At 70.2% G+C, this 56,370-nt stretch carries 48 protein-coding genes and 1 pseudogene (1 of these 49 only partly in view); 31 read left to right on the top strand and 18 right to left on the bottom strand.

The window, feature by feature from the left end; genetic code table 11:
- From D7Y21_RS07265 to D7Y21_RS07245, 5 genes are all read left to right on the top strand, one after another.
- A protein-coding gene (locus D7Y21_RS07265) for an alpha/beta fold hydrolase (RefSeq protein ID WP_199735375.1) crosses the window boundary here: on the top strand, positions 1 to 538 show its 3' portion. Its footprint begins 1,499 nt before the window's first position; only the last 538 of its 2,037 coding nucleotides appear in the window; its start codon lies beyond the left edge, outside the window; the stop codon is at positions 536 to 538.
- Between the two features lie 90 nt (positions 539 to 628).
- Positions 629 to 1,174: a hypothetical protein gene (locus D7Y21_RS07260; RefSeq protein ID WP_120560782.1), complete on the top strand. Its 546-nt coding sequence runs from the start codon at positions 629 to 631 to the stop codon at positions 1,172 to 1,174.
- A 23-nt stretch (positions 1,175 to 1,197) separates the two neighbouring features.
- Positions 1,198 to 2,928, top strand: a complete 1,731-nt coding sequence (locus D7Y21_RS07255) for a hypothetical protein (protein ID WP_147469204.1) — start codon at positions 1,198 to 1,200, stop codon at positions 2,926 to 2,928.
- 265 nt (positions 2,929 to 3,193) lie between these two features.
- Positions 3,194 to 3,601 carry a hypothetical protein gene (locus tag D7Y21_RS07250; protein ID WP_147469203.1) on the top strand — a complete coding sequence of 136 codons (408 nt, stop codon included), beginning with the start codon at positions 3,194 to 3,196 and terminating at the stop codon, positions 3,599 to 3,601.
- The gene (locus D7Y21_RS07245; RefSeq protein ID WP_121712117.1) at positions 3,598 to 4,614 is read left to right on the top strand and encodes a hypothetical protein; all 1,017 of its coding nucleotides are present in this window, start codon (positions 3,598 to 3,600) and stop codon (positions 4,612 to 4,614) included. The genes D7Y21_RS07250 and D7Y21_RS07245 overlap by 4 nt, the downstream gene beginning before the upstream one ends.
- On the opposite strand, the gene D7Y21_RS07240 is transcribed toward D7Y21_RS07245, so the two are convergent.
- Complete coding sequence (locus D7Y21_RS07240; protein ID WP_121712114.1) at positions 4,611 to 7,181, bottom strand: GAF domain-containing protein; 2,571 nt, start codon at positions 7,179 to 7,181, stop codon at positions 4,611 to 4,613. The two genes, D7Y21_RS07245 and D7Y21_RS07240, sit on opposite strands and share 4 nt — an antisense overlap.
- 183 nt (positions 7,182 to 7,364) lie before the next feature.
- On the opposite strand from D7Y21_RS07240, the gene D7Y21_RS07235 reads away from it, so the two are divergent.
- Positions 7,365 to 9,362, top strand: coding sequence for a potassium transporter Kup (locus D7Y21_RS07235; RefSeq protein ID WP_370038251.1), 1,998 nt, complete (start codon positions 7,365 to 7,367; stop codon positions 9,360 to 9,362).
- A gap of 400 nt (positions 9,363 to 9,762) precedes the next feature.
- A complete protein-coding gene (locus D7Y21_RS07230) occupies positions 9,763 to 10,779 on the top strand; it encodes a hypothetical protein (protein WP_121712112.1) in 1,017 nt (338 codons plus the stop codon).
- 64 nt (positions 10,780 to 10,843) lie between these two features.
- On the opposite strand, the gene D7Y21_RS07225 is transcribed toward D7Y21_RS07230, so the two are convergent.
- Positions 10,844 to 11,425, bottom strand: a complete 582-nt coding sequence (locus tag D7Y21_RS07225; protein ID WP_121712110.1) for a DUF2378 family protein — start codon at positions 11,423 to 11,425, stop codon at positions 10,844 to 10,846.
- Between the two features lie 170 nt (positions 11,426 to 11,595).
- Positions 11,596 to 12,333 carry a metallophosphoesterase gene (locus D7Y21_RS07220; protein WP_120560790.1) on the bottom strand — a complete coding sequence of 246 codons (738 nt, stop codon included), beginning with the start codon at positions 12,331 to 12,333 and terminating at the stop codon, positions 11,596 to 11,598.
- A 395-nt stretch (positions 12,334 to 12,728) separates the two neighbouring features.
- Here D7Y21_RS07220 and D7Y21_RS07215 point away from each other — a divergent pair, with 395 nt between their 5' ends.
- Together D7Y21_RS07215 and D7Y21_RS07210 are read left to right on the top strand one after the other, a co-directional pair.
- Positions 12,729 to 14,339: an N-acetylmuramoyl-L-alanine amidase gene (locus D7Y21_RS07215; RefSeq protein WP_121712107.1), complete on the top strand. Its 1,611-nt coding sequence runs from the start codon at positions 12,729 to 12,731 to the stop codon at positions 14,337 to 14,339.
- A gap of 76 nt (positions 14,340 to 14,415) precedes the next feature.
- Entirely contained in the window at positions 14,416 to 15,462 is a 1,047-nt protein-coding gene (locus D7Y21_RS07210) for a PD40 domain-containing protein (RefSeq protein ID WP_199735377.1), read from the top strand.
- Here the strand turns inward: D7Y21_RS07210 and D7Y21_RS41700 are convergent.
- The 3 genes from D7Y21_RS41700 to D7Y21_RS07190 form a co-directional block, all read right to left on the bottom strand.
- Positions 15,459 to 17,432, bottom strand: coding sequence for a cell wall metabolism sensor histidine kinase WalK (locus D7Y21_RS41700; RefSeq protein ID WP_158627246.1), 1,974 nt, complete (start codon positions 17,430 to 17,432; stop codon positions 15,459 to 15,461). The two genes, D7Y21_RS07210 and D7Y21_RS41700, sit on opposite strands and share 4 nt — an antisense overlap.
- Before the next feature lie 151 nt (positions 17,433 to 17,583).
- Positions 17,584 to 18,432 carry a carboxypeptidase-like regulatory domain-containing protein gene (locus tag D7Y21_RS07195; protein WP_121712103.1) on the bottom strand — a complete coding sequence of 283 codons (849 nt, stop codon included), beginning with the start codon at positions 18,430 to 18,432 and terminating at the stop codon, positions 17,584 to 17,586.
- A 218-nt stretch (positions 18,433 to 18,650) separates the two neighbouring features.
- Positions 18,651 to 19,580 (bottom strand): hypothetical protein, encoded by a 930-nt coding sequence (locus D7Y21_RS07190; RefSeq protein ID WP_121712101.1) that lies wholly within the window; start codon positions 19,578 to 19,580, stop codon positions 18,651 to 18,653.
- Between the two features lie 183 nt (positions 19,581 to 19,763).
- Here D7Y21_RS07190 and D7Y21_RS07185 point away from each other — a divergent pair, with 183 nt between their 5' ends.
- Positions 19,764 to 20,750 (top strand): hypothetical protein, encoded by a 987-nt coding sequence (locus tag D7Y21_RS07185; RefSeq protein WP_121712099.1) that lies wholly within the window; start codon positions 19,764 to 19,766, stop codon positions 20,748 to 20,750.
- A gap of 58 nt (positions 20,751 to 20,808) precedes the next feature.
- Here D7Y21_RS07185 and D7Y21_RS07180 read toward each other — a convergent pair whose 3' ends face one another.
- Together D7Y21_RS07180 and D7Y21_RS07175 are read right to left on the bottom strand one after the other, a co-directional pair.
- Positions 20,809 to 21,480: a DsbA family protein gene (locus tag D7Y21_RS07180; protein WP_121712098.1), complete on the bottom strand. Its 672-nt coding sequence runs from the start codon at positions 21,478 to 21,480 to the stop codon at positions 20,809 to 20,811.
- A gap of 195 nt (positions 21,481 to 21,675) precedes the next feature.
- A complete protein-coding gene (locus tag D7Y21_RS07175; protein ID WP_120560797.1) occupies positions 21,676 to 22,695 on the bottom strand; it encodes a RimK family alpha-L-glutamate ligase in 1,020 nt (339 codons plus the stop codon).
- Between the two features lie 77 nt (positions 22,696 to 22,772).
- Between D7Y21_RS07175 and D7Y21_RS07170 the strand changes: the two genes are divergently transcribed.
- The 8 genes from D7Y21_RS07170 (at position 22,773) to ileS (ending at position 32,156) form a co-directional block, all read left to right on the top strand.
- On the top strand, positions 22,773 to 24,209 hold the full coding sequence (locus D7Y21_RS07170) for a sigma 54-interacting transcriptional regulator (protein WP_199724132.1): 1,437 nt from the start codon (positions 22,773 to 22,775) through the stop codon (positions 24,207 to 24,209).
- A 168-nt stretch (positions 24,210 to 24,377) separates the two neighbouring features.
- Entirely contained in the window at positions 24,378 to 25,184 is an 807-nt protein-coding gene (locus D7Y21_RS07165) for a TadE/TadG family type IV pilus assembly protein (protein ID WP_120560798.1), read from the top strand.
- A 5-nt stretch (positions 25,185 to 25,189) separates the two neighbouring features.
- The gene (locus tag D7Y21_RS07160; RefSeq protein ID WP_121712096.1) at positions 25,190 to 26,860 is read left to right on the top strand and encodes a pilus assembly protein TadG-related protein; all 1,671 of its coding nucleotides are present in this window, start codon (positions 25,190 to 25,192) and stop codon (positions 26,858 to 26,860) included.
- A complete protein-coding gene (locus tag D7Y21_RS07155; RefSeq protein WP_121712094.1) occupies positions 26,860 to 27,852 on the top strand; it encodes a pilus assembly protein in 993 nt (330 codons plus the stop codon). Before D7Y21_RS07160 ends, D7Y21_RS07155 begins: the two co-directional genes overlap by 1 nt.
- Positions 27,853 to 27,854: 2 nt before the next feature.
- A complete protein-coding gene (locus D7Y21_RS07150; protein ID WP_121712092.1) occupies positions 27,855 to 28,178 on the top strand; it encodes a hypothetical protein in 324 nt (107 codons plus the stop codon).
- Between the two features lie 13 nt (positions 28,179 to 28,191).
- A complete protein-coding gene (locus tag D7Y21_RS07145; protein ID WP_121712091.1) occupies positions 28,192 to 28,881 on the top strand; it encodes a hypothetical protein in 690 nt (229 codons plus the stop codon).
- Positions 28,882 to 28,911: 30 nt separating this feature from the next.
- The gene (locus tag D7Y21_RS07140; RefSeq protein WP_121712089.1) at positions 28,912 to 29,208 is read left to right on the top strand and encodes a hypothetical protein; all 297 of its coding nucleotides are present in this window, start codon (positions 28,912 to 28,914) and stop codon (positions 29,206 to 29,208) included.
- A 53-nt stretch (positions 29,209 to 29,261) separates the two neighbouring features.
- The gene (gene ileS / locus D7Y21_RS07135) at positions 29,262 to 32,156 is read left to right on the top strand and encodes an isoleucine--tRNA ligase (RefSeq protein WP_121712087.1); all 2,895 of its coding nucleotides are present in this window, start codon (positions 29,262 to 29,264) and stop codon (positions 32,154 to 32,156) included.
- Between the two features lie 9 nt (positions 32,157 to 32,165).
- Here ileS and D7Y21_RS07130 read toward each other — a convergent pair whose 3' ends face one another.
- Together D7Y21_RS07130 and D7Y21_RS07125 are read right to left on the bottom strand one after the other, a co-directional pair.
- A complete protein-coding gene (locus D7Y21_RS07130) occupies positions 32,166 to 32,987 on the bottom strand; it encodes a hypothetical protein (RefSeq protein WP_120560805.1) in 822 nt (273 codons plus the stop codon).
- A gap of 81 nt (positions 32,988 to 33,068) precedes the next feature.
- Positions 33,069 to 33,836 (bottom strand): Mut7-C RNAse domain-containing protein, encoded by a 768-nt coding sequence (locus D7Y21_RS07125; protein ID WP_121712085.1) that lies wholly within the window; start codon positions 33,834 to 33,836, stop codon positions 33,069 to 33,071.
- Between the two features lie 240 nt (positions 33,837 to 34,076).
- Here D7Y21_RS07125 and D7Y21_RS07120 point away from each other — a divergent pair, with 240 nt between their 5' ends.
- A complete protein-coding gene (locus D7Y21_RS07120; protein WP_121712083.1) occupies positions 34,077 to 35,321 on the top strand; it encodes an endonuclease/exonuclease/phosphatase family protein in 1,245 nt (414 codons plus the stop codon).
- A gap of 64 nt (positions 35,322 to 35,385) precedes the next feature.
- Here the strand turns inward: D7Y21_RS07120 and D7Y21_RS07115 are convergent, their stop codons facing one another.
- Positions 35,386 to 35,739 carry a hypothetical protein gene (locus tag D7Y21_RS07115; protein WP_120561676.1) on the bottom strand — a complete coding sequence of 118 codons (354 nt, stop codon included), beginning with the start codon at positions 35,737 to 35,739 and terminating at the stop codon, positions 35,386 to 35,388.
- Positions 35,740 to 35,880: 141 nt separating this feature from the next.
- On the opposite strand from D7Y21_RS07115, the gene lspA (D7Y21_RS07110) reads away from it, so the two are divergent.
- The 6 genes from lspA (D7Y21_RS07110) to D7Y21_RS07085 all read left to right on the top strand — a co-directional run bounded on the left by lspA (D7Y21_RS07110) (position 35,881) and on the right by D7Y21_RS07085 (position 40,786).
- A complete protein-coding gene (lspA, locus tag D7Y21_RS07110) occupies positions 35,881 to 36,507 on the top strand; it encodes a signal peptidase II (RefSeq protein WP_121712081.1) in 627 nt (208 codons plus the stop codon).
- Positions 36,508 to 36,539: 32 nt separating this feature from the next.
- On the top strand, positions 36,540 to 37,154 hold the full coding sequence (gene lspA / locus D7Y21_RS07105; protein ID WP_121712079.1) for a signal peptidase II: 615 nt from the start codon (positions 36,540 to 36,542) through the stop codon (positions 37,152 to 37,154).
- 87 nt (positions 37,155 to 37,241) lie between these two features.
- Positions 37,242 to 38,543 carry a prolipoprotein diacylglyceryl transferase gene (locus D7Y21_RS07100; protein ID WP_121712077.1) on the top strand — a complete coding sequence of 434 codons (1,302 nt, stop codon included), beginning with the start codon at positions 37,242 to 37,244 and terminating at the stop codon, positions 38,541 to 38,543.
- A 40-nt stretch (positions 38,544 to 38,583) separates the two neighbouring features.
- On the top strand, positions 38,584 to 39,687 hold the full coding sequence (locus D7Y21_RS07095; RefSeq protein WP_121712076.1) for an MXAN_5187 C-terminal domain-containing protein: 1,104 nt from the start codon (positions 38,584 to 38,586) through the stop codon (positions 39,685 to 39,687).
- Between the two features lie 13 nt (positions 39,688 to 39,700).
- Positions 39,701 to 40,216, top strand: a complete 516-nt coding sequence (locus D7Y21_RS07090) for an HAD family hydrolase (protein ID WP_120560812.1) — start codon at positions 39,701 to 39,703, stop codon at positions 40,214 to 40,216.
- Between the two features lie 195 nt (positions 40,217 to 40,411).
- Positions 40,412 to 40,786 carry a hypothetical protein gene (locus D7Y21_RS07085; RefSeq protein WP_233591290.1) on the top strand — a complete coding sequence of 125 codons (375 nt, stop codon included), beginning with the start codon at positions 40,412 to 40,414 and terminating at the stop codon, positions 40,784 to 40,786.
- 4 nt (positions 40,787 to 40,790) lie between these two features.
- On the opposite strand, the gene D7Y21_RS07080 is transcribed toward D7Y21_RS07085, so the two are convergent.
- Complete coding sequence (locus tag D7Y21_RS07080; protein ID WP_121712073.1) at positions 40,791 to 41,624, bottom strand: SDR family NAD(P)-dependent oxidoreductase; 834 nt, start codon at positions 41,622 to 41,624, stop codon at positions 40,791 to 40,793.
- A 199-nt stretch (positions 41,625 to 41,823) separates the two neighbouring features.
- On the opposite strand from D7Y21_RS07080, the gene D7Y21_RS07075 reads away from it, so the two are divergent.
- The 4 genes and pseudogenes from D7Y21_RS07075 to D7Y21_RS43605 all read left to right on the top strand — a co-directional run bounded on the left by D7Y21_RS07075 (position 41,824) and on the right by D7Y21_RS43605 (position 44,699).
- Positions 41,824 to 42,054 (top strand): hypothetical protein, encoded by a 231-nt coding sequence (locus D7Y21_RS07075; RefSeq protein ID WP_171423096.1) that lies wholly within the window; start codon positions 41,824 to 41,826, stop codon positions 42,052 to 42,054.
- A complete protein-coding gene (locus D7Y21_RS07070; RefSeq protein ID WP_120560815.1) occupies positions 42,051 to 42,971 on the top strand; it encodes a tetratricopeptide repeat protein in 921 nt (306 codons plus the stop codon). Before D7Y21_RS07075 ends, D7Y21_RS07070 begins: the two co-directional genes overlap by 4 nt.
- Positions 42,972 to 43,080: 109 nt before the next feature.
- Positions 43,081 to 43,830 (top strand): SDR family NAD(P)-dependent oxidoreductase, encoded by a 750-nt coding sequence (locus D7Y21_RS07065; RefSeq protein WP_121712071.1) that lies wholly within the window; start codon positions 43,081 to 43,083, stop codon positions 43,828 to 43,830.
- A gap of 123 nt (positions 43,831 to 43,953) precedes the next feature.
- Positions 43,954 to 44,699, top strand: a pseudogene (locus D7Y21_RS43605) (IS5 family transposase).
- Positions 44,700 to 44,712: 13 nt separating this feature from the next.
- Here the strand turns inward: D7Y21_RS43605 and D7Y21_RS07050 are convergent.
- The 5 genes from D7Y21_RS07050 to D7Y21_RS07030 form a co-directional block, all read right to left on the bottom strand.
- Positions 44,713 to 45,636: a hypothetical protein gene (locus D7Y21_RS07050; RefSeq protein ID WP_121712066.1), complete on the bottom strand. Its 924-nt coding sequence runs from the start codon at positions 45,634 to 45,636 to the stop codon at positions 44,713 to 44,715.
- 21 nt (positions 45,637 to 45,657) lie between these two features.
- Positions 45,658 to 46,986 (bottom strand): magnesium transporter, encoded by a 1,329-nt coding sequence (gene mgtE / locus D7Y21_RS07045; RefSeq protein WP_120560818.1) that lies wholly within the window; start codon positions 46,984 to 46,986, stop codon positions 45,658 to 45,660.
- Positions 46,987 to 47,179: 193 nt separating this feature from the next.
- Positions 47,180 to 47,566, bottom strand: a complete 387-nt coding sequence (gloA, locus tag D7Y21_RS07040) for a lactoylglutathione lyase (RefSeq protein ID WP_120560819.1) — start codon at positions 47,564 to 47,566, stop codon at positions 47,180 to 47,182.
- A gap of 38 nt (positions 47,567 to 47,604) precedes the next feature.
- On the bottom strand, positions 47,605 to 48,300 hold the full coding sequence (locus D7Y21_RS07035; protein ID WP_121712063.1) for an HNH endonuclease: 696 nt from the start codon (positions 48,298 to 48,300) through the stop codon (positions 47,605 to 47,607).
- Entirely contained in the window at positions 48,297 to 49,604 is a 1,308-nt protein-coding gene (locus D7Y21_RS07030) for an AAA family ATPase (protein WP_121712061.1), read from the bottom strand. The genes D7Y21_RS07035 and D7Y21_RS07030 overlap by 4 nt, the downstream gene beginning before the upstream one ends.
- Positions 49,605 to 49,797: 193 nt before the next feature.
- On the opposite strand from D7Y21_RS07030, the gene hemL reads away from it, so the two are divergent.
- Positions 49,798 to 51,093 (top strand): glutamate-1-semialdehyde 2,1-aminomutase, encoded by a 1,296-nt coding sequence (gene hemL / locus D7Y21_RS07025; RefSeq protein ID WP_120561678.1) that lies wholly within the window; start codon positions 49,798 to 49,800, stop codon positions 51,091 to 51,093.
- A complete protein-coding gene (locus tag D7Y21_RS42165; protein ID WP_199735374.1) occupies positions 51,077 to 53,644 on the top strand; it encodes a serine/threonine-protein kinase in 2,568 nt (855 codons plus the stop codon). Before hemL ends, D7Y21_RS42165 begins: the two co-directional genes overlap by 17 nt.
- Before the next feature lie 17 nt (positions 53,645 to 53,661).
- Here D7Y21_RS42165 and D7Y21_RS07015 read toward each other — a convergent pair whose 3' ends face one another.
- Complete coding sequence (locus tag D7Y21_RS07015; protein WP_121712059.1) at positions 53,662 to 56,331, bottom strand: GAF domain-containing protein; 2,670 nt, start codon at positions 56,329 to 56,331, stop codon at positions 53,662 to 53,664.
- Positions 56,332 to 56,370: the final 39 nt, after the last annotated feature.

The following is a 56,370-nucleotide window of genomic DNA, read 5'->3' as shown; positions in this document are numbered from 1 at the left end:
CGGGGCCACGCTGGACTTCGTCGCCTCCCGGCCGGAGCTGGACGCGGCGCGGGTGGGCATCTACGGCGGCTCCTACGGCGGCTACATGACGCTGGCGACGGCGGCGTTCTTCCCGGACCGCATCAAGGCGGCGGTGGACGTGGTGGGCATCTCGTCGCTGCCGTCGTTCCTGCAGAACACGCAGGCGTACCGGCGGGACTTGCGGCGCGCGGAGTACGGCGACGAGCGCGACCCGGCGGTGCGCAAGGTGCAGGAGCGCATCTCCCCACTGGGGTCGGTGGACAAGATTCGCGCGGCGCTCTTCGTGCAGCAGGGGGCCAACGACCCGCGCGTGCCGCAGTCGGAGGCGGAGCAGATCGTCCAGGCGGTGCGCAAGAAGGGCTCGGACGTCTGGTACCTGCTGGCCACGGACGAGGGGCACGGGTTCCAGAAGAAGACCAACCGGGACATGGCCCAGACGACGGCGCTGATGTTCTTCGAAAAGCACCTGCAGGGCCCGGCGGCAGGGCAGGGGAGCGGGGCAGCGGGCGGAAAGTAGCCCCCACTTCGGAGGAACCCGGGCGCGGCCGATATGTCGCCGCCCCGGGGACGTTACACATTGTCCATGTCAGCGAGGGGAGTCCTATCCATGAAGCGCAACAGCCAGTCATTGCGTCGGGGTGTGGGGATGTTGGCGGTACTCGCGGGGATGGGCGGAGCGTGGGCGTCCTCGGAGCAGGACCAGATCGCCTTCAGCGTCGCGCGGACGCAGTTCAACCTGCGGATGACGCCGGACAACGTCACGGGGCCCGAGTTCCAGGTGTCCCGTCTTCCAGGCGAGCTGCGAGGCCGCGTGGCGGACGCCCCGGTGACGCTGAAGCTGGAGGACGAGAAGGTGAAGGGCAACATCGGGACCTCGGTGGTGAACCTGGAGGTGAAGAAGGAAGGCGACGCGGTGAAGGCGAAGGGCGGCTTCTACGGGCGCCCCGTCAACCTGACGCTGTCGCCGCAGGAGCTGACGGTGTACGTGCGCGACTGCACGTACCGGCTGAAGGCGAAGGAGGAGGGGCGCACCTACGAGGGGAAGCGCAGCTGTGACCGTTCGTTCATGCCGCCCACGGTCATCACGCTGCCGGACGCCTTCCTCGCGGCCTCGCCCGCGGAGCAGGCGTCGCTGCTGCTCCTGGCGCTGTAGTTTCCCCATAGGCTCGGGACGCGATGACGCGTTCCGTTTCCCGTGGAGAGGGGGCCTGGCACCGGATGCCGCCGGTGTTGGGGCTCCTGTGGGTGTTCGCGCTGGCCGCGTGCGCGAGTGATGGCTCCTTCGAGCGGGAGTCGTTCGAAGAGGCGATGGGTGACGACACCCTGGTCGAACGCGAGGGCCTTGGGTTCACGCGAGAGGGAGCGTTGGAGCGCGCTGCGCCCGTGGGCGGTGAGCGCGCCCGGCAGGCGGAAGCGGCCCGGGTGGTGCGTGAACTCTGGGAGGTCGCGGGTGCGCGCGGAGCTCCGGGCGAGGCGTGGACCTTCGACTACCAGGTGCACGGCGGTGCGCTGACGTTGTTGTCCTTCCGGCGCACGGCGACGGGTCAGGGCGCCGGTGCGACCGTGGAGTGGAGCGGGTTCTCCCGCGAGCTGACGCGGAGCCTGTCCACGCTGGTGGGCGTGAAGCCACGGCGTCTGCGCTTCACGCTGGAGCGCGGGTTGGAGCGCTGGCGCTTCGACCTGGAGACGGTCCGCGGGCCGGTCTCGGTCCATACGCGAACGGTGCCTGAGTCCCTACCGGGAGCATCCGGGCCCCTGGTGTCGGATGCGCTGACGGTGGCCCGGCAGCTGCTGCCCGCGTCTCGCGTGCCCTGGGAGGGCCGGGTGCATGAGCGGGCAAGGCTCCAGTTCGAAGGACTGCGATTGCATCCAGCGGTGGAGCTGGGCGTCTTCGAGGTCCAGGAGGGTTCGAGCCGGAGGACCGCGCCCGGCAGCGCGGACCTGCGCATGCCGGTGGTGCAGGCGCTGTTGCCCTTCGCGAACGCGGTGGGAAGCCGCAGCGTCGAAGTGGAGCTGGAGGGAAGGCACGTGCGCGGTGAAGCCGAGCCGCGCTGGAGGGTGGTGGCGGCGACGACGCTCGAGCCCGCCGCGCCTCCGGAGGAGATGCAGGACATCGCCAGGGAGTACCGGGCGATGCAGGAGGACATCCTCCGGCACTGGCGTGAGGAGGTGAAGGACAGTGCGCGCCTCGCGGGAGTGTGGTCCTTCGAGCAGCTCGCGTACTGGTACGTGGGAGGCTTCATCGCGAAGGGCGCGCTCGGGGCGATGGAGGCCGTCGCGCCCACGGTGGTCTCGGTGCTGGGCAGGGGCGGGGCGAAGGCTGCACAGTGGTTCCGCACGGTGTTGATCCGCACGCCGCCCGCCGAGCGCGAAGCCCTCCAGCGCATCTGGATGAAGGTGGAGGCAGAGGGGTTGGTGGCGCTCAAGGCCGGGGAGCAGGCCGAGCTCCAGTCATTGCTGAAGGGGATGGAACACCAACTCCGAAGGCCCATCACGGACAAGTACTCGAAGGACAAGCTCAGGGAGTGGGCTCGACAGGAGTACTTCGAGGTGCACCGGCCCCAGTTGGCACAAGCCTTGGGGAAGGACCTCCTGGGGACGTATCAGGTGCACCATCTGGTGCCCATCGAGCATGCCCATCTGTTTCCCACCCGCGGTGTCAACGCGGCGGAGAACCTGGTGGGCATGGCGCGGGAGGTCCATTCGAGCGTCAACTCGGTCTGGACGTTCGTGCGGACGAACACGAAGAGCGTCTCCGCCAGGGAGGTGGAGGAAATCGCTCACATCACGCACAACCACTTCGGACGGTGGTTTCACGTCCTGTACGATCCGTCGAAGTCAGGAGCTGCACTTGCCTCCGCGGAGAAGGCCGCGCTGAAGGAAGTCGCGGCCGTGCTGGGGTTGTAGGTCCTGGCGTTTCAGGAGGCGCGTTCGCTTGGCGGGACTGGATACGGAGGGGAGCGGATGGACGAGGCTGGTGGAGGCCTGCCATCGCTTGGGCTTTCAGGTCAGCGTGGAGCCCCCCTCGGCCGATGCCCCTCGTCCTGGTTCAACGCTGTTGGGTGCGCCAATCGATCCCATACTCGCCGGACTCTATTCGCGGGCGGGCCGAGCCACTCTGGGAGACATCGAGCTGTATCGTCCTGGCGCCGGCCCGGATGGAGTCCTGGAGGTGAACGCATGGCTGCGGGGCAGGGGACAGACTCCATTCCCTTCATGCGTTCTCTTCGGACAGGTTTCGAGCCTCGCCTACTACTACGGCGTCGTTCCAGGGCTGGCGGATGCTCGCGGAGTCCAGCCAGTGCTCTACCTCGACATGCAGGAGGAACTGCTGGTGGTGCCGGTGGCCTCCAGCGTGGACCAGCTGTTCAACCAGCTTGCCCGGTTCATGGAGCTGCTTCCGGGGGAACCTGACTTCGTCCCGGGCAGATGCTCGACCACGACGTTCCCCTTCGCGGCGGCGGGGCTCGTCGCACAGGACACGGCCCTCGTGGAGATGATGTGCGCGGGCCGCTTCGACGGACTCGTGACCCGGGACGAGGAAAGCCAGCGCTGGATGCAGCAGGTGCTCGACCTGTGACTCCACGCAAGCTCTGCCTCCTCATCGCCTTCACCGCGCTCGTGACCGCCGTGGGCACGGGCGTGTGGCTCGCGTGGCCCGGACCGGACCTCACCGCGCAGGCGGACCTGTCGGACGAGCCCGTCCGCCTGCATCTCGAATCCAGCGACGACCCGGACAGCGAAGGGAGCGAACCTCCTGACGTCGTCGTGCTGAGCACCGGCATCCGCCTGTCGAACGTCCCTTCCAACTGCCACGCGGATACCCAGGGCTCCCTCACCTGCGAGGACCGCTGCGACTCGGACGACGCGTGCCCCGCCGACACCGTGTGCGCGCATCACCCGGACTTCGGCTTCCGCCACTGCCAGCCCCTGCACCGCTTCTGCGACGACGCATCGGACTGCACCTCGTCCGACACCTGCCACCCCGTGGACACCTCCGCCTCGGGCCAGGTCCTCCGGCGCTGCGTGCCGCAGGGAAAGCTGCGCGCGGGAGAGCGCTGCACCGGGTACTCACGGGAGCTGGAGGGCCGCTGCGCTCCGGGGCTCCTCTGCGTCCATGAGTTCTGCGGCCCACCGTGCGACGTTCACGACGCAAACGCCTGCGCCACCGGCACCGAGTGCGCCCCCAATCCCTACCGCGTCCGCGGCGCCTGCGTCCCCAGCTGCCGCGACCGCGCCTGTCCGCAGGGCGAACGCTGCGAGACGGACTACCCGGGCGAAGTGCCCATCTGCCGCCCCTTCGTGGGCCCCGCCTGCCTGGACGCCTCGCCCTGCGCCGCGAACCAGGACTGCCTGCGCGGCTTCGCCGAGCCCACCCTCGAAACCGAGGCCTTCGAGTGCCGCACCCGCTGTGATGACAAGACTCCATGCGGCCTGGGCCTCACCTGCGATGAGGTCAGCGGCTACTGCTTCCAGCCCTGCACCCACGACACCGACTGCTCCACCCCCGAGCGCTGCCACGTCCTCCACCGCCGCGAGTCCCAGCGCGGCTGCGGCTTCATCGCGGAAGGCCTCCCCGCCTTCCATCGCTAGCTTCGCGGCAGCTCCACGATGAACGTGGAGCCCTCGCCCAGGACGCTCTCAACCTCAATGTGGCCGCCCATCGCCTCCACGATCTGGCGGGCGATCCACAACCCCAGCCCGAAGCCGCCGTAGTTGCGCTCGGACACCGCGCGCTCGAAGCGGTGGAACAGGCGCGGCAGGTGCTCCTTCGCGATGCCGATGCCGCCATCCTTCACCCGCAGCCGGGCCCGGTCGTCCTCCGCCTCCAGCGACACGTGCACCGGGTTGCCCCGCCCGTACTTCAGCGCGTTGGAGAACAGGTTGGTGAAGACCTGATCCAACCGCAGCCGGTCCCACTGCCCCAGCACCTCCGGCGCCAGCGACAGCTCCAGCGGAGTGCCCGAGCGCGCGTACTCCTGTTCGAAGCGCTCGGCCACCTCGCGCACCAGCGCCCCCAGCTCCAGGGGCTCCAGCACCAGCTCCAGCTTCCCCGCGCTCAAGCGAGACACGTCCAGCAGGTCGTTCACCAGCAGCGTCTGCCGCTTCACCTGCCGGTCCACCCGCTCCAGCCCGCGCTTGAGCCGCTCCGGGTCGAAGGCCGCTCCCGACCGATTCAGTCCCGCCAGCAGGCTCTGCACCTGGAGCTGCAGCGCGCTGATGGGCGTCTTCAACTCATGGCTCGCGATGGACAGGAACTCCTCGCGCAGGCGGATGGCCTGGCGCGCGTCCCGGTAGAGGCTCGCGTTGTCCAGCGCCAGCGCCGCCCGCCGTGCCAGCTCCTGCGCGAGCGCCAGGTCGTGCGCGTCGTACGCCCCCTTCGACGTGACGAACGTCAGCGCCCCCAGCGTGTGCCCGCGCACCCGCAGCGGCACGCACAGGTACGCGCACGTCCCGCCCGCCCGCGCGTACGACGGGTCCCCCTCCGACAGCCCCGAGCGTGACTCCGGCCTCCCGGACTGGACGACCCGCGCCACCACCGCGAGCCCCGGGGGCGGCACCTCTCCGTCCTCGACGCCCGCCGTGGCCACGCAGCGCACGCCGCCGGATTCGTCTTCCAGGAACACGCCGCAGGCCTCCGCGTACTGCGGCACCGCCAGGTGCGCCACGCGCTCCAGCGTCTCCTCCTCCTCCAGGCTCCCCGCCAGCACCCCGCCGGCCTCCGCGAGGAAGCGCTGCGCCGCCTCGCCGCGCTGGCGCTCGGTGATGTCCACCATCACGCTCAGGCACTGCGGCGGGCCGCTCGCCGGGTGCACGCGCCCCGTCCACATGGCCACCTGCACCGCGCCACCGTCGCGCCGCCGCGCCGCCAGCGGTGCGCCATCCAGCACCGTGCCCCGCGTGGCGCGCTCCAGGCCCTGGCGGAACGCCTCCCAGTGCTCCGGCGGCACCGCAGGCAACACCTTCCCCAGCACCTCCTCCGCCGTCCACCCCAGCATCCGCTCCGCGGCCGGATTCCACAGCCGCACCGTGCCGTCCGGGTCCAGCAGCATGATGGCCGTGGGGCTCGCCTGGATGATGGCCTCCAGCGTCCCGTGCGCTTCGCGAAGCGCCGCCCGCGCCCGCTGCTCGCGCTCCAACAGCCGCGCCCGCGCCAGCGCCTGCGCCGCGTGGTGCGCCACCAGCTGGAGGAAGGCCCGCTCGTCGTCGTCGAACCCGTGCGGCAGGCCGAAGGTGAACACCAGCGCCCCCAGCACCCGCCCGTCCGCCACCAGCGGCAGACACGCGGACGAGGTCGCTGGCCGCTCCGACCCAGACAGCGCGTCCTCCGCCGGCAGCCACACCGGCCGCGACTCGCGCAGCACCCGCGCCACCGGCGAGTCTCCCTCCAGGGGCATCCGCTTCAGCCGCTCCGCCGCGTCCGGCGTGCAGCCCGCGCAGCGCAGCAGCGAGGCGCTCGTCGCGTCCGGCGCCACGCCCCACAGCGCCCCGGCCTTCGCGTCCGCCACCGCCAATCCCTGCTCCAGCACCACCTCCGCCACGCGCGCCGCGGTGAGCGCCTCCGACAGCTCCGCGGTGACGTGCTGCAGCCGCGCGAGCCTTCCCGCCGCCACCTCCGCCGCCTGCCGCGCCAGCCGCTCGGACGCGTACGCCCGCGCCACGTCCAGCGCCAGCGCCGCCCGGTCCGCCAGCTCCTGGAGCAGCAACTGCTCCGCTGAATCGAAAGACGCCGGCTCCGGCGCCTCCCGCCACACCGTCAGCGTCCCCAGCGCGCGCCCCCGAGCCCGCAGCGGCAGCACCAGCACCGCCTCCACCCCCTGCGCCACGCCCGTGTCCAGCACCTCCGCCGCAACACCTTCGTCCGCGCGCACCCGCTGGGAGAACAGCGCCTGCAGTCGCACGCGCGCCTCCGGCACCGCCGCCGCCGACGCCACCGTGCGCAGCCACAAGCCGTCCTCCGACAACAGCCGCAGCGCGCACGCGGAGCCCAACAAGGGCACCACCAACCCGCACAGCCGCTCCATCACCGCCGGGGGCTCCAGCGACGCGTCCGCCAGCACCCGCGAGGCCTCCGCCAGCAGCGCCAGCCGCTCTTCAATCTCCGGAAGCCGCGCCCCGTACTGCCGCGCCTCCCCCAGTCTGGTTGCGACCATCGTCATGCCACGTCCCCCCGTTGCACCCGCCATGGGAGCATGCCCCCGCTCGCGGCGCTCTGCGTCCCAGGTCCCGCCATCCCTGACTTCTGCGGATGCTCGACACCCACCCACCGGAAGCGTTGGTGGCGGGCACCTGCCTCGTTCCGCGGCCCGGCACCCCCGAGGGCAGGGCGCTCAAGCGCGTACATGGGAACACCTGTGGCGGTTGGAAACCAAAGGAGCGGCAAGGCGCCGGTTGCTCCGGGCCCGGGTTCGGCTAAAGCGGGGGCCGTGAACGCACCCTCGGAATCACCGGCCGCCCCTTCGGAGGGGCCGGAATCTCCCAAACGCATCGCGATGCTCGCCCTGAGCGCGCTGGGCATCGTCTACGGAGACATTGGAACCAGTCCGCTCTACGCGCTGCGCGAATGCTTCACCGGAGCGCACGGCGTCACGCCGACGCCGGCCAACGTCCTGGGCGTGCTGTCGCTCATCGTGTGGTCGCTCATCATCGTCGTGTCGGTGAAGTACATCATCTTCGTGATGCGCGCGGACAACCGGGGCGAGGGCGGCATCCTCGCGCTGATGGCGCTGGCGATGCACCGGCCCCGGGGCCAGTCACACCGCGCGCGGCCCGTGCTCATCACCCTGGGCCTCTTCGGCGCGGCGCTCATCTACGGCGACGGCGTCATCACCCCGGCCATCTCCGTGATGAGCGCGGTGGAGGGCCTGAGCGTGGCCACCCCCGTCTTCCAGCCGTACGTGATTCCCATCTCGCTCGTCATCCTGCTGCTGCTGTTCATGGTGCAGCGCAAGGGCACGGGCGGCATCGGCACGGTGTTCGGTCCCCTGATGACCGTGTGGTTCCTGGTGCTGGCGGTGCTGGGCGTGAAGGAGCTGCTGCACAACCCCGCGGTGCTCTGGTCGTTGTCGCCCGTGCACGGCGTGCAGTTCTTCATGGACAACGGGTGGCACGGCTTCCTGGTGCTGGGCGCCGTCATCCTGGTGGTGACGGGCGGCGAGGCGCTCTACGCGGACATGGGCCACTTCGGCGCGGGGCCCATCCGGCGGGCCTGGTTCCTGCTGGTGCTGCCGTCGCTGGTGCTCAACTACCTGGGCCAGGGTGCGCTCTTGCTGCGCCACGCGGAGGCCGCCCGCAACCCCTTCTTCCTCCTGGCCCCGGACTGGGCCCTGTACCCGCTGGTGGCCCTGTCCACCGCCGCGGCCGTCATCGCGTCGCAGGCCCTCATCTCCGGCTCCTTCTCCACCACCCGGCAGGCCATGCAGCTGGGCTACTGCCCGCGCATGGAGGTGGTGCACACGTCCGCGGAGGAGATGGGGCAGATCTACCTGCCCGGCATCAACGCGGCGCTGCTGGTGGGCGTCATCGCGCTGGTGCTGGGCTTCGGCTCCTCCAGCCGGCTGGCGGCCGCGTACGGCATCGCGGTGACGACGACCATGGGCATCACCACCGTGCTGGCCTACGTGGTGGCCCGGGAGCGCTGGGGCGTCCGCCGCTCCGTGGCCCTGCCCATCGCCAGCCTCTTCATGCTGGTGGACCTGGCCTTCTTCGGCGCCAACGCGGCGAAGATCGCGGACGGCGGCTGGTTCCCGCTGCTGCTCGCCGTCTGCATCTTCACGCTGATGACCACCTGGAAGCGCGGCCGGGACATCCTCGCCGGCAAGCTGCGCGCGGCCAGCCTGGGCCTCAAGGACCTGTTGGGCAGCTTCGGGGACCACCCGCCCGTGCGTGTGCCCGGCACCGCCATCTTCATGACGGGCAACCCGGAAGGCACCCCGCCCGCGCTCCTGCACAACCTCAAGCACAACAAGGTTCTTCATGAGCAGGTGGTGCTGCTCACCATCATCTCGGAGGAGATCCCCCACGTGGTGGCCCAGGAGCGGGTGGAGGTGGAGCCCCTGGAGCAGGGCTTCGTGCGCGTCGTGGCCCGCTACGGCTTCATGGAGAACCCCAGCATCCCGGACATCCTCAAGCGCTGCCGGGAGAAGGGCCTCCAGTTCCAGCTCATGGGCACCAGCTTCTTCCTGGGCCGCGAAACGCTCATCCCCACCAAGAAGCCCGGCATGGCCGTCTGGCGCGAGGCCCTCTTCACCTGGATGAGCCGCAACGCCCGCAGCGCCACCGCCTACTTCCGGATTCCGCCCAACCGCGTGGTGGAGCTGGGCAGTCAGGTGGAGCTGTAATCCAAAGCCTTGCCGCACCGGGACTTCACCCCGGGAGTAGAAAAGCTACTCGGCTGGTGTTGCACGTGTTTTACAGGGCTTGAGGTTTATTCCGCCTCGTAACCGCCTGAAAATACATGGGCAGGGCTCTTGAGGGAGGGGTTGTTCCGACCCGGGGGTGTCGGGAACTGGCTGCCACACAGCCCTTTACGCAGGGGCTTGCCTGCTTCAAATTACACCGCCCCCGTCCGTTTTTTCCGGTTCAGATAGAAAAATACGGCAGGGCAGCAACACTTTCGTCGATGAATCGAGAATCTTTTCGCGGGGCAGGGAAAAGTACTGTCCCGACGTAATAGAACTTGGTTACCCTGCGGCCAGGTGTCCCCCGGCACCCGGCGTCTGAAACGAGGTCAGCCCTTCCATGCTCCAGGCCATCGCCCCCGCCCCCGTGTCGTCCCCGGCCATCTCTCCGGTGAAGCCCGTCATGCCGTGGATGGCCGAGCCCCGGATGCCCCTGTCGGATGCGGCGCCGTACACGGTGCTGAGCGCCCAGGAGCTGTACCCGCGCATCTGCGTGCGTGATCCGTACTTCGCGCTGAAGGACGTGACGGTGCTGCCGGGTGAGGTGGTGGCGCGCGTGCCGGTGCAGATGGCGCCGGACGCGGAGGCGATGCCGCTGGGCCTGGGCGAGGCGGGCCGGCACCTGGCCATCCTGGGCTCGTGCGGCGCGGCGCTGGTGGCGCCCAAGGACGGGCAGCACTTCTACCTGGCCAGCGCGGCGCGCGGTCAGTGGCTGCAGCCCACCGCGCAGGAGCGCGCCACGGACATGCTCTGGGCGCTGGCGCAGGCGGAGTACACCGGCAAGCGCACCTGCACGGCGCGCACGCTCTTGTCCTCGTCGGACGGCACGCCGCTGTTCAAGCTGGAGGTGGACTACAACGTGCTGTCCGCCGCCGCCTTCACCCGCCTGTTCGGCGAGGCGCGCCAGGAGATGCGCCGCGAGCCGCGCCCCGCGGACACCGTGCAGCGCACCCCGGAGGAGTGGGCGAAGCTGCGGCAGAACCCGTACAGCAAGCCGCTGGACCTCCAGGACTTCCGCATGGAGGGCGACCTGATGAGCTCGTCGCTCGTCGTCACCCCGGAGCTGTGCAAGGGCCACTTCGCCATGCACCCGGTGATGCCGGTGGCCGTCGTCGCGGGCGGCATGACGCGCATGGCGACCACGCTGGGCCGCGCGCTGGAGCGCGCGCCCGGCGCCCGCTTCGTGGCCAAGGACGTGAAGCTGTCCGCGGACAGCCTGGCCTACGCGGGCCAGACGGTGGTGTTCGGCGCGCACCGCACCCTCGTGCGCGGCGCGGACCACACCTTCGCCTGCTGGGCGTCCGTGGGCGAGCGCGTGGTGGCGCAGCTGGACGTGACCTACACCCGCGTCGACTGAAGTCCCCTGAAGTCCGCTGGGAGCGCACCCGAAGCGCTGCCGACGCGCGGCCCCGCGTCCCGCGTCAGGTCCACTCGATGTCGTAGTCCACGCGGTCGATGCCCTGCGGCTTCGCGGTGGCCTTGCCCGTCAGTCCCAGCACCTTGAGCGAACCGGTGAGGATGCCCACGTGGTACGCGGGCGGCATCATGTCCCGGCGCATGCGCAGGGTGCCGGACTTGGGGCCCGTCGTGAGGTACTCGCGGTTGCCGTAGGACACCGCCGCGCTGTACGCCATCTGCGCGCCCGCGAAGAGCTTCTGGGGGTCGCCCCGGGAGATGATGCCGAACACCAGCATCCCCGGCCCGGTGGAGTAGCGGGTGATGCTCACCTCGCCGCACGCGTGGAACACCGCGTCCTGGGCGCCGAGCGCGCCCTCCAGCACGTCCGCCGCGCTGTACAGCAGCGTGAGGAACTCCCGCGCCGGGTACGAGCGCAGCTCCGCGTAGTCGTGGTTCAGCTCCCCCACGCGCAGCTTCTCCATGCCGATGGCGCCCGCGTGCTGCTGCACCAGGCCGAAGACGGACTTGAAGATGAGTCCACGGATGGAGTCCCCCGACTGGAGGATGGCGATCCGGGAGGCGAGTTCGGCCTTGTCCGACGGCATGACTTCCACTCCTTGGTTCACGGGCGAACCCGGGGCCAGCTTAACGGCCTCTTTTCACCTGTCGACAAAGCGCTTCACCGGGCGTCGCACCCGTCCCGACCTCCCATGTCCGGTGCCCGGGCCAACGCGGCAGGTTCAGAGGGTCTTTTCGCTCCCAGCCGGGGAGGGCGTCAGCGCTCGTCCAGCAGCATCGGCGCGAAGCCGGCCGCGTCGCAGGACGCGAGCACGTAGCGCACGCCCGCCCGTTCGCCGGTGAAGCCCGCGGGGATGCCGCTCGAGTGCAGGTGGCCGTACACGCACACCTTGGGGGCGAACGCTTCGATGGGGGCGCTGAAGGCGGTGGCCCGCTCGTTCGCGTACACGGGCGGGAAGTGCACCGCGACGATGCGGGTGAGCGGCGTGGGGGAGGCCGCCTCCTTCTTGAGCGCGTCCTCCAGCGACGTGTTGAGCCGGCGCGTCTCGCGCTCCACGTAGCCGGAATCCCCCTGCTCGTCGCCCATCTCCCCTCCGGGCATGGGCGGCGCTTCCGGAGCGGTCCACAGCCGCGTGCCGGCGATGACCCACGGGCCCATCACCACCGCGTTGTTGTGGAGGAAGCCCTCCAGCGTGCGGAACGGCTCCAGCAGCTTGCGCAGCTTGGACGCGGAGTCGCCCCACCAGTAGTCGTGGTTGCCGCGCACCAGAACCTTGCGCCCCGGTCGCGCGTCCAGCCACGCCAGGTCCTCCATCACCTCGTGGGCACGGGTGGCCCAGGAGATGTCGCCCGCGACGATGACCGCGTCCTCCGGCCGCACCCGCTCGTCCCACGCGCGCTGCAAGGGCAGCGGGTGGTCCGTCCAGCCGAAGCGGTGCATGTCCTTCTGCCGGGTGGAGGGCAGGTGCGTGTCGCCAATACCGAAGAGCCGCATGATGCTGGCGTCATAGCGGATGCCCTGGCCCCATGTCGGCCCTTCCAGCGCGGCGCGCGCCCGGACGGCTTTTCGTCTCGGTCCGCCAAGGGTTCAAATAGTGATTAATACAAGAAATGGTGTAACAAAACGTTACGTCACGGATGTCCTGAAATACGGCAGTGCGGCACCCATGCACCATCTCGGACTCCGCGTGAAACAGCGGGTCCCGCGATGTAAGTAATTCCGTGATTTCAGGTGTTTGAAGTCACGAGGAACGCCGCGCGCCGGGTGCGGGTGGAGCATGCATGCACCGGTCGCGGAAGAAAACTGGACGAAGGTGACGGGATGGAAGCGGCTGGCACGCACGGTGCTGAGAAGGCGTGGAGTCCCTCCCCCGACTTTGGAGTCCCCTCATGTCAACCTTCCGCAATCCCTTCGCGGCGGCGGCCGTCGCCCTGGTGCTTTCCGCGTGCGGTCCCCAGGCGCAGCAGCCCCCCGAGGCCCCTCCGGCCGAGACGCCGTCGCAGCCCTCCACGGACACGGCTGGCAGCACGCTGCCGCGTGAGCTGGACCCGCTGTTCGCGCAGGCCGCCCAGGAGTTCAACGTCCCGGTGGAGCTGCTCAAGGCGGTCTCCTACGCGGAGACGCGCTGGCAGATGGTGCGGGGCGAGGCGGAGTTCCCGGGCCAGCAGCCGGCGTTCGGTCTGATGGCGCTGCGCGGTGAGGACCTGGAGCAGGGCGCGGCGCTGGCGGGCGTGACGGTGGAGGCGGCGCGCACGGACGCGCTGTCCAACCTGCGTGCGGGCGCGGCGCGGCTGTCCCAGCTGGCCACGGACGCGAAGGTGGAGCGCGGGGACCTGTCCGCGTGGGCGCCGGTGGTGGCCGAGCTGAGCGGCATCACCAACCCGGAGGCGCAGGCGGAGCACGTGCACCGCTCCGTGTACGCGGTGATGAACGAGGGCGCGGTGGAGCTCAACCAGGACGGCTCGGTGGCCGTGTCGCTGGAGCCCGTGAAGGTGGAGGCGAAGTTCGCGCGTCCCCAGGTGCGCGCCATGGCGGCGGGCCCGGACTACGCGTCGTCCATCTGGCGCGCGGCGCCGTCGGGCAACTACAGCACGAGCAGGTCGCACAACCCGTTGATGATCATCATCCACACCTGTGAGGGCTCCTACGGCTCGTGCTGGAGCTGGCTCACCAACAGCGCCGCGGGCGTGAGCGCGCACTACGTGGTGAACGAGAGCGGCTCCGAAATCTCCCAGCTGGTGCGCGAGGCGCACCGGGCCTACCACATCGGCGCGAACTACGACTCGTCGCTCAACGGTGGCAAGGAGGCGTGGCTCAACGGCGTGCAGTCCAACAACTTCACCATCGGCATCGAGCACGGCGGTTACGCCAGCCAGACGTCCTTCCCGGCCGGGCAGATTGACGCGTCCGCGAAGCTGTCGTGCGACATCGCGCGCGACAACTCCATCGTGAAGGACAGCTACCACATCGTGGCGCACGGCAAGCTGCAGCCGGCGAATCGCACGGACCCGGGCCCCAACTGGCCGTGGTCCACGTACCTCAGCAAGGTGAACAGCTACTGCGGCACCGCGCAGCCGACGGGTGAGATCATCATCGACAGCAACAGCGCCAACAACGACGCGTCCAAGGCGAGGCTCTCGCTGACGGGGAACTGGTCGGAGGGCACGAGCGCTGGCTACTACGGCAGCGGCTACTTCTACGCGGCCACGGAGGCCATCTCCGCGCCGGCCTCGTTCGAGTTCTACCTGCCCACCGCGCAGACGCGCACGATTGACGCCTGGTGGGTGGCGGGCACGAACCGCTCCGCCACGGCGCCGTTCATCGCCTACAACGCGGCGGGCACCGAGGTGGGCCGCGTGTCCGTCAACCAGCAGGCCAACGGAGGCAAGTGGGTGCAGTTGGGCACGTTCAGCTTCAGCGCCGGCTGGAACAAGGTGCAGCTGAGCCGCTGGACGACCCCGGGCTTCGTGGTCATGGCCGACGCCGTCCGGGTGCGCTGACGTGAGGCACGAGGGCCTTGAACGGCGGAAGCGTTCCGGGCCCTCGCGGGCACGGCGGTGGTGGGCCGTGCTCGCCATGCTGGGCGCCATGGGTTGTCAGGGCCGCTGCGGCGGCGCTGGCGGAGCCCTGGTGCCCGGCGCCCTGTCGGAGGCGGAGCGGCGGGCCCTGCCGGGCACCATCGTCTTCCTCTCCGAAAGGGCGGGACAGAAGGACGTCTGGCGGGTGACGCCCGCCGGAGAAGAGACGCAGGTCACCTCCGCGCCGGAGGACGAGTACCCCGGCCCGCCGTCACCGGACGGCCGCACGCTGCTGGTGATTGCATCGGGCGAGGCGAACGGGCGCGTCTTCCAGCAGTTGCGCCTGCAGCCGCTCGAGGGAGGCCGCCAGGTGGCGCTGCATCCGCCCCGGCCCCGCGCGCGCAACGCGAGCTGGGCGCCGGACGGCACGTGGCTCGTGGCGGAGTCCGACGCGCAGGGCTTCAGCGACGTGGTGCGTGTGCTGCCCGCGGCGAACGCGGTGGACACGCGGCTGACGCACGTGAAGGCGGGCTGCTTCGAGCCCGCGGTGTCCCCGGACGGCACGGAGGTGGCGTGCGTGTGCAGCGGTGACGGGGACCCGGAGGTCTACGTCTTCCGCGCGGACGGCACGGGCGAGCCCCGCCGCATCACCACGTTCTACATGGAGGACCGGACGCCGCAGTGGAGTCCGGACGGCAAGTGGCTGTTGTTCGTGAGCAACCGCGAGCGCAAGGAGCGCATGTACCTGGTGCGCGCGGACGGCGCGGACCTGCGCGCCCTGTCCGGAGAGGGCTTCGCGGGCGACGAGCGCGAGGCGGTCTTCAGCCCGGACGGAAAGCGCGTGGCGTACGTGGCCCGGCTTCAGGATGGCAAGAGCCGCATCTGGGTGGCGGACGTGACGGGCGGCGCGCCGGTGGCGCTGACGGACGGACAGCACCGCGACGACATGCCGGCGTGGAGCCCGGACGGCAAGGCGCTGGTGTTCGTGTCCGAGCGAGACGGCGACACGGACCTGTACCTCATGCGCCCGGACGGCACCGGCCAGACGCGGCTCACCACGGCGAAGGGCGCGGACTGGCTGCCGCGCTGGTTCGTGCCGCGCTAGCCCGCGCGCTGGCGCAGCGGTTCGGGTGCCGTGGGGGCGGCGGGGGCTTCCAGGGGCACGCTGAAGAAGAAGGTGACGCCCCGGTCCGGCTCGCTCTCCACCCAGATGTGGCCGCCGTGGGCCTCCACGATGAGCCGGCTGATGTAGAGCCCCAGCCCCAGCCCCTTGCCGTCCGCCGAGCGGCCGTCCTCCGTGCGGTAGTACTTGTCGAACAGGCGCGCCGCGTCCCGGGGGGACAGGCCCGCGCCCTGGTTGGTCACCGACACCACGGCGTGGTCGTGCGCGGCGGAGAGCCGCACGTCCACCGGTGTCCCCTTGGGGCTGTACTTGATCGCGTTGGTCAGCAGGTTGGTCACCACGCGCTCCAGCCGCGCGGCGTCCATGGGCACCGGCGGCAGCGGATCCGCCAGGTGCAGCCGGAAGCGCTCGCGCGCGTCGGGCGGCACGTCGCGCTCCAGCACCTCCGCCAGGAAGCGGCCCAGGTCACGCGCCTCGCGGCGCAGGTTCACCCGGCCGGACTCCAGCCGCGAACCCTCCAGCAGCTCCTCGATCATCGTGCTCATCCACTCCACGTTGTGGATGATGGCCTGGGCCATGATGCCTTCGCGCTCCAGCTTCCGCTCGTGCAGCGCGCGCTGGAGCAGGTGGGCGCGCAGGTTGATGGTGTTCAGCGGGTTGCGCAGGTCGTGGGAGATGAGCCCCACGTACTCCTCGCGCAGCTTCTCCAGGTCCCGGCGCTCGGTGACGTCACGCAGGATGGCGATGCGCGTGGCGTCGTCCTCGCCCTCCAGCGGGCTCAGCCGCACCTCCAGCGGCACGCTGGTGCCGTCCTGCCTCTGGCCGGACACCAGCCGCCCGCCCGTGGCGCGCCCCGGGCCCTCTCCAGCGGCGGCCGGGCCATGGAGCCCCTCCGGCACCAGCAGCTCCACCTCGCGGCCCAGCAGGGCCTCCCGGCGGTAGCCGAAGACGCGCTCCGCCTCCGCGTTGGCGAAGCGCACGCGGCCGGTGGCGTCCACCACCACCATGGGGTCCGGCGCGGTGTCCAGGAAGGTGCGGAAGCGCTCCTCGGAGGACTCCAGCGCGGCCGTGGCCCGCATGCGTTCGGTGTCCAGCACGTCCAGCGCCCGCGCCGCCAGCAGCACCAGCGTGACGCCGCCGGCGGCCACCACCGTGGCGAAGAGGGGCAGCTTCGCGTCGTGGCTGAGCCAGCCCGTCAGGTGGATCAACACCAGCGTCAGCCCCAGCACCGGCGGCCCCAGCAGCGTCACCGGCACCAGCCGCCGGGCCACGAAGCCGCCCAGCGTGTCCCGCGTGAGCCGCGCCATCAGCCCCAGCTCCGGCCGGGCGCACAGCGTGCCCATGGCCAGCAGCATCAGCACGCAGGTGGTGTGCAGCCCCATGCTGCGCTCCTGGAAGAACGGAGCAGCGACGGGCGTCACCAGCGGGCCCAGCAGGAAGCCATTGAGCCCCGTCAGCGCCGCCATCAGCGCGAGCACCACCAGCGCGTCCGACCACGACAGCCGCTGCGGATGGCCCCGGTCCACCAGCGCCAGCGCCGGACCCAGGAGCATCAGGCACAGCGCCGTCAGGGGCGACGGCGCGATGCCGGGCGCCGCGCCGCCGTTCTCGCCGAAGACGCGCAGGAACAGCGCGTCCAGCCCCCCGTTGCCTCCGGTGATGACGCCATCCACGAGGCTCGCCGCGCCCAGCAGGGCCGTGGCCAGGGCGAGCGCGGTGCCCAGCCGGTGTTGGAAGCGAGGGGGAGTGGCCGGCAGCCGCAGGCCCAGCGCGGCCCCACCCAGCATCAACCCCAGCGCGGCGCTGGGGCGCATGGCGGGGAGCGCGGCGCCCATGGACTTGAGGACCATGACATCCAACGCCCAGCCCACCAGCACCAACAGGCCCACCAGGCAGGCGGCCGCCGCGGAGCTGCGTGCAAGGGCACGGACCATCGCCGTGCTTCGTGGCATGGATCGGCCGCTCATCATCCGCGTCCCCCCGGAACGCCAGCCCTGCATCCTGCCACAACAATCACGTGTCTGGGGCCCCCCCGGCAATGGGACGCCGGGGTTGGGAGGATGTCCGTCCTAGGCGGGGATGTCCGACCTGTCCAGGGTTGGGTCAGGGTGCGTAGCGGCCTGGATACACGGTGAGGACGACACCCAGCCCCGGGCCCACGTCGACGTTGCGCGGCACGTACGTGTCGGTGCCTTCCACGGACAGCTGGAAGGAGGCCACCCCGGCGCCGGAGTGGACGAAGAGGAACAGCCCATGGGCCGCGGTGCCCGCGGTGTCCACGGACGTCAGGTCACCGGACGGGTAGTAGACGCGGTCCGCCAGCTCGGCGCGGTTCAACGCCACGCGCGCGCCGCTCACGGGCTGACCGTTCAGGTCCACCACGCGCCCCAGCACGAAGCCCGCGGAGGCCAGGGTGGCCGCCGGGTCCCCGGTGTGGCCCTGAAGGCGCGGCGCACCCACGGCGGCGCCCAGCTGATCCACGAACGCGATGGGGAGGGCCCACGCGTGCGCGTCGATGATGTCCGTGCGCGGACGGGTGCCGGTGAAGGCGGTGTCGTAGACGAGCGTGGTGCTGCGCACGAGGCCGTCGTGCACGAGGCCCACCGCGAGCCCCTGGTGCACGTCGCGCACGGGCACGCCGGTGACGCGGAAGGCGCCGTCCTCGGACACCTCTCCGGTGGCGAAGGTGGCGGCCGCGTCGTTGACGGCCACGCGCAGCGGCTCCTCCACGGTGAGCGCCATCCCGGTGAGCGACGCCGGTGCCGCGGCCACGCCCTCGGCCTCCGGGAACACGCGTGCCTCGCCGCTCACGAGGATGCGAAGGTTTTCCAGGTCCACCGCCTCGGCGTCCTCGGTCCGCACGCCGGGGTCCGGTGTGAATCCGCCATCGCCACAGGCCATCGCCAACAGCCCGAGCACGGCACCACCCGCCGCCCGAATGTAGTGTTTCATCGGGCGGCAACATCTTCACGGCTGGGAGGGCACGCAATCCGCCCCCCGGTGTCGTCCGTCCCCTGCATGACGCACCGTCGCGCTCGCGGGCCGGACGCACCGGACACCGGGCCCTCCGGGTGTTGAAAACACGTCGGCACCGGGAGCCTGCCTTCCGCTGGAAACGGAAGGCCGCGCCCGGTGCCGCGGGTCACGCCAGGGAGGAGGATGCGGAGCGCCTACCAGCCCGACCCGCTCTTGCCGGAGGAGCCGGAGCTCTTGCCGGTGTTCCATCCGCCGCCGCTGCTGCCGCTGCTGCTTCCACTGCTACCGCCGCTGCTCCGGCCACTGCTGCCGCTGCTGCTGCTGCCGCCGCCGCTGTTGCCACTGGGAGGGGTGCTCCAGCCGCCGCTGCTCCGGCCATTGCCGCTCCCGCTGCTCCCGCTGTTGCTGTTGCCGCGGTTGCCGCGGTTGTTGTCCTTGTCGTCGTCGCGGCTCTTGCTGGCCGGGGTGTCCCAGCCGCCGCTGTTGCGGCTGTTGTCCCGGTCATTGTCCCGGTCGTTGTCCCGCGAGTTGTTGGAGGGAGCGACGTTGTTGCCGCGGCCCCAGCCGGAGCCGCTGGGAGGCCGGGCGCCGGTGCCCGTGCCGCCGGGAGGCGGGTTGCGGCCCTGGTTGACGGGGGCCGGAGCGGGCGCGGGCCGCGAGGGGGCGATGTTGTTACGGCCGCCAGGGCCCGCGGAGGCCGAGTGGCTGTTGCTCCAGCGGTAGCCCCGGGTGCCGCGGTCGTAGGAGTAGCCCGCGCCCCACGAGCCCTGCGGGTAGAAGTCGTGCTGGTGGCGGCCGTGGAAGTTGCAGTACGCGCCGCTGGGGGTGGGGTGGTAGTCCCAGTACCAGACCACCGTCGGGCCCCGGTAGTAGTAGACGTTGTCCGTGTAGACGTAGGACGCCTGGGGCGGCTGGTAGTCGTGGACGTGGGCGTAGTCCTCAGGGCACCAGCCGCCGCCGTAGTCGTCGGGGACGGGGTGCGCGCCGGCGAACCGGTACTCCACCACGGGCGCGGGGGCGACGTAGGCCACACGGCGGACGGGGCGATGCGAGTGGGCCTCGACGACACAGCCCGTCCCCATCAGCAGGGCCACGGGGACGACCAGGGCGAGCAAGCGGTTCATGAAGAAGTCTCCTGTCGCGGAAGTGGACCCTCAAAGCGTCCCGCTTCGCAACCTCTGCCCCCATGACGGCCCGCCTCCCCGGAAATTCACCCGGAACGCCCGCCCGCCGGGAAGGCGAGGGGCCCGCCTGATATGACACCCGGGTCGCGGCCCCTGGGGCGCCGCGCCTTCGGAGGCATGCGGATGTCGGATGTGGATTTCGGACGCGCGATGGGGGCGTCCTGCGCGCTGCACCCGGGGCGGGAGGCCACGGGCACCTGCGCCCGCTGTGGCAACTTCACGTGCGACACGTGCAGCCAGGGCGGCGCGTCGCCGCGCTGCCCCACGTGCCGGGAGCGCTCCGGCGCCACGTTCCCGCTGCGGCGGGAGGACTGGAACTTCAGCAACCTGTGGGACGTGTGCTGGGCGGCGTTCCAGCGCGAGTGGGGCATGCTGTCGCTCGCGGTGCTGGTCTACCTGGGCGTGAGCTTCGGCGCGCAGCTGTTGATCAACGTGGCCACGGGCATTGGCGCGGCGGTGGACAGTGTCGTCCTCGCCGGGGTGCTGGGCGTGGTGGGGCTCGTGGCGCAGCAACTGGTGCAGGGCCTGGTGCAGCTGGGCCTCGTGCGCGTGTGCTTCGACGTGCTGCACGGAGGCCGCGCGGACGTGGCGCGCCTCTTCAGCCAGATGCACAAGGCGGTGCCCTACACGCTGACGATGCTCCTCGTCTTCGTCATCGTGATGGTGCCGCTGGCCCTGCTGGGCGTCCTGGCCATCCTTACGCTCATGGGCACGGGCATGCTGAGCGGCGTGGACCTGAACTCCTCATCGGACGAGGTCTGGAGCGCGCTGGTGCCCATGCTCGGCGTGATGGGGCTGGGGTTCCTGGTGCTGGTGGGGCCCTTCACGTACCTGGCGCTGCCGCTGTACCTGGTCCAGCCGGAGCTCGCGTACGACGACGCGCCGCCCTCGCCCTTGGAGGTGCTGCGCCGCAGCTGGGAGGCCGCGCGCGGTCATCGCCTGGGCATCCTGGGCGTGGGGTTCGCGGGGGGCGCCGTCATGCTGGCGGGGGTCTTCGCGTGCTGCGTGGGCTTCATCCCCGGCATGGCGCTGGCCCAGCTGCTCATCGCGGGGATGTTCCTGGCCCTGCGCTCCCCGCGCGACGACGCCGCGGAGTCCTTCCCGGGCTGAACGCCGCGGGAAGCAGAGGCGCGCCTTCGCGAAACGGAGCGAAGGCGCGCGGGGGACTTCAGTGCACCAGCCGCTCGGAGGAACCCGAGCGGGGCGCGACGACCTTGCCCAGGCACGCGAGGATGTGCTCGCGGTACTCGGACAATTCGCGCAGGCCGCACAGCATCCACCGGCCGCCAATCACCAGCGTGGGCACGCCTCGCACGCCGCGGCTGCCGGCCAGCCGGTGCTCGTCGTAGATGAGCCGGCGCGTCTCTTCCGAACGGAAGGCCGCGGAGAACTGGTTCATGGACAGGCCCACGCGCGACGCCAGCTCGAACACCACATCCGAGCGCGACACGTTGACGCCCTGCTCCAGCGCGGCGCGCTGCATGGACCGCGCGAGGAAGGCCCGCGCCTGCGGCCCCTGCAACCGCGCCGCCTCCAGCGCCGCCAGCGCCGGCACGCTGGAGCGCGGTGGATCACCGCCCAGCCACAGGTCCGTGGAGAGCAGCGAGGCCGTGGGGTCGGGTTCGCGCTGCGCGCGCTTCACCTCTTCCACCAGCCCGCGCACTTCGCGCTCCGTGGGCAGGACGTCGTGCAGACGCAAGGGGTAGGGACGCACGCTCCAGCGGACGGCGTCGCCAAACTCCTGGCGAAGCACTTCCAACCGTTGGTCGGCGAGGTAGCACCAGGAGCACAGCACATCCTGGTAGACGGTGATCTGCAGCGGCTTGTGCAGCGTTTTCATCGGGGGTCGCCAGATTAGAGGCGCATCCCCACCGCTGCCAACACCCCTGGACAATCCCCGCCCGAAGGCATTCCCGTATTCCTGAGGAGCATCCAAGGCACCGTGCGCACCGTGAAGTCCCGCACGCATGCCACGGAGCAGGCGGGCAGGCACGCAGGTGCTGCTCGCGCGCCTGCTTTCAACACCACATCTCGTTCAGGAAGCGCGGCCCGCCCGTGTGCGCAACGCGCTGGCCCGGGTCCCCGCGTACACCAACGCGTGCTCCACGATGTGGCCCGCGATGTCCTTGCCGGTGGCGCCCTCCAGGCCCTCGAAGCCGGGGCTGGAGTTGATCTCCATCAGGCGGGGGCCTTCGCGGCCCTCCAGCATGTCCACGCCCGCGACCTCCAGGCCGATGATGCGCGCCGCCTTCACCGCGGCCTCCACGTAGTCCGGGGGCATCGTGATGGCGCGGCCCTCGCCGCCGCGGTGGATGTTGGAGCGGAACTCGCCCTTCTTCGCCTTGCGGCGCATGGCGCCCACCACGGTGTCGCCCACCACCAGCGCGCGCACGTCGCGGCCCTCGCTCTCCGCGACGAACTCCTGGAGGACGATCTCCTGGCCCAGGTCCCAGAAGGTGTCGAGGATGGTCTGCACCTCCGGCAGCGTGTGGGCGATCATCACGCCCACGCCCTGGGTGCCCTTGATCAGCTTGATGATGACGGGCAGGCCACCCACCTCCTGCACCAGCTTGCGCACGTTGCCGCGGTCGTGAGCCATCACCGTGCGGGGCATGTCCAGGCCCGCGCGGGCGAGGAACTGGAGCGCGCGCAGCTTGTCGCGGCTTCGCGCGATGGCCGTGGGCGGGTTGAGCACCGGCACGTCCATCATCTCGAAGTGGTTCACCACCGCCAGGCCGTACGCGGTGATGGACGCGCCGATGCGCGGGATCACCACGTCCACGCCCTTCACCTCCGCGCCGCGGTAGGTCATGCGCGGCTGGCCGCGGGCCAGCAGCAGGCAGCAGCGCAGCGTGTCGAACACGAGCGCCCGGTGCCCCTGGGCCTTGATGGCCTCCACCAGCCGGCGTGTCGAGTACAGCGAGCGCTTGCGGGACAGGATGGCCACGGTCTTCTTCGCGCGGGGCCGCTTGGGTCGCGGTGCGTCACCGCGCTCGGGTGCCTGTGCGCCAGGCGGGACGGGCGCCTTCTTCGGCTGGACTTTTCGGGGGGGCATGCGGGGCGCGGGACACTAGCACGCACGGGCGTGGAGGCACGGTGCGTGGGCACCCTTTGCTATCCTCGCGTTCACTGATGACCGCACCCAACCCGCATCCCGACGACATCCACACCAATCCCGGAGACGTCGGCCTCGAGCTGTCCTCCCAGTCCCCCCTGCTGGGGGAGACACTGGTGGTGGATCCGCGCGCCAGCGTGAAGCTGCACAAGTGCCGGCTGCTGGTGACGTCGGGGCCGGACACCGGGCGCTCCATGGTCAGCGACAAGGAGCGGCTGCGCTGCGGCGCCCACCCGGGCAACGACCTGGTGCTGGTGGAGGACCGCACCGCCAGCCGCCACCACTTCGAGGTGCAATACACCGAGCGCGGCCACCTCCTGGTGGACCTGAACTCCACCAACGGCACCTTCCTGGACGGCCGCCGGATTGAACGGGCCTACCTGTCCCCGGGCTCGCAGATTCGCGCCGGCTCCTCCGTCATCACCTTCGCTCCCCTGGACGAAGAGGTGGCGGTGGAGCCCGACCGCGAGGGCGAGCTGTGCGGCATGGTGGGCCAGAGCGTGAAGATGCGGCAGGTGTTCGGGCTCATCAAGCGCATCGCGCCCATGGACGTGTCCGTCATCATCCAGGGCGAGACGGGCACGGGGAAGGAGCTGGTCTCCAGCGCCATCCACGAGCTGTCCGGTCGTGAGAAGGGCCCCATGGTGGTGCTGGACTGCGGCGCCATCCCGCCCAACCTCATCGAAAGCGAGCTGTTCGGCCACGAGAAGGGCGCCTTCACCGGCGCCACGTCCAGCCGCCCCGGTGCCTTCGAGCGCGCGCAAGGGGGCACCATCTTCCTGGATGAGCTGGGCGAGCTGCGCCTGGACCTGCAGCCCAAGCTCCTGCGCGTGCTGGAGAACCGCGAGGTGCGCCGGGTGGGCGGCAACGACGTCATCGAGGTGGACTGCCGGGTCATCGCCGCCACCCACCGCGACCTGGTGAAGGAGATCGCCGCGGGCAACTTCCGCGAGGACCTCTACTTCCGCCTGTCCGTCATCCACATCCAGCTGCCGCCGCTGCGCCAGCGCCGGGACGACATCCCGCTCATCCTCAAGCGGGCGCTGGCGGAGCCAGAGGTGGTGGAGACGCACGGCCGCAAGCGCTTCTCCGCGGAGGCGCTGGGGCTGCTCATGGCCTACGCCTGGCCCGGCAACGTGCGCGAGCTGATGAACGTGCTCTCCCACGTGCTGACCTTCTCCGACGAGGGCGAGGAGATATTGCCCTCCCACCTGCCCCCGCGCGTCCGGGGCCAGGCCCGCGAGGGGCCGCTGCCTTTCAACGAGCACCTGGCCTTCAAGGACGCCAAGGAGCAGCTCCTGGAGAACTTCGAGCGCGAGTACGTCACCAGCGTCCTCACCCGCTGCGAGGGCAACCTGTCCCGCGCCGCCCGGGAGAGCGGGCTGCACCGCAAGTCCATCGAGCGGCTGGTGAAGAAGTATCAGCTCGACGCCAAGGGGCTGAAACCGCGCTGAAACAGCGTCGTCACACGGTTCCACTGAGGGTGTTACATCCCCAGGAAGTTTTCACCGGGCCCGTCCTCTGAGACAATCCCGGCCCCCCTTTCAGACCCCGACGCAGTGTGTCGGCGGTCACTTGACGGATACTGCGAGATTCCCCCATCCCGCAGGATGAGCCTCCGTATGAGCGCACGATCCCCCCGTGAAGCAGGCGAATCCGGCCAGGCCCTGGTGGAGGCCGCGCTGTCGCTGCCACTGGTGACGTTCCTCATCCTGGGCGCGCTGCAGCTGTTCCTGATGATGCAGGCGCGGGTGATGACGCACTACGCGGCCTTCCGGGCGACGCGCGCGGGCAGCGTGGCGCACGGGGACTGCGAGCGGATGACCCACGCGGCCATCCTGGCGCTGATTCCGACCTTCCACTCGTTCATGGGGCAGGGGACGGGTTCGCTCAACGGTCCGCTGGGCCGCGGCGCGGGTTCGGACGCACCCCGGCTCCTGGCGGAGGCGTTCGCGGCGCGGATGAACAACCGCTACGCGGGCTCCGGCGGTCCGGGCCCCGGCATGGACGGCGTCCACAACCGCAGCATCGTGTGGATCCAGCGGGACCTGGCGGGCGGCGGCGTGGACAGCCCGGAGGACAGCGACTTCGACCGGCCGGGGCACCTGCGGCGGCTGGAGGTGCAACTGGTGTTCTGGTACCCGCTGCGCATCCCGTTCGCCAACTGGGTGATGTCGCGCATGTTCCTGGCGCACTTCAACCTGCGTCCCTACACGGACGCGAACCCGCTGATCGTCGCCGAGCGCAACGCCAACTGGAACGGCAGTGACGTGACGACGTCGCACGTGCTGGACGGCGAGCTGGGCGCGGAGCTGGCGGAGCGCGTGCTCAACCGGCAGTACGTCTTCCCCATCATCACCACGTTCACCATGCGAATGATGACGCCCGTGAAGTCGCGTTTCTTCGCCACCATGGCCTGTCCCCGGTGAAAACCATGAAGCGCTCTTTCTCCCAGCGCGGTCAGACCCTGGTGCTGTTCGTCCTCAGCATGCTGCTGCTGTTGCTGATGGTGGCCCTCACGCTGTCGTTCACCATGAAGGTGCGCGAGCGCATCGAGGTGCAGACGGTGGCGGATGCCGCCGCGTTTTCGAACGCGGTGGCCACGGCGCGCACGTTCAACACCATCGCCGTCAGCAACCGCGCGGAGATCGCCCACATGGTGGCGAACGCGGGCGCGGCCAGCCTGCTCAACTGGGCCAGCCTCTACCGGGGCGAGTTGAACGCGGCGAAGATGGGCTACGGGGCGTGGGTGCCCGTCTATCAGGCGTTCGCCACCGCGGGCTGCCCCTGCGCCTGGTCCAACGGCTTCTGCGCCCGCATGTGCCAGTGCGGCATCCGTGGGGTGACGGACCTGGGCCGGCTGATGACCATGCTCCAGCGCGAGGACCTGCGCGTGGAGGCCGTGTTCCAGGCGTTGGATCCGATGGTGGGCCTGCAGATGCGCCTGCACCAGGTGGCGGCGGGCGCGCTGTATGCCTCCTCGCTGAATGACTACATGAGCCTCGAGGACAAGGTGGGCGACCAGGGTTTCGCCAACGACATCCTGGGGGACCTGGTGCCGGGAAGGAACCCGCGCGACGCGGGGTGGTTGGCGCCGTCCGCGGGCAACGTCTCCCGGAACGAGCTGGCGGACAACACGGCGTGCGTGGGTGGTGGCGCGGTCTGTGATCCGCTGCCGCTGACGGTGGCCCACAGCGTGGACGCGGCCATGGGAAGCCGTGGCTTCACCTTCGTCACGTCGCGGACCCTCGAGCAGTACATCGCGCACGAGGCGAACCTGGCCTTCGTCATCCTGCCGCCGGACATCGTCACGCTCCCGCTCGCCGCGGGCACGTCCCACTTCGGCAAGCCAATCCTCCAGTACGGGTTCTTTCCCCCCTACGCTCCCGCCGTCACGGCCGAAGACGAGGGCCTCGTGGCCTTCATCTACAACCACATCGCGCATGGCGGTGGACCGCCGTGCCCGGTGATGGTGGGCGGCACGGTTCCGACCCTTGCCCTGTTCGCGGCCTCCGGTGGCGTCATGCCCACGCCCACGCATATGTGGTTTGGCGGCACGGACCCCGCGCCCTTCGCGCGGCACATGCTGGCGCCGTGTCTGGGCGGCCCATCGAGCTGCCCGGGCATCTGGCCGCCGTTCATGGACTACAACCTGACGGAGCTGTGGCCCAACGGCGCGGACAACAACTTCGGGCAGCCGAAGAACTTCGCGGTCATCCAGCGCGACCGCAGCAACATGCCCCTCTCGCAGCAGGACCCGTGGAACCTGGCGTTCCGCTTCCGCTTCAAGGCGAGCAACCCGAACCCGAACGCGGGCAAGTTCGACAACACCAGCGCCACCATGGCGGACGGCGTCACGCCGCTGGGCATCCAGACGGCGCTGTCCACGGGCATCGCGTACTACCACCGCGGCCGCAGCCTGGGCATCTCCCACTGGAGTGAGCCGCCCAACCTGCTCAATCCCTATTGGCGCGCCACGCTGGTGCCGGTGGACACGGACGAGTCTGGCCTTCAGGACGCCATCGACACGCTGCGCCCCACCTCTCCGTCCTCCGCCCAGACCATCGAAGAGCTCCGCCGCGTCGGCTTCAGGGGGTTCCAGTGATGCACAGCCATCTTCGTCGTCACCACCGGCGGGCGCGGGGCCAGTCCATCGTGGAGGCGGCCCTCGGTGTCACGCTGTTCATCACCATCCTGGTGTTCGGCATCCACTTCGCGGAGGTGGGCTTCCTGTCGCTGAAGGTGCAGGAGGCCGCCGTGTCAGCGCTGTGGAACGGCACGCACGGGGAGATGCACGACATCCCCGCGGACTACGGCTCCGCGCATGACTCCATGCGGCGCGCGGGCGAGGACGCGCAGGCGCGCTACGCGGACTTCAACGGCCTGTCGTCCGTCAACCGCGGCGACACCATCACGCAGGTGTTCACGCGGGGCTCGGATCTGCGCGTGAGCTGCGGCCGGAACGGGGGGCTGGAGTGGGATGGCCCCGTGCTGACCCGGCTGATCTACCGCGACGAGGGCGGCACGGCGTGCACGTCCCAGGCGAACCTGAGCTCCTGGAACATCCCCACCCGGTTCCTGGACCAGGGTTCGGAGACGGGGCTGTACACCGAGCAGCATGTGGATCCGGCCCACGCCAACATCCAGGTGTGTGGCATTGGCCGCGCGGTGGGCGGCACCTGCCGGGGCCGCTTCTCCATGCTCGTGGACGACTGGGGCCTGTCGAACGAAATTGAGTCCTCCACCTGCTTGCTGTTCCAGGACATGGCGCTGCCGTGCACCAACGGGCCGTTCTACACGGCCACGAAGGGCGTCTACGAGCCCACCACGCTGCCCATCCCGACCTACGCCAGCTTCCTGGCCATGGACGCCCTCTTCATGAATCCGCTGCCGCCCCTGGTGCTGATGCAGCGGGAGAACACCTTCTGGATGAGCGCGGCGGGTGAGGAGAGCCAATTCATGCAGGCCTGGATCAAGCTGACGCCACTGGGCAACATTTGGAATACGTCGCCCGGCGCGCTGATTGGCATCACCACGCCCCATTACGGTCTGGGCTATCTGGACCGTAACGGCTGCTTCCTTGGAAAGGATTGCTGAAGATGAAGATGCGAAGCCTGCTGTCGGGTGGAGTGCTGGCGTTCGTGCTGTGCCTGACGGCGTCTCCCGCGCGCGCGGACAGCAACTCATGCAACACGGACTGCGCGACGAAGAACGGGGACACGCTCAACGCCTGCATCACCGCCTGTCCGGCGCCGAGCAGCCCGGGGTCTGCGAAGGACAGCAGCCGCACCTGCTCCGCGCGCTGCGCGCAGAAGTTCCAGGCCCAGTTCAACCAGTGCAAGTCCCGCTGCCCCAAGCCGGAGGGCGACACGGGTCCGAAGTCGGGCAAGTCCGTCAAGGCCGCGCGGTCGCACCGCCAGTAGGAAGGGACCGGAGATGAAGCGTGGAATCGGGCGCTGGGCCCTGTTGCTGGCGCTGGCGGGGGCCGTCCCCGCGTGGGCGCAGCGGGCCAACTTCACCTGGGACATCCCCAAGACCGTCAGCGTCGTGGACGTGCCGGGCCAGGTGGACGCCAATGGCGTGCCGGTGAAGCTGCTCGCGGTGCGCAGCAAGGAGAAGGCGCAGGTCATCCTCCAGAGCGTGGTGGACCGCTTCCAGTCCTGGGGCTTCTCGGTGCAGGAGGCATACAAGCAGCCGCAGCTCCTGCGCGAACCGATGGTGACGGGCCTCGACACGCGCAACTTCATCTCCTACACGGCCATCCTCCAGGTGAACCCGGACGGCACCACCACGGTGTTCCTGGGGCAGGCGAACCTGGGCGCGGCGAAGGCCCCGCAGCCGGCCGGGCTGCCCGTCTTCCCCGGAGGCGCCGGGGTGCTGACGGCGCAGACGGAGGGCTCGCACACGGTGAGCTACTCGGTGCCGGGCAAGACGACCGCGGACGTGGAGGCCTTCTACCGCGAGGTGCTCACCAAGGCGGGGTTCAAGGAGATCCAACCCCGCGTGTTCAAGTCCTCCACGGAAGAGGTCGCGCTCAACCTGGCGGTCACCAAGGAAGGCCAGGTGGCGGTGCGGCTGGTGCGCCGGGCTGCGGCGCCAGACGATGACATGCGCCCGGGCGAGTGACGCCAGCGGGCAAGGGAAGACGAGAGCGACATGACGACGCGTATCGCGGTGCGGGGATGGCTGGGACTGATGGCGCTGGGAGCCGTGCTGGTGGCGCCCCAGGCGCTCGCGCAGACGTGCGACGAGAAGTGCTCCATCAGCGCCGGCTCCACGCTCCAGGCCTGTGTGAAGAAGTGCTCCGCCAAGGACAGGAACTGCACGGACAAGTGCACGAAGGCGTTCCAGGCCGCGAAGGCGAAGTGCGCCAAGAAGTGTCCCAAGGGCAAGGGCAAGAACACGCCCCAGCCGCACACGCACGAACACGGCGACGACCACCACGACGAGTGAGTCCGCGCCTGGATTGAAGGACCGGCGGGAGGGTGTTACGGGCGCTGCCAGCCATGAGCGACGCCCCCTCCCGCAAGGACCTCGACGCCACCGTCCACCTGCCGCGCACGGAGTTCCCCATGAAGGGGAACCTGGGCCAGCTCGAACCGCGCCTGCTCGCCTGGTGGCGGGAGCAGGACGTGTGGACGCAATTGCTCGCGAAGAACGCGGGCCGTGAGCCCTTCGTGCTGGCGGACGGGCCGCCGTACGCCAACGGCCACCTGCACGCCGGGCATGCGCTCAACAAGGTGCTGAAGGACATCGTGGTGAAGTTCCGGAACCTCTCCGGACGCCCGTGTGACTTCATCCCCGGCTGGGACACCCACGGTCTGCCCATCGAGCAGGCGGTGGAGAAGCGCCTCAAGGAACAGAAGCTGGACAAGCGCACGCTGTCGCGCGACGCGATGCTGGAGCGCTGCCGCGAGTACGCGCTGGAGTTCGTGGACATCCAGCGCGCGGAGTTCCAGCGGCTGGGCGTCTTCGGGACGTGGGACGCGCCCTACCGGACGCTCGACTTCAGCTACGAGGCGCAGGAGGTGCGCGAGCTGGCCGCGTTCGCGCGCCGGGGCATGTTGTACCGCCGCAAGAAGCCCGTGGCGTGGTGCCTCCAGGATCAGACCGCGCTCGCGGAGGCGGAGGTGGAGTACGCGGAGCACACCTCGCCATCCGCGTACGTGGCCTTCGACGCGGGGCCGGCGCTGGTGGAGAAGCTGCCGCAGCTGAAGGGGCAGCGCGTGTCCTTCGTCATCTGGACCACGACGCCCTGGACGCTGCCGGCCAACCTGGCCATCGCGGTGAACGCCGAGTTCGAATACGTGTTCTACCGGCTGGAGGACCGCGTCCTTTGCGTGGCGAAGGACCTGTTGGCGAAGGTGCTGGCGGAGGTGAAGTCGGACGAGCTGGCCGTGAAGCACGTGCAGCTGCCCACGGGGGAGGTGTCGTCTCCGGCGCTGGTGGATCCGTCCCGCATCCTCGCGTACGCGACGGGCGAGGACCTGGAGCACGTGACGTATCAGCACCCGTTCCTGGAGCGGCAGGGGCGCGTGGTGCTGGGTGAGCACGTCACGTTGGACGCGGGCACGGGGCTGGTGCACACGGCGCCGGGACATGGCCAGGAGGACTACGAGGTCGGCTTGAAGTACGGCCTGGATATCTACAACCCGGTGCGCGCGGACGGCCGCTACGACGACACGGTGGGCGAGGTGCTCGCGGGCCGGCGCGTGTTCGAGGCGAACCCGGTGGTGCTGGACCTGCTGGTGCAGCGGGGCGCGCTGCTCAATGACAGGTCGGACACCGTCACGCACAGCTATCCGCACTGCTGGCGTTGCCATCAGCCGGTCATCCAGGCGGCGACCTACCAGTGGTTCATCCCGATGGACGCGCCGTTCCACGGCACGCAGACGTTCCGGCAGGTGGTGCTGGAGCAGGTCGAGCAGGTGCAGTGGGTGCCGTCATGGGGGCAGTCGCGCATCCGGGGCATGCTGGAGGGCCGCCCGGACTGGTGCATCAGCCGGCAGCGCAGCTGGGGCGTGCCGATTCCCATCGCGTACTGCGACGGGTGCGACGACGCGGTGGTGTCTCCGGAGGTGATGGAGCGGGTGGCGGCGGTGGTGGAGAAGGAGGGCGCGGGCGTGTGGTACCGCACGCCGGTGAAGGATTTCCTCGGGCAGGACTTCACGTGTCCGCGCTGCGGCAAGGGCGAGTTCCACCGCGAGACGGACATCCTGGATGTGTGGTTCGACTCGGCGTGCATGGCGTCCGCGGTGTTGGCGAAGCGGCAGCGCGTGCCGGCGGACCTGTTCCTGGAGGGGAGTGATCAGCACCGGGGCTGGTTCCATTCCTCGCTGCTGGTGTCGGTGGGCACGCGCGACGTGGCGCCCTACAAGGCCTGCCTGACGCATGGCTTCGTGGTGGATGGTCAGGGCGAGAAGATGTCCAAGAGCCGTGGCAACACGGTGGCGCCGGACAAGGTCATCCAGCAGTACGGCGCGGAGGTGCTGCGCCTGTGGGTTGCGGCGAGCGACTACCGCAACGACGTGCGCCTGTCGGACGCCATCCTCAAGGGCCTGTCTGAGGGCTACCGGAAGATCCGCAACACGCTGCGATACGCGCTGGGCAACCTGCACGACTTCGACCCGGCGAAGGACGCGGTGGCCGGGGACAAGCTGTTGCCCCTGGACCAGTGGGCGCGCGGGCGGCTGGCGCAGGTGGCCGCGCGGGTGCGGCAGGCCTACGAGGATTATGAGTTCCACCTCGTCTACGCGACTGTGGTGGACTTCTGCGCCAATGACTTGTCCGCCGTGTACTTCGACATCCTGAAGGACCGGCTCTACACGGCGAAGCAGGACGGGCCCGCGCGACGGGGCGCGCAGACGGTGCTGCACGAGGTGCTCACGGTGCTGCTGCCGCTGCTGGCGCCGGTGATGAGTTTCACGGCGGAGGAGGCGTGGCAGCACCTGCCGGGCGAGCGCGCCAAGAGCGTGTTCCTGGCGGGCTTCGCGGAGGTGAAGGCCACGATGCCGCCGGAGCTGGAGGCGCGCTACGCGAAGCTCTTCGCGGTGCGCAGCGCGGTGCAAGGCGTGCTGGAGGTGGCGCGGCGGGATAAGCGCATCGGCGCGTCTCTGGAGGCCCGTGTGGTGCTGAGCGCCACGGGCGCGGTCCGGGAGATGCTGGATGCGCACCTCGCGGAGCTGCCCGGGCTGTTCATCGTGAGCCAGGTGGAGCTGGCGGATGCTCCGTCTGATTCAGCGAAGGCCTTGGATGTTTCACAGACATTCGGTGACGGCGCATCCCTGTCCGCGGAGGTGCTTCCGGCCCTGGGCACCAAGTGCCCGCGCTGCTGGGTGTATTCCGAAGCGGTCGGGCAGGGGGACGATGTCTGTCTTAAGTGCCGTGAGGCATTGAGCTGAAAGCAAGGCTCAGGGCTTGGGGGCCGGTTCGAGCTTGGGGCCCATGGGAAGCCAGTTGTCATAGTCCTCGCTGCTTTCGGGCTGCAGCTTGAGGAAGGCCCCACCGGTATCCTCGGGCCGGAGGTCCCAATCGATTTCCCATTCGATAGGGGTCTCTCCCCAACGGAGCTCAGTGGGGCGTTCCTGCACGACCTTGTCGCCGATGGTGACGAAGCGCAGCCGGCCCAGGAGTTGCGGCTTGCCTCCCGTTGGCAGAGGGAACGTGAAGAGCGCGGGCGGAAGCGAGGGAAATGGGGGGGCCGCGACCTTCGTCCTCTGAGTCTCGCCTCCGGCAACCTTGCGGAACGCGCCGCAGCGGAAGTGCTCCGCCTGGGAGACGACCGCCCGGAACAGGAACGTGTCGTCCGTGGGGAATGACAGGGGCTCCGTGGGCACGGGGAGGAGCACGTTATGGGCGCATGATCCGTCCACCTCCTCCGTGACCTGGGTCCCGTCCGTCATCTTGGAGATTCTGCTGAGGTTGACGAACCCATGTTGGGCGGTGCCCTGGCCCTCTCCCCGGGTGGCATCCATGTGGACCCGGAGGATGCCACCGAACCGCATGGTGTCCGACCAGTCGAAACGCTTGTCCCCCTGGATCCAGGTGCCCTTTGACCGCAGCTGGATGACGTAGCTTCCCGCCCAGTCGGGCTCGGCCAGGACGCGCGCCTTGGGCGTGGAGAGGGATTGGCTGGTGGCGGCGGGAGCCGAGGCGACAGAGGGCTTGCTGGAAGCGCAAGCCATCAACATCGCGGCGCCCAAGAGCAGGGGACGGGAATGAGAAAGGGTCATGTTGGCCGGATGGCAATGAACCCGTTTCCCAGGGATGCGTCCAATTCGTGGCGAAAACACTCTGGCAGGAATTGGGGCTGACTAGGGATTGGCCGCCTCCAGCTTGCGCAGCGTCTCCACCAGGTTCTGCATGCGTTCATGGTGCGTGCCGGGCCAGAAGACGCGCTGGCAGCCAGGGCACTGCTGGAAGTGTTTGTGGCGCTGGGTCACGCCCTCCGGGACGCGGCCCTGCACTTCTTCCGGCGTCGCGGTGGACAGCGGCGCATTGCAGGCGATGCAGCGGGAGAAGGGCCGCATGCGTGACGTCAGGCCGTACCTCCGCACCACCTCCACCAGCTGGTGTGCCGGATCCGTCTCTCGCGGAAAGTAGCCGAGCACGACCTCCGACCGCTTCAACACGCCCAGATCCCGGGTCAGCAGCACCCGCGATTCGTCGTGGGACAGGCGCGCCAGCTGGTCGTCCGCGTAGTCGTTGCGCCAGAGCGTGTCGAAGCCGAGCATCCGCAGGAAGCCCGACAGCCGCCCCAGGCCCACGTCCAGGATGAAGCGCGGCATCTCCGGGATGGGTGGCCCCACTCGCGCTTCCCGCGCCACCTGCGGTGCCGACGGATCCGACGCCGGATACACGTCGATGCTCGTGCCCTCCTCCGCGCGGTGTGCGAAGTCCACCGGCGCTCCATCCACCAACACCACGTCCACCTCCGGGTGCGGCGGACCCAGCGACTCGATGAGGTCCTTCACCGAGGGGCTGCCCTGCAGTACATGCGTGAACGCCTGCCCCCGGCGCTCCGGTGCGACGAAGTCGTTCAGTGCGCCGTGGATCCGCACCGTCAGCTGCCGTGATGACATCCTGGACTCCTTACGTCCTGCTGCGTCGTAGCCGGCGCCCTGATGTCTTTCTTTGAATCCACGCCTTCCCCAGCTACGGGGCGGCGAAACTCTCGGATTCTTGAAAGGCGGTGACGTAATCCTCACGGGCGGTCAGGGGACAGCCTTCTTGCAAACTTCTATAATCACGCGCCAGTCGGCGTGCCGAAGCCGACGGGTCACCCCCCTCGACACCCTCGGAAGCAAGGATCCAGGCCCTGCATGGCAATGAAGCTCCCCCCGTTCTTCCGCCCCTTCGTGGCAATGAGCTTCATGGCCCTCGCTTGCGGCGAGGGTGATGAGCCCATCACGCCTCCGGACTCGGGGACCTCCGTCGATGCCGGGACCCGCACCGACGCGGGCACCTCCGATGATGCCGGAGCCGACGCGGGACAGCCCACGGAAGACGCGGGCACCACCGAGGACGCCGGAACCGATGTGGACCCGGGCTCCGATGATGCCGGCACGGCGGAGGATGCGGGCTCGACGGTCGACGCAGGCACCACGACCGACGACGCGGGCACCACGACCGACGACGCGGGCACTTCGACCGATGCCGGTTCCACGACGGATGCAGGCACGTCCGTGGATGCGGGCACCACGACCGACGCGGGCTCGCCGACTGACGGTGGCTCCGGGGACGCGGGCCCGATTGGCGAGACGGATACCGACGGTGGCTACACGCAGATCCGCCTGATGGCCGCCAACCTCTCCAGCGGCAACGGCCAGGACTACGACCCGGGCCACGGCATCCGGCTGATTGCGGGCGTGAAGCCCGACGTCGTGATGATCCAGGAGTTCAACTACAAGTCGGACTCCGCCGCGGACATCCGCTCCATGGTCGACCAGGCCGTCGGCCCGGGCTTCTACTACTACCGCGAGACCGGCGCGCAGATCCCCAACGGCATCATCAGCCGCTACCCCATCATCGACTCGGGCGAATGGACGGACACCCAGGTGTCCAACCGCGACTTCGCCTGGGCCCGCATCGACATCCCGGGCCCGCGCGACCTCTGGGTCGTCAGCGTGCACCTGCTCACCAAAGGCTCCGGCGTCCGCAACACGGAGGCCACCAACCTGGTGAAGTACATCAAGGCCAACGTCCCGGAGAGCGACTACCTGACCATTGGCGGCGACTTCAACACCGACTCCCGCTCCGAGTCGTGCATCTCCACCTTCAAGCAGGTGGTCGACACCGCGGGCCCGCACCCGGTGGACAAGAACGGCAAGGACGGCACCAACGCCAGCCGCAGCAAGCCGTATGACCACGTGCTCGTGGACTTGGACCTGCGCCAGTACCAGGTGCCCACCGTCATCGGGAGCAGCACCTTCAACAACGGCCTGGTGCTCGACAGCCGCGTGTACACGCCCATCTCGGAGATCTACCCGGCGCTGAACTCCGACAGCGGCGCGGCCAGCATGCAGCACATGGGCGTCATCAAGACGTTCCGCACGCCCAACTTCTAACGGGCACCCCGCAGGCAACGTGGGCCGGTCATCGGGAGCTCCCCGGTGCCCGGCCCGTGCCGTTTCAGAAGCTCCACTTGTGCTTGTTCTTCGCGATGAAGCGCCCCACCGGCGGGATGCGCGCGATGAGCGGCGTCAGCACGAACACCGCCGCCAGCCGCAGCGGCTTCACCGCCTGCGACGCGAGGTAGGCCGCGCCCCACGCACCTGCCTGGGCGCCGGTGCCCTGGGGCTGGAAGCCGGCCCGGATGGCCGCCCAGAAGCCCACGATGACCAGGCCGAAGATGAGGTAGTTCACCGCGATGGCCAGCGGGCCGTAGTCCACCAGCAGCGTCTTGAAGCGCGCCATCAACGACGGCTTCGCCGCCGGGGGCGTGGTGGTTCCGGGTGGGGCAATGTCGGGAGTGGAAGGTTTCACGTCGGGCTCAACAGGCGCCATGGGCGCACCATGCCCGAAACGGGTGGACTCCGGGAGGGAGAGGGCAGGCGGGCCGGCGGTCTGCGGCCCGGGTCCGGGTTGTCAGGGCTCCCGGGGGCACGATAGAGGTTCGGGTACCCCATGAAAGCCTCCTTCCGTCTCCTCCTCGTGGTGGTCCTCGCCGTGCTGGCGGCGGATCAGGTGACCAAGTACCTGGCCGTGTCCCGGCTGACGGAAGCGCTGGATGGCCGCAGCGGCCTGTCGCGCGTGTCCGGCTTCCTGAGCGAACAGAACCTGGACAACGACCCTCCGGTGGAGGGCGTGTTCCGCAAGAACACGCGGCCGTACCGCTTCATCGAGGACTACTGGCACTTCCGCTACGTGGAGAACCCGGGCGCGGCGTGGGGCATGTTCTCCAACCTGCCGGAGACGGCGCGCAAGGCGTTCTTCCACGTGGTGAGCCTGGTGGCGCTGGGGTTCATCCTGACGCTGTACCGGAAGACGGAGCCGTCGCAGAAGATGGTGCGCGTGGCGCTGGCGCTCATCACCGGCGGCGCGCTGGGCAACTTCGTGGACCGGCTCATCCGGGGCTACGTCATCGACTTCATCGACTGGCACTGGCGCAACCAGCCGGGCATGCGCTGGCCCACGTTCAACGTGGCGGACGCGGCCATCTGCGTGGGCGTGGCGCTGATGCTGCTGGACTCGCTGCGTCCGGAGGCCTCGGCCGCGCAGCCGCTGCCCCAGGGCACGAGCCCCCAGCCGTGACGCGCGGGGGTGGGCTGGTATAAGCCCTCTCCGTGCCGCGCAAATACGTCATCCTCCTCGCCCTCACGCTGGGCGTCATCGTGCTGGACCAGTGGACGAAGTACCTGGTCGTGCGCGACCTCACCACCCGCTTCGACGGGGCCACCACCCTGTCGGAACGCCTGGGCGCGTTCTATTCGCCCGCGGAAGAGCCCGGCCGCCGCGGCCTGCACTTCCAGCCGAAGACGCACGTGGAGGTGGCGGAGAACTTCTTCCGCCTGCGCTACGCGGAGAACCCGGGCGCCGCGTGGGGCATGTTCCGCGACCTGCCGCCCCACGTGCGCGGCCCGCTCTTCCACCTGGTGAGCGTGGGCGCGGTGCTGCTCATCGTCTTCTACTTCCGGAAGCTGACCGGCACGGACTCCGCGGAGGTGTGGGCGCTGTGGGGCCTGCCGCTGGTGCTGGGCGGCGCGCTGGGCAACTACATCGACCGCGTGGCGCGGGCCTTCGTCATCGATTTCCTGGAGGCCCATTGGTACGACAAGGCCGCCTGGCCGTCGTTCAACGTCGCGGACATGGCCATCTGCATTGGCGTGGGCATGCTCGTGGTGGATGCCTTCGTGCGCAAGGAGAAGCCGGAGGCTTCCACTCCCGCGAAGGCCGCGTAGTGGCGTGACGGCGGGCCGGGAATGTCCTTCCCGCCCGTCCCGGTTGTCCCCGCCGTTCGTCCGGGCCTCCCGGGCCAGAGGTCCCCCATGCTCCCCGTCCTGCTGCGCCTGTCCTTCACCACGCTGTGGATGCAGCTCCTGCTGTACGCCGCCGCGGTGGGGGTGGTGGCCTCCGTCGCCGTCAATGGCTGGAAGGGCACGCTGGGGCCGCTGGACGCGAAGACGGGCAAGGAGGGCCCCGCGCCGCTCCAGGACAAGCTCCTGCGCGCGGTGGGGTTCGCGGTGGTGGGCGGCTTCCTCGCGTACTTCGGCCTGATGTACGCGCTGCCCGCGGACGCGTTCCCCGGCGGCAAGGGCGAGGGCATCCCGCTGCACACCTACGGCGTGCTCCTGGCCGCGGGCTTCGTCACCGCGGTGTCGGTGGCGGGCCGGCTGGCTCAGGACGAGTGGCGCCGGGTGAGCTTCGTGGACGGCCGGGGCTGGGTGGACACGGAGGGGCCGCAGAAGCGCGAGCAGGTGCTGGACCTGGCGTTCTGGGTGCTGGTGGGCGGGCTCGTGGGCAGCCGCGTGCTGTTCGTGCTGGTGAACTGGCAGGACTACGCGCGCGACTGGACGCAGGCCTTCTCCCTGGGCGGCGGGCTGGTGTTCTACGGCGGCCTGATTGGCGCGGGGCTGGCGGCGTTCCTCTTCGCCCGCAGGTACGACCTGGACTTCCTTCGGCTGGCGGACGTGTGCATCCCCACCGTGTCGTTGGGGCAGTGCCTGGGGCGCCTGGGCTGCTTCTCCGCCGGGTGCTGCTGGGGCGACATGGCCGGGAGCCACTCGCACACGGGCGTCACCTTCCCGGGCTCCGGACTGGCCCAGGACCTGTTCGGCGAGCTGGGGCGCGCGTCCAGCCTGGCGTATGGCTCACAGGCCGGGGATGACCGCTTCGTGGTGGAGGCCACCGGGCAGGTGCTCCACCAGGCCGCGCCGGGCGCGGTGCGCATCTCCGACTGGGTGGCCCAGCACGGCACCACGCTGCCGGTGTACCCCACGCAGCTCTTCGAGTCGGTGGGGCAGTTGGTGCTCTTCGTGGCGCTCCTGTACGCGCGCCGCATCCGCCGCTTCCATGGGCACATCTTCGCCCTGTGGCTGATGGCCTACGCCTGCCTGCGCACCACGGTGGAGCTGTTCCGGGGCGACGTGGAGCGCGGCACCCTGCACGGCCTGCTGGAGTCGCTGGGCGCCCAGGGGCTGGCCGGGGCGGTGCCCCTGGAGGCCTGGTACAACGTGTCCACCAGCCAGTTCATCTCCCTGTGCATGTTCACCTTCGGTGCACTGCTGATGGCGCGCCACCGACCGGCGGGTGAGGCCGCTGGCCTGGGGCCTACACCGTCGGCGGCCTGAGGTTGCGAGCCGCGCCCGGGTTGGGGACACTCCCGGGAACATGCCGCCGCCCGACAACGCACGGCCCGCCGCCAAAGGTGGGGGCCGACCCGCGCAACAGGACGCCAGTTCCTCCAGCGAAGCCGCCCTTCAGCAATGTGAGGAGCTGGAGGCGGCCATCGCGGAGCTGCGCCACAACTACGAGCAGTACTTCATGGGCATGGAGCGTCAGGCGCCCATCCGCGCGCATGAAGATTTGAAGAAGCGGATGCTGAAGCTCAAGGGGGCCTTCATCCGCAGCACGTCGGTGAAGTTCCGCGTGCAGAGCCTCCACAACAAGTTCCTCACCTACGAGCGGCTGTGGGTGCGCACCATCCAGGAGATTGAAGCCGGCACCTACCGCCGCGACCTGGCCAAGGCCCGCCGCCGCGCCGGGACGAAGCAGGCCAACGCCACCGGCGACCGCCAGAAGGGCGTGGTGGAGATCCCCGAAGAAGTCGACGACATGGACTTCGAGGAGATTGAAGAGCTCACCGGCCGCCGCCCCATCAACGAGCCGAAGCTCGCCTCGGAGTACCAGGCGGAGCAGCAGGGCCCGGTCGGCACGCCCTTCCGGGGCAGTCCGGCGGTGGCCCCTGTCGCGGCGCAGCCGGCCGGCGCGCCCCGGGGCACGCCCGCGGGGTTGGTGCCGCCGAAGCAGTCGGTTCCGGCGGTCTCGCCCGTGAGCGGACTGCCGTCCATCGCGCCCGTGGGGACCCCGGCGGCGGGGACGTCGAAGCTGCCTTCCGTGACGGCGGCGGTGGCTCCGGGCGGGACTCCGGCGGCGGGACGTCCGGCGGTGCCTCCGGGCATGGCCACGAAGGCTCCGGCGGCGGCTCCGCAGCAGCCCGCGCGTCCGGCTGCGACTCCTGCTGCCGCGCCCCGTCCCGCGGCGGCCGGCCCTGGTGGCGGCATGTCCGACGACAAGCTGCGCGCGGTGTACGACGCGTATGTCACCGCGAAGCGCCGCTGCCAGGAGGACACGTCCAAGCTGTCCTACGAGTCGGTGGCGGCCACGCTGCGCAAGCAGGTGCCGGAGTTGCTCAAGCAGCACAACGCGAAGGCCGTGGAGTTCAAGGTCGTCATCAAGGACGGCAAGGCCTCGCTCAAGGCCGTGCCCAAGTAGCGAAAGGCACGGCATGAACCAGGACCTGGAGTCGCTCAAGGCTCGGGTGGCGCGCCTGTCGGTGATGATCTTCGACATCGACGGCACGCTCACCGACGGCCGCATCTTCTGGGTGCCCAACTCCGGGTGGACGCAGATGTACAGCGTGCGTGACGGCATGGGCATCAAGCGCCTGCAGGAGGTGGGCATCGAGGTGGCCGCCATCTCCGGCGGCGACAGCCTCTCCGCGCAGATGCGCATGCAGTCGCTGGGCTTGCGCCACGTGCACTTCGGCAGCCAGGACAAGGTGGCGCACTTCGAGAAGCTGCTCGCCATCCTCAACGTGTCCGCCGAGCACTGCGGCTACATGGGTGACGAAGTGGTGGACCTGCCGCTGCTCAAGGCGGTGGGCTTCTCCGCCACCGTGCCGGAAGCGCCGGACGAGGTGCGCGCCCAGGTGCACTACGTGGCCCAGCGCGCCGCGGGCTTCGGCGCCGCGCGCGAGGTGTGTGAGTTCATCCTGAAGCACCGGGCGCGCGTCGCGCCCTGATGGCGAATTCACGGCCCTTCTGCCCCACCGTCAAAACAGTGGGACGGGAAAGATGCCCAAACGTTCGCTCCTGGAAACGCCTACCTCCCTGGCTGGCGTTCGGGTTGTCGCTCCCAGGGCCCGTTCCTACCTTGCGCTGCCTGAAGGCCGGTGGACGGCCCGAGACACCTGGGAGGCGACGTGGGGATGCGGCGGATGTGGCTCGGACTGGCGGTGGCCGTGGGGCTCGCCGTGTCCACCGGATGCGGGCAGTCCCCCGAGGATTCCGAAGCGCGGCTCGCGGCCCTGGAGGCCGAGGGCAAGCAGATGGACCAGGCCCTGGACGCGGTCGAGGACCGGCTCCTGGGCAGTCAGGGCCGGCTCGCCATGTGGAACGAGCTGGGGCGGCGTCACCAGGAGGTGAGCGCCATCCAGTGCAAGGTGGCCGACGCCCACATGGCCGCCATCCTCAAGCACGAGGACAAGCAGAACCAGAAGGCGCGCATGGTCAAGCAGCGCAACTCGATGGCGTCCGTGGACACCACCGTGCTCACGTCCGGCAAGGCGCCCACGCAGCAGCGCAGCAACTGATGTTCTAGCCGGGGATGCGCGCGGTGCGCTCGCGCATGCGCTTCTCCACCGCGATGACGCCCCGGAGGAACAGCCCGGGCGCCAGCCGCCGCAGCCGCCAGAACCAGCGCGCATCCGCCATGGGCAGCACGTGCGGCGCGCCCTGGTCCACCGCCTTGAGCAGCCGCTCGGCGACCCACTCCGGTCCAACCTTCGACTGGTCCACCAGCTTCACGCTCATGCGGCGCGTCTCCGGGTCGGAGTAGGGCGCGGCCGCGGCGGCGATGTTCGTGCGGAAGAACGTGGGGCACGCCACCGTGACGCCCAGCCCCAGGGGCTGCAACTCCGCGTAGAGCGTCTCCGACAGCGCGACGACCGCGGCCTTGGACGTGTTGTAGGCCGCCAGGTTCGGCGCGTATACGAGCCCCGCCGCGGACGCGATGTTGAGCACGTGCCCGGAGCCCTGCTTGCGCAGGCGGGGCACGAACGCGTGGCAGCCGTGGATGACGCCCCACAGGTTCACGTGCAGCACGCGCTTCCACTCGGACAGGGGCAGCGTGCCCACCGCGCCTCCGGTGGCGACGCCCGCGTTGTTCACCACCAGGTCCACGCCGCCGAACGCTTCGTCCGTGGCGCGCGCCAGCGCCTCCACCGCGTCCGGGTCCGTCACGTCGCACGGGTGCACGCGCGCCTCGCCGCCCAGCTCCGTGACGCGGCGAGCGGTCTCCTCCGCGCTGGCCGCGTTCATGTCCGACACCATGACCCGTGCCTGCCGGGCCGCCAGCGCTTCACACAACGCGCGGCCAAGGCCACTGCCGGCGCCCGTCACCACCGCGCGAGGACGAGAGGGAAGACTCATGGTTCAGGACTCCTGGGACACGAGGGGGGAAAGACGTGACGCGACAGGGCTAGCACGGAGGGCGAAATGCTGGCCATGCGCGGGTGCTCGCTTTCCCGGGGAACTCCTGCTTCCGGGCGGGCAGGCGGGCGCACGGTTCGTGACCCCAGGTCGGAAGTTGGCTAGAACCCAAGCCGTGCAACGCGCCTTGGTGGCAGCAATGGCAGTCGCGGCGGCGGCGCTCCTGGGATGCAACGACCTGGAGAACTGCGGCTCGACTCCGGTGGACATCACCCGGACCGACGGGGGGCTCTACCGTTGTGTGACGTCCGAGGACTGCCCCAGGACGTCGCGCGTCTCCGTGTGCGTGACGGACGTCTCCTCGGAGCGCGAGTGCGTGCGCTGTGACGAGACGCGCTGCGTGCGCCTCATCCCGGAGTCCTGCCAATGAGGCGCGGGCTGTCTCGGTGGGCGTGTGTCCTGGCGGTGGGCGCGCTGGCCGTTACCGGTTGCCGTGACAAGCCGGTGGACCACATGCAGCGCGCGCGCGACGCCATCTTCGAGAAGCGTCCGGACGAAGCGCTGGTGGAGTACCGCAAGGCCTACGAGATGCTGCTGCGCGACGAGACCCCGGAGGCGCTGGTGATGCGCGCCCGGGCGCTCAAGGGCGCGGCCGACGTGTACTGGCTGGAGCAGCGCAAGGTGAAGGAGGCGGTGAGCGTCTACCGCCAGCTCATCCAGCAGTGCCCGGAGGCGCCGGAGTCGCTGGAGGCGCGCATCATCCTGGCGGAGCTGCTGCGGGTGCACTACCGCGACCTGCGCGGCTCCATTGATCAGCTCACCGCCGCGCTGCACCGCAACCCGCCGCAGAGCGCGGAGCTGCAGTACCAGGTGGCCAAGACGTACTTCGAGCTCCAGGACTATCCGCAGTGCGAGCTGGAGGCGAAGAAGCTGCCGGACCGCTTCGCCACCAGCCCCTACGTGGACGACGCGCTCTTCCTCCAGGCGCAGGCCCTGGCCATGGTGGACGGCAAGCGCCAGGAAGCGCTGAAGACGTACGCGGACCTGCGCACGCGCTTCCCGGACTCGGAGCTGGCGCCGCACGCCCTCTTCGAGATGGGAAAACTGCGCGCGGACGCGGGCGACAACGAGAAGGCCATCGAGACCTGGGTGGAGTGCTTGAAGACGCACCCCGACCCGTCGCTGGTGCAGGACGCCATCACCCGGGCACGCCGCCGCCTGGCCAACCTCACGGTGGAGGGCATTGGCAAGAAGGAGGTGGCGTTCGACCGCAGCAAGCAGGCGCGCACCTCCGTGGAAGCCATGGGCGGCAGCGCCGAAGAGGCCGCCCGCGACCGCGGCGACTGACGCGCTCCCCGGGCGCATTCGCGTGCGCCCATTCCTCCCGCGTGCCATGTAACGGCCGGGCCGTGCCCTGATGGGGCGCAACGGCCCTTCTCGCGTGGGAGGCATTCACATGATCGTGCTGGTGACAGGGGCCACGGCGGGCATCGGGCAGGCCATCGCGCGCCGCTTCGTGAAGGAGGGCGCGCGTGTCATCGCCGCCGGGCGGCGCAGCGACCGGCTGGACGCGCTCAAGGCGGAATTGGGCGAGCGGCTGTTGCCGGTGACGCTGGACGTGACGGACAAGGCGGCGGTGAAGGCGGCGTTCGCTTCACTGCCGGCGGACTTCGCGCAGGTGGACGTGCTGGTGAACAACGCGGGGCTCGCGCTGGGGATGGAGCCCGCGCAGGCGGCGCGGCTGGAGGACTGGGACGTGGTGGTGGACACCAACGTGAAGGGCCTCCTGTACTGCACGCGTGAAGCTCTCGCTGGCATGGTGGCGCGCGACCGGGGGCACGTCATCAACATCGGCTCCATCGCGGGCGAGTTCCCTTATCCGGGTGGCAACGTGTACGGCGCGACGAAGGCGTTCGTGCATCAGTTCACGCTCAACCTGCGCGCGGACCTGCACGGCACCGCGGTGCGCGTCACGGACATCCAGCCGGGGCTCCTGGGCGGCACGGAGTTCTCCAACGTGCGCTTCCGTGGCGACGACGCGAAGGCCGCCTCGCTCTACGAGAAGACCCAGCCGCTCACGCCCGAGGACGTCGCGGACACGGCGTACTGGGTGGCCACGCGCCCCGCGCACGTGAACATCAACGTCATCTCCATGATGCCGGTGGCGCAGGCCTTCGGGCCGCTGCTGGTGAAGCGCGGCGGCTAGCTAGGGGCTGTCCCTGATCTCCGGTCCGAAAATCAACCTGGTGGATCAAACACCGGCGTTGGACCCGGCCTTGAGGGGCACCAGGAGGTTGCCAGCCAGCGTCAGGCATGATCAACGCTGGCTGTGCGCCGACATGAACTGAGCGATGCCGAGTGGAGCCGCATCAAGCCCTTGCTGGGCTCGCGGAGCGGCCCACCCTCGAAGCGAGGGGACCGCGACTTCATCAACGCCGTCATCTGGCGCGTGAAGACTGGGGTGCAATGGCGGGACCTTCCGGAGCGATTCGGCCACTGGAAGACCGTCTACAACCGCTTCCACCGCTGGGCGCAAGTCGGGCGCTGGGAAGCCATCTTCAAGGCCCTGCGACTTCCGGTGGATGAGCTCGGCTCGCTGGCAGACGCCTCCGTCGTCCGGGCGCATCAGGACGCCTCGGGCGGAAAAGGGGGGTCCGAAGAAATGCTCTGGGGCGTTCTCGAGGAGGTTTTTCAACGAAGGTTCACGCCGTCACAACGGCGGGCGGTAAGCCGCTCCACCTCGAAATAACGCCCGGCCAGCAACATGAGTCCACGATGGCCGAGGAGTTGTTGGTGCACGCCGAGGGCAAGGCCTTCATCGCGGACACCGGTTACGACGCAGAGCGCATTCGCGCCAACGCCCTGAAGGTGGGAATGACGCCTGTCATTCATCCCCATCCCAGCAGGAAGCAACCGCCTGCGCTGGACCGCACCCTCTATCGGTTGCGCTACCGGGTGGAGTGCTTCTTCCACGACCTCAAGCGCTTTCGGGCTGCGGCCACCCGCTACGACAAGACGGCGAAGAGCTACCTCGCCGGCCTGCACGTTGCTTCCATGCTTCTTTGGCTGCGGTAATCAGGGACAGCCCCTAGCCCGGCACGGGCAACGCGGCTTCCAGGAGCGGCGCGGGCACTGACGGGTCGTCCGCGTCCGCCACCAGCAGCACGTGGACGCGGCCACCCTCCACGCGCGCGTCCACACCCTCCAGCTTCACGGGCACGTCCACCGCGTCCAGGTACACGGGCGTGCCGTCCGGCGCGAGCACGCCCACCGCCGAACCCATGACAGGCCCATCCGCCACGCGGTCTCGCGAGGCCTCCGCCGTGGCGGTGAACACCACGCGCCCGTCTGGCAGCGGCGACGCGTCCGTGAAGGACAGCCGGACACCATTGGCTTCGCCCAGCTCCCACCGGCGCACGGTGCGCACGGCCTCTGGCCCCATCACGCCCACGTCCAGGCTGGCCAGCACGCGGTCCAGGTCCAGGTCCACCAGCGCGTCCACACCGCCCTCGCCGTTGCCCCGGTTGAGCAGCCGCAGCCGCTTGCCCGCCACCGCCGCGCCCTCCACGTTGAGCGCCACCAATTCGCGCTCCAACTGCACGTAGAGCGACGTGCAGTCCACCGTGCGCGGTTCGCCCGCGAGCGTCCCGTCCGCGTTCAGGGGCAGCACCGACGCCCGGCGCCGCGCGGGCGTGGACCCCGACGGCAGGGCCAACAGCGCCCCGTGCGCGAAGGACGCGGACGGACCCAGCCGGCACAGCGCCTCCAGGTCCGGCTTCGCCGCCTTGCGCTCCGCGTGACCTTCCGGAAGCTCTCCGGGAAAGAGGCGCACGGTGTGGCCCGGCGCGTCTCCGGTGGCGGGGAACACCGCGAGGTGGAGCGCGTCGTCCGCGACGACGTAGAGCCAGTCCCCCGCGCGCACCAGGCCGCTGGCGGAGGAGACGTGCGTGGGACGGCCGGGGGCTTCAGGCGCCGCGAGGGTGAGCGTGCGCCGACGGTGGGTGGGAATCATGGGACCCGGGAGCGTCGCTGACTACAGCAGGGTGCCGCTCAGGAAGAGGCTCGCGGCCGTGAAGTAGATGACGAGCCCGGACACGTCCACCAGCGTGGCCACGAAGGGCGCGGACGCGCTCGCGGGGTCGAAGCCCACGCGCCGGAGGATGAACGGCAGCATGGAACCGGACAGCGTGCCGAACATCACCACGCCCACCAGCGACACGCCCACCGTCATGCCGATGAGGAACGCGTGCTCGCCGTAGCTGTGGAACAGGCCCTGCCACACCATCACGCGGGTGAAGCCCACCACGCCCAGCACCGCGCCCAGCGCCAGGCCCGTGCTCAGCTCCCGCCGGGCCACGCGCCACCAGTCCTTCAGCCGCATCTCCGACAGCGCCAGCGACCGGATGATGAGCGTGGTGGCCTGGCTGCCGGAGTTGCCGCCGGAGCTGATGATGAGCGGGATGAAGAGGCTCAGCACGACGGCGCGGGCAATCTCGTGCTCGAAGTAGCCCATGGCCGTGGCGGTGAGCATCTCCCCCAGGAAGAGCACCATCAGCCAGCCGGCGCGCTTCTTGAGCATCGCCAGGAAGCCCACGTCGAAGTAGGGCGCGTCCAGGGCCTCCATACCGCCGACCTTCTGGATGTCCTCCGTGGCCTCTTCCTGGACCACGTCCACGATGTCGTCCACCGTGACGATGCCCTTCATGCGCCGCTGCTCGTCCACCACGGGCATGGCCATGAAGCTGTGCTCGGAGAAGGTGCGGCTCACCGCCTCCTGGTCCGTGTTCTCCGCCACGGTGATGACGTCGCGAATCATCACGTCCGCCACGCGCTTGTCCGGCGCGGCCTGGAAGAGCTGGCGCAGGGACAGCACGCCCTGCAGCCGCTGCTCGGCGTCCAGCACGTAGGCGTAGTAGACGGTCTCCACCTTCTCGCGCGCCTGCTTGCGCAGGTACCCGATGGCCTCGTCGATGCTCATGTCCGGGCGCACGCGGGCGAAGCGCGGGTTCATCAGACCGCCCGCGTCGTCCTCCGAGTACGCCAGGAGGACGTTCACCTCGCGGCGGCTGGCGTCGTCCAGCTGGGACAGGATGGCGTCCACCTGCTCCGGCTCCACGGCCTGGACCAGGTCGGCCAGGTCGTCCGGGGGGAGCAGGCGGACCCAGGTGCGGCGCTCGGCCGGGGGGAGGCTGAGGATGAGCTCGCCCTGTTCGCGCGCGCTGAGGCCCAGGAAGAAGTCGTCCGCCACCGCCGCGGGCAGCAGGCGGAAGCCCTCCAGGCGCTCGTCCACGGAGAGCACGGCCCACGCCTCGTGAAGCTCGTCGGGGGACAGCGCGTTCTGGCTCTGGGGACTCTCCACCATGACGACGGCCTCGAAAGAAGAGGGGGAGGGTGCGCGCCTCGCTGCATCGCGCGCGGGCCTCTCTACACCCCCGCCGGGGGCGCGGCGAGCGGAAGGCGCGAAACATCGAGCGGAAAGTCCCGTCCGCCTGCCTGCCCATGCCACCCGTGTCCGCCGGTTCACGGGAGGGCACCCCGGGGCACCCCGGGGTGGGTCAGGTCTTCTGTTGGATGAGCTCCACCTTGTAGCCGTCCGGGTCCTCCACGAAGGCGATGACGGTGGTGCCGTGTTTCATGGGGCCGGGCTCACGGACGACCTTGCCGCCGGCCTGCCGGATGGCGTTGGCGGTGGCGTGGATGTCGCTGACGCCCAGGGCGATGTGGCCGTAGGCGGAGCCCAGCTCGTACTTCGCCGTGTCCCAGTTGTGGGTGAGCTCCAGGGCGGGGTGGGTGTCCTCCGGGCCGTAGCCGACGAAGGCGAGGGTGAACTTGCCGTCCGGGTAGTCCTGGCGGCGCAGGAGCGTCATGCCGAGCACGCGGGTGTAGAAGTCGAGCGACTTCTCCAGGTCGCCGACCCGGAGCATGGTGTGGAGGATGCGCATGCGGTGGCTATAACCGCGCCCGCGTGTAGGTGCGCAGGCTAAAGCGCGCCGCCCGCGCGGGGGACGGGCCGGGTGGCCGTGTCGAAGCAGGCCCTGGCGGTGCCGGTGAACGCGGTGATGAGCCGCTGTCTCATGTCCGCGTCCGCCGCGAAGACAGTCATCCAGATGGACCAATGGCCCAGCGCCGTGGCCTGCCGGATGACCAGCCGTCGCATGTGAGGCGTGTCCGAGGCGGCGAGGCAGTCCCGGGCTTCTTCCGCTCGAGCCCATGCCTCCCTGCGATGCTGCCAGCGGCGGTCGCTGGCCCTGGGGTGGTGGGGCGGCAGCTTGTCGAGCCCCGTGAGCTGGAGCGTCCGCTCCGCGCGGCGCCGCTCCTGGGGACTCAGGTCTGGCGCCGCGGTCACGACCCCGTCCGCGGCGTGGACGAAGGCCCGGGACGTGTTGTCGCGGTCCGGCCAGTAGTAGCTCCCCAGGCGGATGCGTTTGGCGCTCTTGGTGCTGTTGCAGTTCACGCAGGCGAGCAGGAAGTTGTGCCAGTCCCGCGCGAGCCCGGGGTGATGCTCCTGCGGAAGCATGTGCTCCACGGCGAGGCTGGCGTTCATCCGGCCCTCGCAGAACGCGCAGTATTCACCCATCCGCTCGATGAGCGCGCCCCGCGCCTCCGGGTACTCGGAGAAGGTCCGGCGCACGCCGTCGTTGTCGACGGGCCAGTCCCCCCGCTCCACGGGTCTCACGAACCGTCTCCGGGGAGCCCGGCCTTGCCTCGCTGCATCTCCAGGAAGGCGTGGTAGGCGACGTCGTCGCTGAAGGGCGCGGAGAGCTCGTCGAGCTCCTGCTTGAGGCGCTGGAGCTCCTTGCCTTTGGCGCCCTTCGCTTGCTCCAGCGCCGCGTAGTACTTCCGCGCCGCCTCCATCATCACCTGATGGCGATGGCTGCGCTGGGGAAGGTCGACGCCCATCACCTCCTGCGCGATGTCCTCGATGCTCCGGCTGGGGAGCGTCTCGCGGGATTGATCATCCAGGTTGATGAGCTCGTTCTCGCGCAGCGACTGGACGATGAAGGGCGAGTGGGTCGTGGCCACGAACTGCAGCTGGGGGAAGACCTTGCGCAGGTCGTCCACCACCTCGCGTTGCCAGTTGGGGTGCAGGTGCAGGTCCAGCTCGTCGATGAGGACAATGCCCGGCGTCTGGGAGGGCGCCTGCTCACGCAGGTGCGGATTGAGGGTGGCGGACCGGTAGGCGATGTTGCCCACCATGGCCAGCATGCTCCGGGCGCCGTCGCTCAGCATGTCGAAGGGCAGCTGGGCGCCGTCCTTCTTGCTCGCGACCAGCATGCCCAGCCGCAGGTCATAGCGGACGTCCGTCCAGTCCCGCATGCACTCGCGAAGCGCGTGCTTCACCGCGCCCAACGTGCCGAGCGCCCGCCCCTCCTGGAGCTGGATCAGCTCCATGGTCTTGAACCAGGAGACGAAGTCCTTGTGATTGGAGGAGGGGTCAAGGCACCCGTGATAGCCCCTGAACCGGGAGCGGGGCTTGAGGACCCTGGCTCCATCCGACGTCGTGGACTGGCGGGCCCGGCGTTGCAGCCAGAGGCGTCCAGTGCCGTAGTAGGCGATGAGCGGCAGGACGACGTCCTTGCCCTTGCGGACCTGTGAGCGCCAGGACAGCGTCCGCTTGGACAGGTCGGATGTCTGTCCATGGGTGGTGTGCTTGTTGGGGCCTTCGAGGGTGCGCGCCCACTCCAGGCTCTTTCCCTCGATGAGGCCCCGGCAGCGCACCTCCACGGGGTAGAGGGCCTCCAGCGTGGGGACCTCGCCCGCGGTGTGCATCACGCGCCGCACGTCATCGCGATGGATGCCGGGAGGGGTGGCGCCCTCCAGTCCCAGGAAGATGGCGCCCGCCGCGATGGAGAGCGCGTCGAGGATGGCTGTCTTGCCCGTGCCGTTGTCGCCGATGAGCACGTTGAACGAGGGCGAGAACTCGAAGGCTCGCGACGCGAATCCACGGAAGTTCTTGACCTCGATGCGCTCGATTCTCATCGGTGCTTTCGTCGGGACCTGTGGGACAGCTCGCCCGCCAGTATCTTCCAGGTCCCTGGCGACGCACGTGAATTCCCTACGTTGTGAGCGCGCCCCGGTCAGCCAGGCAGGCGTCCGCTCGGGGGTGAAAAGGCGACATCGGAGGGCCACTCGGGGCAGGGACGCGCGTCCGGCGCGTGCTATGCCCACCGGCATGAAACACGCTCAAAGCCAGGCCCTCTTCGCCCGTGCGCAGGCGCGCATCCCGGGTGGCGTGAACTCTCCGGTGCGTGCCTTCCGTGGCGTGGGAGGCGACCCCGTCTTCTTCAAGGAGGGCTCCGGCGCGTGGCTCACCGACGTGGACGGCAACCGCTACGTGGACCTGGTGGGCAGCTGGGGCCCGCTCATCCTGGGCCACGCGTACCCGCCCATCGTGGAGGCCATCCTGGAGGCCGCCCGGCGCGGCACCACGTTCGGCGCGCCCGTCGCCGCGGAGGTGGAGTTCGCGGAGCTGCTCTGCGCCACGGTGCCTTCGGTGGAGAAGGTGCGCCTCGTTTCCAGCGGCACGGAGGCCACGGTGGCCGCCGTCCGCGTGGCGCGCGGCTTCACCGGCCGCGACTACATCCTCAAGTTCGAGGGCTGCTTCCACGGCGCGGGTGACCCGTTCCTCGTGAAGGCGGGCAGCGGCGTGGAGACGCTGGGCCTGCCGGACTCGCCGGGCGTGCCGTCCGCGCTGGCGTCGCTCACGCTCACCGCGCCCTTCAACGACCTGGAGGCCGTGGAGCGCATCTTCAATGAGAAGGGCAAGGACATCGCCTGCGCCATCATCGAGCCCGTGGTGGGCAACATGGGCGTGCTGGTGCCGCGCCCCGGCTACCTCGAAGGGTTGCAGAAGCTCTGCCAGAAGCACGGCGTGCTCTTCATCTTGGATGAGGTGATGACGGGCTTCCGGCTCGCTCGCGGCGGCGCGCAGGAGCTGTACGGGCTCAAGCCGGACCTGACCACCATGGCGAAGGTGGTGGGCGGCGGCATGCCGCTGGGCGCGTACGGCGGCCGGCGCGACATCATGGCGAAGGTGGCCCCGGAGGGGCCCGTGTACCAGTCCGGCACGCTGTCCGGGAACCCGGTGGCGGTGGCGGCGGGCCTGGCGTGCGTGAAGGCGCTGGCGGCGCCGGGGACGTACTCGCGGCTGGAGCAGCTGGGCCTGCTGTTGGAGGAGGGCTTCCGCGCGGAGGCGAAGGCGGCGGGCGTGCCGGTGACGGTGAACCGCGTGGGCAGCATGCTCACGGTGTTCTTCACGGCGGAGCCGGTGTTCGACTACGCGTCCGCGAAGAAGGCGGACACGGCGAAGTTCGGGCGCTTCTTCCACGCGATGCTCCAGGAAGGTGTGTACCTGCCGCCCAGCCAGTTCGAGGCGGCGTTCGTGTCGCTGGCCATCGGCGAGCCGGAGGTGGCGCACGTGCTCGCCGCGGCCCGCAAGGCGTTCCGCGCGCTTGGCGACGCCCGTTGAACCAGAGGCCCTGACCGGGCCCGTGCGCTTCGGTCCCTACACCCTCGTGCGCCGCATTGGCGCCGGGGGGATGGGGGAGGTCTTCCTCGCGCGCGAGGAGGGCGTGGGGCGCGCGGTGGTGGTGAAGAAGGTGCTGCCTGGGCTGGTGGACAGCCGGCAGTTCGTGGGCCGCTTCCGCGACGAGGCCCGCGTGGTGGTGCGGCTGGCGCACCCGAACATCGCGCGTGTGTACGCGATGGGCGAGGTGGACGGGCAGCTGTTCCTCGCCATGGAGTACGTGCTGGGCAAGACGCTCAGCCGGCTCGCGTACCGCCTCAGGCAGCGTCAGCGGATGATGCCCCTGGGGCCGCTGCTCCAGATGGGCATCCGGCTGTGCGAGGGCCTGGCGTACGCGCACGACGCGACGGATGAAGAGGGGCACCCGCTGCACCTGGTGCACCGCGACCTGTCCCCCGCGAACGTGTGCGTGAGCTACGCGGGCGAGGTGAAGATCATCGACTTCGGCGCGGCGCAGTCCACGCTGAAGGAGCAGCAGACGGCGCCGCGCGTGGTGATTGGCAACCTCACGTACATGGCGCCGGAGCAGGCCCGCAAGCGCACGGTGGACCGGCGCGCGGACCTGTACGCGGTGGGCGTGGTGCTGTGGGAGCTGTTCTCGTGGAAGCCGCTGTCGCAGCGGGGCGACCCGTTGGAGCGCTGGCGGCGCGCGGCCTATCCGCAGTGGGAACCGGCGGGGCGCTACCGGCCGGACCTGCCGCGCGCGGTGGACGCGTTCCTGGCGCGCGCGCTGGCGTCCGAGCCGAACGACCGCTTCCCCACGGCGACGGCCATGGCGGAGGCGCTGGGCGCGCTGAAGGAGAAGCTGGCGCCCACCGTGACGGATCAGGACCTGGTGCGGCTGATGTCCGCGGCCTTCCCGCGCGAGAAGGTCATCGAACAGCAGGTGCTGGACGACCTGCTGCGCGAGCAGCCCGAGCGCGCGAACACGCGTCAGGAGTTCCCGTCCGTGCTCGCGCCCCCCGGGGCCGTGGACGCGGCGGAGGCGCTCCGCGCGCAGGAGGACATCGCGACGGAGGCGCTGGACGCGGCGAAGTTGCGGCGGGCGGAGGGCGCGGGCCCGGAGAGCGGAGCGCGGGACGCCGCGAAGCCGCAGCCGCCGGAGTACGCCACCGTGGGGCAGCAGACCGAGGCCCTGGACGCGGCGAAGGTGGAGCAGGCGCTGCGCGCGGCGGCGGAGGCGAAAAGGCTCCAGGAGGAGTCTGGCGACGCGCCGGAATTGCCGCGCAAGGCGCCTCCGGCGCGGCTGCACAACCTGGAAATCACCATGGATGCCTGGCTGCCAGGCATTGGCGCCGCGGAGCCCACCACGCCGGGGCTTCCTCCCCAGACCCCGGAGGCGGCGCCCGGAGCGGCTCGCGCGCAGTGGACTCCCGGGCCGGGTGAGGACGAAGCCACCCCCCAGGAGGTTCCCGGCCCCCTGGACTCCCGTGGGGGCCCGGGCTCCGAGGACACCACCGACCCGGGGGAGCGCACCCCCGCGCCCACGGATTCCCCTTCGGGCAGGCAGGCTCCGGCGGAAGAACCGTCTCGGCCGGATTGGAATCCGGGCCCGGACGCGAAAGACTCCGTTACACACCTTCGAGCGTCTCACAGTGAGGGGCCCCCCCCGGCCCCGGAGGACTCACCGATGCAGAACCGCCCCTCGCGCCCGGGCTGGACTCCCGGCGCAGGCAGTGAGGACTCCACCACCAACGAGCGGCCCGCGCGCAAGAGCGCCACGGGCCTGCCCGCCACCGGCAAGGGCGGCTGGACCCCGGGCTCCGGCGAGGACGACGCCACCGAGGGCGCCGGTTCCTCGCCCATGGCCGCGCGCCCGGGCACGGACGACGACGCGGAAGAAGAGAGCACCGACGTCGAAAAGCCCGGCCGTCCCAATGCGAACGCGGCGCCGCGCGCTCCTGCATCCCAGCCCCGTCCCCAGACCACCGTCGGCGCCGCCCCGAAACCGCGTCCCGCCGAAGCGTTCCCGGACGCCACCCGCCCCATGTCCCAGGACGAGCTGCCGGTGCCCTGGGCGCCGCAGGGCGCGGGCGAAGCCACCGAGGCCCTGGAGGCCGCGAAGATCTTCGGCGCCCTGTCCCAGACGACGGGCAACATGCCGGCCTACCTGGACGAGAAGGCCACCCCCTACGTCGCGCCGAAGGAGGCCCCGCGCCGCCAGGCCCCCGTCGTGAATGAGCGGCCCCACGACACGCGCCCCATGCAGGTGCGGACCAAGACGCGCGAAACGCTCGTGGGCTACGACATGGACATCTCCGAGGCGCTCCGGCAAGCGGAGTTGAAGCGCCGCGAAGCCGAGCTCGCCGCCCAGAAGCGCGACAACAAGAAGAAGCGGCCCGCGAAGTCCGCGGGTGGCAGCCCGCTCCAGGGCCTGTGGCCCATCCCGCCCCAGTACCGCTTCTGGGCCATGCTCGCGGTGGTGGCCCTGGCGTGCGGCCTGGGCTTCGGCGTGATGTGGCTCTTCCTGAACGGCGGCGAAGGTGGCGCCTGAGCGCGCGCCTTTTTCCGTCAGACGCCCGTCAGGGGCAGGTTCGGCGCCACCGGCGGCTCCAGCGGCAGGAAGAGGCGGAAGATGGTGCCCTTGCCCGTCTCCGGCGCGTCCAGCGACACCTGACCCACGTGTGAATCGATGATGCGCTTCACCACGGCGAGCCCCAGCCCGGTGCCCTGGGCCTTGGTGGTGAAGAAGGGCTCGAAGACGCGCACGCGCAGCTCCGCCGGGATGCCCGGTCCCGTGTCGCTGATCTCCACCTGCACGCCGGCCCGGTCCATCCACGCCTTGCGCGCCATCACGCGCAGCGTGCCGCCCTGGGGCAGCATGGCCTGCACGGCGTTGAGCGCCACGTTGAGGAAGCACTGGCGGATGAGGCGCTCGTCCACCGTCACCGACGGCACGTCCTCTTCCATCACCCACTCCACCCGCACCGGCGGCGGCGAGGTGCCGCCCACGTCGGAGAGCGCGCTGCCCACCGCCTCCTCCAACAGCTGCGTCACCGACACCGGATACAGGTGCGGCGACGGAGGCCGCGCGAACGTGAGCAGGTCCGCGACGATGCGGTTGAGCCGGTCCGCCTCCTCGCCCACGATGTCCACCAGCGGGATGGCCGGATTCTCCGGCCCGATGATGCGGCGGATGGTGGCCACTGAATTGAAGATGGCGCCCAGGGGATTGCGCACCTCGTGGGCCACCACCGCGGACAGCTCGCCCAGCGCGACCAGCCGCTCGCGGTTCACCAGCTGCTCCTGCGCGCGCGCCAGCTCCGCGTAGCTCTGCTTCAAGTCCTCCACCAGCCGCGCGCCCTCCAGCGCCAGCGACAGCTGGTTGGCGATGGCGTCCGCGCGCTCCAGCTCCGCGGGCGTGAAGCGGCGGGGCCGGCGCGTCTCCACCATCACCGCCACGCCCACCATCTGGTCGTGCACGGCGAGCGGCAGCACCATGTACGACTGGGCCTCCGCGGCGCGGCGCAGCTCGTCGTCCACCCGCACCTCCAGCCGCGCGTCCTCCACGCGGAGCGGCTGGCGCGTGCGGAACACCTGGCCCGCGAGCGAATTCGCCGACAGGTCCAGCGACACGTGGCGCCCCACCAGCTCCGGGTGGCTGCCCGTCGCCGCGCGGATGGCGAGCCGGTTCCCCTGGGCATCCGGCAGGAGCACGTACGCGTCCGGCACGTCCACGATGCGCGCCAGGCTGGTGACACCCGTGGCCAGCAGCCGGTCCAGCTCCAGCGTGGCCGCCAGCGCCTTGCCCACCTCGTGCATCAGCGCCAGGTCCTCCGCCCGGCCGCGCACCTCGTCCAGCAGCCGGTGGGATTCAATGGCCGCCGCGAAGTGCGTGCCCATGGCCTGGAGCGTCTCCACCTCCAGCGCGGTGAGCCGGCGGCGCGCATGGAACAGCACGCTCAACGTGCCCACGCCGCGCGAGCGCACCCGCAGCGGCACCGACACCAGCGTCTGGAACGCCAGCGCCCGGAGCGCGTCGCGAGTGGGCGCGGGACACGCCTCCGCGTCCAGCACCTGCACCGCGTCCGGCATCCCGCCCGGACGCGGAAGCGACCCCAGCCGCGCGCGGCGCACGCGCGCCACCGCGTCCTCGGACAGGCCTCGCGCGTACACGAGCTCCAGGGACTCGCCCGACTCGTGCCGCGTGTCCGCGGGCAACAGCAGGCACACCGCGTCGCAGCCCAGCAGGCCTGAGATTTCTTCCGTGCCGGAGCCGAAGAAGGCGCGCGGGTGCGGCGCGGACGCGGCCTGTGACGCCAGCCGTCCCAGCGCGGTGAGCGCCGTCGCGCGCACGCTCAGCCGCTGGATGGTGCGCGCCGCGTCCAGCGCGGACGACACCTGCTGGCCGAACAGCCGCACCGCCGCCACGTCCTCCTCACTCAGCCAGTCCGCGGCCAGCACCAGCATGGCCGTGGGCGCGTTCTCCACGTCGATGCGCACGCCCACCGCCCGGTGCGTCTCCACGCGCCGGAACACCGCCAGCACCGCGTCCATGCGCGCTTCGGACACGAACCGGGACGCCTCCACGCCCAGGTCCTCCATCCACGCATCGCCGTCGCGCCAGGTGCGCACCAGCGCGGGTGTCCAGCCGCCAGGGGCCTCCACCCGCACGCGGCCTCCCAGCGATGGCGCGTGCGGCACCAGCCGGGGGGACAGTCCCGCCACGGACAGCTCCACGCCCACACCCCGGGGCGTCAGCCACGCGAAGCCCAGCTCCAGCGCCTCCAGCCCCCGGAACACCTCCTCGCGCACCGCGTCCTCGGAGTGCAGCGCGCGCACCTCGCTTCCCAGCTCCGCCAGCCGCCGCAGCACCATGCGGCGCCGGACGCGGGAGGTCACGTCGCGCACCTGCACCACCCAATCCGTGGCATGCGGGTGCACCGTCAGCTCCACGCGCAGCCCGCCGGTGCCCACGTGCAGCCACGCTTCATAGGTGCCCGCCACGGGTGACGACCCCAGCCGCCGAGCAATCCGGTCCGCCGGATCCTCCTGCGGCCCCGGCTCCCACAGGAGCGCCGTCACCGGCCTGCCGAGCAGCTGCTCGCGCTCCACGCCCAGCAGGCGCGACAGGGCCGTGTTCGCGTGGATGAGCAGGCCGTCTCGAAGCACGAACACGCCCAGGGGCATGTCGTCGAAGAGGCGGTACACCGCCTCCGGTTCCTCGGAAACCGTCCCCACCCGACGGTTCGTGCGCTCTGTGCTCCTCACCCCCCCACC

The sequence above is a fragment of the Corallococcus sp. AB045 genome (genome assembly GCF_003668895.1).
Taxonomy (GTDB): domain Bacteria; phylum Myxococcota; class Myxococcia; order Myxococcales; family Myxococcaceae; genus Corallococcus; species Corallococcus coralloides.
The sequence above is the reverse complement of the archived record's forward strand: the minus strand, read 5'-3'. Positions and strand labels throughout refer to the sequence as shown.

Excerpts from the sequence above, each read along its gene's own strand:
- D7Y21_RS07260 (WP_120560782.1), top strand. The coding sequence starts at position 629 with ATGAAGCGCAACAGCCAGTCATTGCGTCGGGGTGTGGGGATGTTGGCG.
- D7Y21_RS07255 (WP_147469204.1), top strand. The coding sequence starts at position 1,198 with ATGACGCGTTCCGTTTCCCGTGGAGAGGGGGCCTGGCACCGGATGCCG.
- D7Y21_RS07240 (WP_121712114.1), bottom strand. The coding sequence starts at position 7,181 with ATGACGATGGTCGCAACCAGACTGGGGGAGGCGCGGCAGTACGGGGCG.
- D7Y21_RS07235 (WP_370038251.1), top strand. The coding sequence starts at position 7,365 with ATGGGAACACCTGTGGCGGTTGGAAACCAAAGGAGCGGCAAGGCGCCG.
- D7Y21_RS07230 (WP_121712112.1), top strand. The coding sequence starts at position 9,763 with ATGCTCCAGGCCATCGCCCCCGCCCCCGTGTCGTCCCCGGCCATCTCT.
- D7Y21_RS07225 (WP_121712110.1), bottom strand. The coding sequence starts at position 11,425 with ATGCCGTCGGACAAGGCCGAACTCGCCTCCCGGATCGCCATCCTCCAG.
- D7Y21_RS07220 (WP_120560790.1), bottom strand. The coding sequence starts at position 12,333 with ATGCGGCTCTTCGGTATTGGCGACACGCACCTGCCCTCCACCCGGCAG.
- D7Y21_RS07215 (WP_121712107.1), top strand. The coding sequence starts at position 12,729 with ATGTCAACCTTCCGCAATCCCTTCGCGGCGGCGGCCGTCGCCCTGGTG.
- D7Y21_RS07210 (WP_199735377.1), top strand. The coding sequence starts at position 14,416 with ATGCTGGGCGCCATGGGTTGTCAGGGCCGCTGCGGCGGCGCTGGCGGA.
- D7Y21_RS41700 (WP_158627246.1), bottom strand. The coding sequence starts at position 17,432 with ATGCCACGAAGCACGGCGATGGTCCGTGCCCTTGCACGCAGCTCCGCG.
- D7Y21_RS07195 (WP_121712103.1), bottom strand. The coding sequence starts at position 18,432 with ATGAAACACTACATTCGGGCGGCGGGTGGTGCCGTGCTCGGGCTGTTG.
- D7Y21_RS07190 (WP_121712101.1), bottom strand. The coding sequence starts at position 19,580 with ATGAACCGCTTGCTCGCCCTGGTCGTCCCCGTGGCCCTGCTGATGGGG.
- D7Y21_RS07185 (WP_121712099.1), top strand. The coding sequence starts at position 19,764 with ATGTCGGATGTGGATTTCGGACGCGCGATGGGGGCGTCCTGCGCGCTG.
- D7Y21_RS07180 (WP_121712098.1), bottom strand. The coding sequence starts at position 21,480 with ATGAAAACGCTGCACAAGCCGCTGCAGATCACCGTCTACCAGGATGTG.
- D7Y21_RS07175 (WP_120560797.1), bottom strand. The coding sequence starts at position 22,695 with ATGCCCCCCCGAAAAGTCCAGCCGAAGAAGGCGCCCGTCCCGCCTGGC.
- D7Y21_RS07170 (WP_199724132.1), top strand. The coding sequence starts at position 22,773 with ATGACCGCACCCAACCCGCATCCCGACGACATCCACACCAATCCCGGA.
- D7Y21_RS07165 (WP_120560798.1), top strand. The coding sequence starts at position 24,378 with ATGAGCGCACGATCCCCCCGTGAAGCAGGCGAATCCGGCCAGGCCCTG.
- D7Y21_RS07160 (WP_121712096.1), top strand. The coding sequence starts at position 25,190 with ATGAAGCGCTCTTTCTCCCAGCGCGGTCAGACCCTGGTGCTGTTCGTC.
- D7Y21_RS07155 (WP_121712094.1), top strand. The coding sequence starts at position 26,860 with ATGCACAGCCATCTTCGTCGTCACCACCGGCGGGCGCGGGGCCAGTCC.
- D7Y21_RS07150 (WP_121712092.1), top strand. The coding sequence starts at position 27,855 with ATGAAGATGCGAAGCCTGCTGTCGGGTGGAGTGCTGGCGTTCGTGCTG.
- D7Y21_RS07145 (WP_121712091.1), top strand. The coding sequence starts at position 28,192 with ATGAAGCGTGGAATCGGGCGCTGGGCCCTGTTGCTGGCGCTGGCGGGG.
- D7Y21_RS07140 (WP_121712089.1), top strand. The coding sequence starts at position 28,912 with ATGACGACGCGTATCGCGGTGCGGGGATGGCTGGGACTGATGGCGCTG.
- ileS (WP_121712087.1), top strand. The coding sequence starts at position 29,262 with ATGAGCGACGCCCCCTCCCGCAAGGACCTCGACGCCACCGTCCACCTG.
- D7Y21_RS07130 (WP_120560805.1), bottom strand. The coding sequence starts at position 32,987 with ATGACCCTTTCTCATTCCCGTCCCCTGCTCTTGGGCGCCGCGATGTTG.
- D7Y21_RS07125 (WP_121712085.1), bottom strand. The coding sequence starts at position 33,836 with ATGTCATCACGGCAGCTGACGGTGCGGATCCACGGCGCACTGAACGAC.
- D7Y21_RS07120 (WP_121712083.1), top strand. The coding sequence starts at position 34,077 with ATGGCAATGAAGCTCCCCCCGTTCTTCCGCCCCTTCGTGGCAATGAGC.
- lspA (WP_121712081.1), top strand. The coding sequence starts at position 35,881 with ATGAAAGCCTCCTTCCGTCTCCTCCTCGTGGTGGTCCTCGCCGTGCTG.
- D7Y21_RS07100 (WP_121712077.1), top strand. The coding sequence starts at position 37,242 with ATGCTCCCCGTCCTGCTGCGCCTGTCCTTCACCACGCTGTGGATGCAG.
- D7Y21_RS07095 (WP_121712076.1), top strand. The coding sequence starts at position 38,584 with ATGCCGCCGCCCGACAACGCACGGCCCGCCGCCAAAGGTGGGGGCCGA.
- D7Y21_RS07090 (WP_120560812.1), top strand. The coding sequence starts at position 39,701 with ATGAACCAGGACCTGGAGTCGCTCAAGGCTCGGGTGGCGCGCCTGTCG.
- D7Y21_RS07085 (WP_233591290.1), top strand. The coding sequence starts at position 40,412 with ATGTGGCTCGGACTGGCGGTGGCCGTGGGGCTCGCCGTGTCCACCGGA.
- D7Y21_RS07080 (WP_121712073.1), bottom strand. The coding sequence starts at position 41,624 with ATGAGTCTTCCCTCTCGTCCTCGCGCGGTGGTGACGGGCGCCGGCAGT.
- D7Y21_RS07075 (WP_171423096.1), top strand. The coding sequence starts at position 41,824 with ATGGCAGTCGCGGCGGCGGCGCTCCTGGGATGCAACGACCTGGAGAAC.
- D7Y21_RS07070 (WP_120560815.1), top strand. The coding sequence starts at position 42,051 with ATGAGGCGCGGGCTGTCTCGGTGGGCGTGTGTCCTGGCGGTGGGCGCG.
- D7Y21_RS07065 (WP_121712071.1), top strand. The coding sequence starts at position 43,081 with ATGATCGTGCTGGTGACAGGGGCCACGGCGGGCATCGGGCAGGCCATC.
- D7Y21_RS07050 (WP_121712066.1), bottom strand. The coding sequence starts at position 45,636 with ATGATTCCCACCCACCGTCGGCGCACGCTCACCCTCGCGGCGCCTGAA.
- mgtE (WP_120560818.1), bottom strand. The coding sequence starts at position 46,986 with ATGGTGGAGAGTCCCCAGAGCCAGAACGCGCTGTCCCCCGACGAGCTT.
- gloA (WP_120560819.1), bottom strand. The coding sequence starts at position 47,566 with ATGCGCATCCTCCACACCATGCTCCGGGTCGGCGACCTGGAGAAGTCG.
- D7Y21_RS07030 (WP_121712061.1), bottom strand. The coding sequence starts at position 49,604 with ATGAGAATCGAGCGCATCGAGGTCAAGAACTTCCGTGGATTCGCGTCG.
- hemL (WP_120561678.1), top strand. The coding sequence starts at position 49,798 with ATGAAACACGCTCAAAGCCAGGCCCTCTTCGCCCGTGCGCAGGCGCGC.